This is a genomic window from Sporosarcina sp. E16_8, assembly GCF_017347095.1.
In the GTDB taxonomy this organism is placed as follows: Bacteria; Bacillota; Bacilli; order Bacillales_A; family Planococcaceae; genus Sporosarcina.
Window position 1 is genome coordinate 1 of sequence record NZ_JADPRZ010000006.1, and the last position, 57671, is coordinate 57671.

Consider the following 57671-nt stretch of genomic DNA (forward strand, 5'->3'; position numbering starts at 1 on the left):
ACTTCAGTGTCGTAATAGAAAGTGCTACGTGCTATTTTCAGGACTTTACACATTGCTGATACCGAATATTGGTGACGGTTTTGTTGAATCACATCTATCTTCGTCCCATGATCAGCGCTGCTTGCTTTAAAATATCTACTTCCATTTCTAGTTGCTTATTTCTTTTACGCAGGGTGATCAATTCTTGTTCTTCTGAAGGGCGGTTATCTTTCTCTTTGAAAGAACCAGACTGCCTGAATTGTGTAATCCACCTATCAAGAGCAGATGCGGTTAATTCATATTCTTGGGCAATATCTTGTCGGCTTTTTCCGTTTTCATAAAGGGCTACCACTTGTTTTTTGAAATCTGTAGAAAACGTTCTTCTTTTTACGGACATAGTAGATCTCCTCACTTCTTGTGTATTATTCTACTTGCCCTTAATTTATTTGTCCAACTAAGTGTAACCTATCCAACTTGTCCAAAAAAAAATAGGCTGTCGATAGCTTCTCGTCAGCCTGAAAAGGGTTATCCCCTTCTTACTATTCCATTTTAAAAGCGAAGCACGTATTAACTCATGCTTGAAATTAACAGTATGCCACATGGGTTTACACCTGATGTACTGTTTTTATATGATCCAGGTTTAGATAAATAAAATTTGCCCTTGCTGTTTGAATTTCAACGATTTGATCTTCGATTTTATTTACTTTACCTATATAACTTTTATTTCCCCCAGTATTAAATACAACAATTTTATTTTCGAACTTTTCAACTTGAATTTCAAAGATACTTGCTAACGAATCATTTTCCGGTTGTAACGAAATGTTATGGTTATCCAATCCGTAAGGACCTTCATTTTGAGCATAAGGAATCAGCCATTTCAAATGATTTAACGAAATATACATTGTTTTATATACGGCGGATTGGAATACGAAATAATTATTCATGATATCTGTAATATAACCATGTAGGGGCTGACCACCTGTGACATAGATTTCAACATGCTTACCTTTCGCTTGTGTAAGAACCTCCCCAAAGGATAAACTTTCTTTACCTTCTCCAGTAGTGATACTAGGAAACCCTTTAGGGTCTTCTATTTCGTTTTCATTATCACAATCAACCGTAAAGTTTTGGATATGATTTAATGGAATGTAGATGTAATCTGTCCCGTTAAAAAGCACAATCATATCGCTTCCTAAATCAATAATAGTTCCATTAATTATTTTTTTCCCAGAAACTTCAATTTGCACAACTTGCTTGACAAGACTTTGAATAATCTTATTCAATTCCATACCTCCTTCTCGACTTTTTTTGGAAATGACCAATAAAAATAGACTGAACAAATCATGGTGATTTTTTCTACCTAACATTTATTTAAGAAATACCCCAAATTCACTTTCAGGATTGTCAGTCTTTAAATTCACGATACATCTTTGCTGCATGCTTCATTAAAGCGAGATACTGTTCTTCTTCTGGTAGAGGTAGTTGCCTTTCAGACATATGAAAACAACGTGTTTCCGCTTGTTTCATCAGGGCATAGTATTGTTTTTCTAACATCTCTTTTTCCGCTTTTGGATTAATACGGATTACAGGTAATTGAAAGATAGCTGTTTCAGCGGATTTAAGTTTTTCTTCTAAAGTTACAAAATCCTCATTTCGATACTGATCATGCAACTGTCTGATTAATGAATTAACGGCATCAGAAGGCTGTTCTTTTTTTATAGGATCCCCTTTAAAATCGGGTGTTTCATTCTCCATTGCGCTATTTTCATGATTTACAATCGCATGTTGATCATTATTCATGGTACTCCATGCGGAGATAAGTAGCCTTTTCTCCTTGCCTTTCACTCTTGGCTTTGTGGGTAGTTGCTCTTGCTGACTAACTTGATTATTTGACCCTAATACACTTGGATGATCCTCTTCGAAAGTATATTCACTAACCTCTTTTGGTAAATCATGTTTAACCAACCGCGATAAATCGGGGACTTCGCTTGCTAAAGTTTGTGAAGTAGTTACGGAATTTTCTTTAATAAGATTTTCAATTTCAATTCCCTCTCCAGCTGAATCTTCTATGATAGGAACCTCAAGACTTTTTATTAGTTTAGTTTCGCTTATCGTTTGAGTATGTTCGACAATCACTTGCTCCTCAACCTGACAGTTTTGCACTGCTATATCAGAGGAGTCGGACAATCCCTTTGATTTATCATTTATATGGGAAACGAAGCTTCGAATAGCTGTTTCTTCAAAGAAGTCCTCGCGCCGCTCCTTATCTACATCCTTATTTAATAAGTTATTTTTAAGTAACTTTAATAATGTGGCGTACATTTCCACCCTTGTCTTCTGATGAAATTGCGACTGTTCGTTAGTACTATTTTCATCTTCCATTTCCCCTTTAGCCGGTATATCAGGTACTTTTATATTTGTTACTCGTTCAATTTCTTGTATTTTTTTTGTATGTTCGCTGGTGATTTTATCCTCAATTTCAAACCCCTTAACTGCTGGCTGTTCCTGTTTATTTATTAAAACAATCTGTTCTTCGGATAAATTGCTATTAATAGTAGATATATAGGATTTGTAGATATAGAGTAATTCAGAATTATTTATTACAGTGACGTGATTATCGGATATTTTGCTTAAAACGCCAAAAAGCACCTGATTACTCAAGCTATTGATAGAAACCCAGTTATATCTCAACGCTTCCAAGACATCTGCTAAATTATTTCTGTCGACATATTGGACACCTTCGGATGAAATACGAAAGTCTTTAGCATTCTTTGAGAGAGCCTGAATATGTTGGAGTGCGAAATAATATATATTTTGATTCACATCAACAACAATATGGTCTTCTTTAACAGCTAACAAAACTCCTTCAATAAATTGATTGTCACTAAGAAACAAACTAATCTCCATATTTATAAGGGCACCTAATGCTTTTTCAAGTTTTAGCTCATGCACTTATTTTGGCCCTCCTTCATAGAATAGCGTCGCTTCTAACCAACAGAAGCGACGAATGTATCAATAGTAATTCATACTTTTACTTCGAGTCTTTTGATTTATTATTATTTTTTCCTTGATTACTACCCTCGTCTGTTTTCACTTTTTCAATTTTGACGCCGTAGCTTATGTTACGGATATGAAACAGGGAAACACGAATTATTTCTTCATTCGCGACAATTGTTACAAAATCATCAGTAACAATGTCCATTATTCCCTCTAGTGTTTCAGGTCCCCCGCGGTTAATTTTCACCCATCGAAGCGTTAATTTCCCTAAGACACCCTTAAAGTCTTTAGCTTGGATGTACGTAAAGTCTTCTGGAATTTCAACGTCGAGTTGCACCTGATCTTTCGCATTATAAGTTAGGCTTTTGATGTGCTGTGTATTGTAATATATAATTCCTTCCTCAGCATTTAGCAACGTAATGTAATCCTCTTCTGCTGCTAGCAACTTACCAACGCGTGATTCAGGTCCTCCTCTATCTACCTTAATTACTCTATCGACTAACGAATGGATCATTTCCGTATTCATAAATTTCTAACCCCCTTTTATAGTGTCCTGCTATCTATATGTGTCATGGGTTAGCATAGTGATGGTCAAAAGCCCAGTTTAGAATAATGGGTCAAGTACAAAAGTCTTTAACTTCAAAATCAGGGATGCAGATATATAGAAGAAAGTACAAAACACACCCTGCGTTCCCACTGAATTAGACTAAGCTCTCGAATTTCGAGTTGAGAAATGTAAAGTAAGCGAACTCCCTTAGTATCAAGAGCGTTCGCTTAGTTTCTTTAACGGTGGACTCTATGCTGTATTAGCTAGTCTGCCGACACAGTAAAGAATGTTTTGAATACAATGGATTAGACTCAAATTTAAAGGTGGGATTTTTATGCCAAAGGGGAAAAAAGCTAGAACTCGTCGTTCAACAACAGGTACTGCTAACACTGGTACCGCTAATACCGGTACTGCTAATACCGGTACCGCTATTACTGGTACTGCTAACACTGGTACTGCTAATACTGGTACTGCTAATACTGGTACTGGTACTGGTACTGGTACTGGCACTGGTACTGGTACTGGCACTGGCACTGGTACTGGCACTGGCGCACCGAAAGGTCCACGTAAAGGACGTCGCAGCCGAAAATAACGTAATTGCTTCCGCTTAATCAATTATTCATTGATAAGGCGGAAGCATTTATCATTTTCAAGCCATAATTAGTGAATAGCCTTATTAACGGATTGAATAATAGAAAGGAAAGAGAATTTATGTCCTATCTAATTCCATCTTATCTTTTGAAAATCGAAGACGACAATTTAGAGGATTTACGGGATGATTTATGGAACAACGACCCTGTTCCCGCATTTTTAAATTCGGAAGGCATTTCCTACGATATCGATATCGCCTATCGGGGATCATATACACGTAAATTTCGCAAAAGGTCTTATCGTATTGATTTCATCGATCCAAAGATATTTGCCGGTGCTCGCGAAATTCACCTTAACGCAGAATACAAGGACCCCTCTTTGGTTCGTAATAAACTCTCTTTTGACTTCTTCCATGACATTGGTGTTTTATCACCAAAGAGTCAACATATTAATTTAAACCGCAATGGCTCTCCTAAAGGTATCTATTTACAATTAGAGTCCGTTGATGAATATTTCTTGAAAAATAGAGACCTTCCCGCAGGTCCTATTTATTACGCAGTCAACAATAACGCGAACTTTTCTTTGCTAAATAACGAAAAGATGAAAAAATCTCTTCTCTTGGGCTATCAACGAGCTTTTGGAGAACCGTCAGATGACGACATCATCATTGAATTGATAAATAAAATTAACACCATACCTCTTGCTAATTTCCCAAGTGAAATTTCTCAATTTATTGATATTGATAAGTTCTTGCGCTGGCTCGCTGGAGCTGTTTGTTCAATGAATAATGATGGATTTACACATAATTATGCACTGTACCGTAATAGTGAAACAGGTTTGTTTGAAATCATCCCTTGGGATTATGATGGTACTTGGGGTCGAAAAGTCGACGGAGGAACCATGCACTATGATTACGTCCCTATTGATGGAAAGAAGAACAACCATCTTTGCTACCTTCTTATGCGTGTCCCAGAATTTCGCAAACTTTATAAAAACATCTTGACGGAAATTTTAGAAACCAAATTTACTGTAGGATATATGGAAAATAAAATAGCTACCCTGCATGAAGCCTTACGACCACATATTCTTCTCGATCCTTATAAACAGAGCGCAATTAATATATTTGATAGTGAACCGGATTTTATATGTCAATTCATCCGCGACCGCAATAACTATTTGAAGACGCACCTTGTCGGTTTTGGCTAACGGATTCCACGTTTTTTCTTCCTTGTTTTAATCAATTAATTATAAGCAAGAATTGCAGAAAGGAGATACTACAGTGTTACCAATCTGTTTAAGAGATACTGAAAAATACGGTAGAGGGCTATTTGCTACACGTGCTATTAAAACAGGTGAACTTATTGAGATATCGCCTGTATTAATTTCATATGAGAATGAATGGAAGTATTTGAAGAAGACGATTCTCTTAAATTATTGCTTCACCTGGGGCAACAACTATGAACATACAGCGATTGCTCTTGGATATGGCTCGCTCTTTAACCACTCCTATACTCCAAATGCAATGTTCACCTATAATATAGACAATCTTTCAATCGACTTTTATGCAATTGCTGACATTGATGATGGCCAGGAAATCACAATCAACTACAATGAAGATTCTGAAGATAAATCACCGTTATGGTTTGATGTTATTGATTAATAAATATAGAGTTACACGAGTGAACAATTTGTGTAACTCTTCTATTTTGAAGCCGAGTCCGCGGAAATTATTCAATCTTCATTACATTTATTATGCCCCTAAAACAGGCCCTTATGAAAAACCAAAGACCTCTCTTGATACATAAAACATCAAACAAATAATATGACATACAACCTTTTGGTGCTCTATGGTTTAAAATTTAAACTCGTTTTAATAAGATTTATTGAAGTGAATAGCGCATACTTCACTATTCGACACGATTTGAATTTTCAATGACAGTTGCAGCCGCCTTTGCTAAGACAGCAATTGTTCGATTTAGTTGATCTTCAGTGTTCCCGATTCCTCCAAGCTCAACGACAAGAAGAGACGGATCAAGGTCCTGATTGTACTTCCCATCAACGTTTGCTCCATGCTTCATGACTAGATTTCGTGTAATTCCAGGCACAAGCAGTTCCATTTCATTTTTCAGTAGAACTGCATTTGCTCGATTACGCTCAAAATTTGAGTGTTCCATGCCTATAACAAATGCTACTTTCGCATATTGTTCATCATTGAATGAAATTGTTGTTATATTCGGACCAGCGGAATCCCTATGAAGATCGATTATTAAATCATACTTTTTTTCCTGCATCTGTTTCTTGACATGTGGTCGAATCGCATTATAGGCGCCAGTATGGGGCACTTCTACAGCTAACATATCCGTTTCAATTCCATTGAATTGTAGCTGCGTTTTTAATTTTCCACCAAACTTTGTAATGTTTTCAGTTTGGTGGGATACAGTGACTTTACCCTCTTTCGCTTGTGTCACTGGTTTAAAAGCTTCGTGGAAATGGGTGAAATAGAGCAGCACTTTCCCTTCAGTCATTGATGCTGGCTCTAGTGCTGCCTCTGGTATTGGCTCTAGTTCTAGTTCCGGCTCTGTTTCCTCTTCCAAAATATTGGCGGCGTATACCATGTAAGTAGACTCTTTGACGAGATTAGAAGATTTCGCCGACTGTCCCTTTGGAAATGTTGTTATAAACATTGGAAACAGGAAGAGAAATAAGATAAGTGTGCCCCATATTTGCAGTGTTTTTTTCAAATGGCATCCCTCCGTGTTCCAACTATATGCGTTGGAACACGAGTTAATGACTGTTTTTTATAGTAGAAATCCAGTTCGTCAATGAATCGGCAAGTGTTTCCGCATAAAGAGAAACCCATGAATCAATCTCTTTCGGTGAGACGAATGTCCGTAATTCATGGTTCGTCAGCACTTCTTCAAACAACTGGATACGGTCTTCGTGCGGCCACGTCGCCCAATCACCAAAAATTGGTAGAAGGTTGGCTCTGTCAGCATCTTTATTTTCAGTATGCAACCAGGGCGTGACGGAAAGTCGAGATGAAGGGCTGTCCTTCTCTTCTATTTTTGAAGCAATATAACCAAACATAGAATTAATGGCATCCGCTATAAGGACAGGACCGTCAACGACAGTCGGAATTCCGATTGCGATTACAGGTATTCCAAGTACATCTTTCGAAATTTCTTTGCGGCTATTGCCAACGCCAGATCCCGGGTGGATACCCGTATCCGTCAACTGTATCGTTCGACAAAGCCTAGAGCTATCTCTTGCTGCAAGTGCATCGATGACGATAAGTAAATCGGGTTTTATTTCAGTAACCAGAGCTTTTACGAAGTCCGACGTTTCCAAACCCGTCTGGATCGTCACACCGGGCGCATAGACGAATACTTCGCTGCCCTCTTCGGAATAATAACCAGGCACAATATCTCGCAACCTGTCCATCGTCAGTGGGCCCACAGCATCTGGAGTGATGTCACGATTGCCGAGACCTATTAAAAGAATCTTTCCTGTTTTGAGCGTGGTAATATTCACGAGGATCTCATCCAGTTTTTCGATTAACACACGCGACATATCAGCAAGCCCTTCTCGATCATCTGCTGTAAGCGCTGGAACTGTCAGCGTAATATAGGTTCCCTGCTTCTTCCCAATCTTTTCCTCACCTTGCGCATCGACTTTTACAGAAGTCACAATGACCCGACCTAATCTTTTTTCACCAAACAAAACCCCATCTGATTCTTTTAACTTGTTTTTGTCATTCGCATTTCGGTGACGAACCATTTCTTCACTCTCATCTAGAAGGTCCGTTCGATAAAAATCATACTTCTCCATACAATCACCTCACCTTTAAGTTTGTGCGATGTGACTAGGATATATTCTTTGTTCTTTGATTAATTATCCTGTCTCCAGCAGTTATATACTCCGAGGTCAGCCAAACGCTACGAACTTAGGCTGCTACTCCTTAAAACTTCTAGGTACCAGGGAATTTATAGACTCTCGACTTGTGGATATTTTCTAAAATGAGGATTTCAAGTCTACTACTTGGTGATGCTGAACAGGTGCTTGCGCTTTTGTTCTTGCAATCTTGCGCTTGATTTGATAAAATAATGCTTGTTGTGAAAGTGATATCCTAAACTTCGTGGAAACACTCTTGCCTTACCTGAAATTGGAGGTGAATGAAATGCCAAACATTAAATCTGCAATCAAACGCGTAAAACAAAGCAATGCTGCGAACGAGCAAAACTCGAATACTAAGCACGCGATGCGTACTGCTGTACGTAAAGCTGAAACTGCTCTTGACGCTAAAGACGAGAACGCTACTGGCTTACTAAGAGATGCGATTAAAAAAATGGATACAGCTGCACGTAAAGGCCTTATCCATAAAAATACTGCATCACGTCAAAAAGCACGTCTTACTAAAAAAGCACTTTAATTTTTAATCTAAGAAAGGCCGCCCGATTATCGGACGGCCTTTTTTTATTTCCTCAATGGCTCCATAAAGAACAACTCCAGAACTCGTTCCCTTTTCCCACTTGATGATTTCAATTTATAGTCAATAGCCGCGAGTTTACTTAAAATCAATAGCAAACGTTCAGAACTTGGCAGACTTCTATTCTCCATCATTAATTTCACCCGGTACGGATGGACACTTAACGTTTTTGCAATTTGATGTTGCTGGTAACCTTTTTTCTGAAGTAAACCCACATGCACCATAAGCCTAACCTGACTTGCAATAAGTGAGGTCAACATGATTGGCTCTTCACCGTTACGTAATAAGTCACGATAGATGGACACAGTATTCGACACTTTTCCAGAAACGTAGGCATCCGTTAATCGGAAAACATCCATTTCTGGTGTCCGTGGTACGAGCGATTCAATCACTGATGCAGTTATGTCCCCAAAACCATTCAAATATGTTGCCATTTTACCAATTTCAGATGACAATGTAAGCAGGTCATCCCCCACCATTTTCACGAGAAACTCTGCGTCAGCGGATCCAATTCGTGAGCCATGTGCCCCTGCTTCCTGCTGAATCCACGTGAACAGGTCCTTTCCTTGCAGTCGTTTTGATTCAATAACAGTCGCATGTTCTTTTATTATTTTGGTAATCCGTTTTCGTGCATCCAGTTTTTCATAAGGTGCTATAAATACAACCGTTGCGGTCGGTGACGGATTTGCAAGCCATGCTTCCAACAACTCCAAATTATGCGTCACTTTTTCTCGGGTTTTATCTGACGCTTTTAAAAATGATGCGTTTCCTGCTATGATCAATTTACGGTCTTCGAGGAAGGGTAGTGTATCTGCCTCTTCAATGACCACCTCTACAGGAGTCTCGTCCAAGTCAAACCGAATGACGGATGCAGCATCAATATCAGGTAATGCTTTTTTCAGCCGAGTAATTGTGGAGTCGAATAGATGTTGTTCGAGACCAGTCAATAAATAGACTGGGTCGATTTCCCCTGCGGCTATTTTCTTCCATATTGCATTCGCCACATTATCCACCTCTTTCAATTTAGTTCATTCCAATTATACAGTATAGCAAAACGACTGTATGAACAATTTGTGTCAGTTACAGCCGAACATGTTTAAAAAGTTGATTGCTATGGATTTTTGCTACGGAATCATCTATACTATAATGGAATCAGGAGGTGTAGCAATGAATGAGTTTGAACACGATGTACAGTCCAAACGTAATGATTTAATCGATTCAGGAATCGGCTTTATAGTCGCTTTCGTAGCATTCTCAGCTATTTTTGTTATTGCTACAATAATCGACGTAGTCGCTGGCTAATATGTTTGCAAAAAAACGGACAACACATCCTATCCAGGGTGTTGTGTCCGTTTTTTTACTTTTTCATGCTTGAGACTTCAAATTGATCTTTTTTAACAGTTACAGTAATCGATCCAAATTCGGCCGTTGACATCGTAGGTAACCCCTTTTTTTCGAACGTTTCAACTACCTCTGGATGAGGATGTCCATATCTGCTGTTCCTGCCTGCTGAAAAGATGGTTAGCTCCGGTCGAAGCGCATCGACGAACGGCTCCGTACTCGATGTTCTGCTGCCATGATGCCCCGCCTTCAAAATGACGGAACCAAAATCAGAATGCCCATAGTCGCGAAGAAATTGAGCTTCTCCCTCTTTTTCCATATCTCCTGTCAATAAAAACGAAGGCCCCGATGTTTTCATGAACATGACAAGTGAACTTGCATTCCCATCATATTTCCCTTCTTTAGGTGCCACATAATGAAAAGCCGAATTTCCTTTTGTCCATGAGACTCCTTCTTTCATCAACAACATCGGAATACGTTTTTCCCCTACAATCTGAATGATCTCTTTCATCGCTACTTCCAATTCACTTCCTGGTGAAATATGAATTTCAGCAACTTTCAGCTCCTCTAAAACCTCATCTACACCTTCCATATGATCTGCATCTGCGTGAGAAATAATTAGTTTATCAATTGTTGTGATACCACGGCCTTTCAAATAAGGAACAACGACTTTCCTACCAACTTCAAACTGCTTTGTAGGCGTTTTCCAATTCGGCTCGCCAAATGTAATTGTTCCACCTGCGTCAATCACATATACCGCTTGTCGAAAAGGTAATTCGATAACGATACTGTCCCCTTGACCGACATCTAGAAACGTTACCTTTAACGAGCTGTCCATGTACGGTATGAAATGAATGACGAGTGCAGGCACGAGTACAATTGGTAACGACTTAAAAACATTGGCACCTTCTTCACTGCGAATGAAAAACAGCAAGACTCCCGCTACAGCAATAGCAGCCCAAAGAGCATCAGGTTTTCCGGGTGTCCATAGTTGATAGGGTAGAGATGATATCCAACTTGTCACTTCTCCTACGATTTCCCTAAAAGGCTCATATACTATGAATAGTAGGCTAGCTACCTTCGGCAATACCGATGTCATGACCAGTAAAACAATGTTTGCAGGCAAAATGATGAGTGAATAAAGTGGAACATAAACAAGATTAACAACAAATGATGAAATGGACAGTTCATGAAAATGAATGAGTAAGACTGGATACAAAGAAAGTTGGCTGATTGATGTGACAAGAAACGATACACCAATGGCAGTCTTTGCTTTGGCTAAAATACCTGCAGAATAGATGAGTGAACAGGCTGCCAAATAAGACAGCTGAAAACCTGGCTGAAATAGAACAAATGGTTGATAAAGGATAAAAAAAGCCGCACTTATCGCCAGCGCGTCATCCAGTCGCACCTTTATCCTTCCTGACGACGCAAGAAGGACGAGTATAGTCACCGACACCGCTCGCCAGACAGAAGGCGCCCCTCCAGCCATAACCGCATACAGAGGCAACAGTGCTATAAGAAGCGTATCGATTGTTTCTTTCCTAATAGTTGCTCTAAGCAACAATTCCCGCAACATGAATGTCAGCAGTCCGACATGCAACCCTGAAATCGCAAATAGATGTGTAATGCCGAGCGTTCGATAATTTGATGCCAGTTCTTCATCCATCCCGCTACGATCGCCAATGAGCAAAGCTTCAGCTTCTACTTTTAACGTTTCTGGGAATGTGGCCCCGATATGATTTTTCACTTTACGTCTCTGTTCAGATAATCGTGTCAAGATGCCAGATTTTTTATCAGCCTGAATAATCGTCTCCGATTCAAATAACGCAGACGCCCCATACATTCTCATATACTTCATCATGTCGAAAGAATAGTCATGGGAAGGAATATCAGGTTCGCGAAATGAACCGGACATCGTGAATGTCACGGACGGGATATTCATCTCACGTAAACGATTTTTTTCTTGTTCACTGCTAATTGTATAGATGGCATAAACCGTTTCGCCGGCAGAGGTTTTCGCAAACCCCTTCATCTTACTACCATCAATTTTCACATTATCAGTCCAAGTGAGGCTAAGGGTTGCGTTGCCGGTTTCTTCAATTATAGGAAGCGTCGCTGAAATATAGAAAAAAGAAAAGAGAGCGGTCGCAACCGCGAGGATAGGTGTGAGGAAATCTTCTTTTCTGCTCAAGAAGATAGGAAGAAGAAACAGATTACAGAGTAATAGATAACCCGAACCGTATGCAGCAAATGCTGATACGGCGACCGGGATTGCTAGATACATGAAACGTACACGTGAAATCATTTGTCGAATAAGCTATCCACCCTTTGTTTGTAAGGGGCGAGTTCTTCATTTCCGGCGCCGAGTGCCTGCATTTTTAGAAGCATTTCATTGAAAAGCCCTAACTTACTTTCGCTGGAAAAGTCGACTTTCTTTTCGTCGAATGGTATATGCTGAACGGAAACATCCGACTGCGCAAATAGCTCTAATGCATATTCGTCGTTTTTATAATCTGTTGCGTAAATGACATGCTTAATGCCTGCTTGAATAATTGCTTTTGAACATTGCAGACATGGGAAGTGCGTCACATAAAGTGTTGATCCTGCAACTGGTATGCCATACTTCGAACATTGCAGTAATGCGTTCATTTCCGCGTGGATAGTCCTTACACAGTGGTTTCCGACGACATAGCAACCGTGGTCAATGCAGTGGTCTCCCCCTGAAATGGAGCCGTTGTAGCCACCTGCAATGATTCGGTTATCTCTGACAATAGATGCTCCGACAGAAAGTCTCGTACATGTACTTCGTACTGCTAATAGATGGCACTGGGCCATGAAAAACTGGTCCCATGTTATTCGCTCCATTTGAATGCCTCCAATATTTATTTCGTTTAGATATGTCAAAATAAAGAACCCTCAATGAATTCGCTGCGGCACTCGGGGGCTACCCCTGTTAAAGCGCGTTCGCTTAGTTTATATAGGTATTCAATTTTTCAACATATTTGGCACATTCTTATTCAAGATTTCACTCCATCAGTTAACTGTAATCTTGAATTCTAGTTTTTCGAATGTTTTCTCGCCAATTCCAGAAACCTCCATCAATGATTCAGGCGATTTGAAAGAACCTTTATCGGTCCGGTATTGAACAATTGCTGCCGCTTTTGAAGGTCCTATACCGGGGATCGTCATCAATTCTTTTTCATCCGCAATATTAATATTGACTTTTCCGTCATCTTGCGACGCACTTGTCCCACTAATCGGGGAGTAGGAAATAGCTAGCACTTCTTCGCCCTCGATCGGTACATAGACGACAAATTCATCTACCAGTTTCATAGCATGGTTCAACATTCTGGAATCGGCTTTTGGTAAATAGCCGCCTGCTGCATTGATTGCATCAATCAGGCGGTCTCCATCCTGCATCGCATAGACACCAGGGTGCCTAACAGCCCCTTTCACATCGACAACGATGGGTGCTGGAGCAATTTGAACGCTAGTTACAATTTCTTCTTCAATCTTTTCTTCAATCAATTCAGGGAATGGGTTTTGGTCGCTCATGACAAACGTATTATCGTCAGCCTGTCCTTTGGGGAAGAACAGAAAAGCGGATATGACAGCGATCGCTGCAATTGGGGTTATAATCTTACGCCATTTACCGGATACAAACGAAAGAAACAGTACAGTCACCCTTTCTTCGGCGGCATCCATATGGAGTAAATTCAACTATAAATGAATGCCTGCCAAAAATCAAATCCGCCTTGGCGTATTTGCGCCCAGATTTTATCGTGCTTGCTCGATAATTCATCTAAAAATCTGTGGCATCCGCCGGAGGCTTAATTTTATTCAGTGGGGATTTAAACCCCTACTGAATAAAATTAAAAGGTTTATTTTCTGACTTGGAAAAATATTCGTTCACTTTCTTCGTGTGGCGCTTCATCTTCCCAATCTGCAAAAATCCGTTCAATCGAAAAACCTGTGTCCATAAGCATATCTGCATAATCACTCACTGGAAACGTTCGTTGCGTATGAACTTCATCAAAACGCCTATACAAACCACTTTCGCTCTTAACGAAAAAGGCCAGTTCAGAATAAACAGAGTGGAGTTCTTCGCCTTCTTCCGTTATCCATATGTATGTTATTCGACCATTATCAAACGTAAAAGGACCTTCCATGAAAATAACATCCGTTTTAAATGTTGAATGGACATCAAATATCAATTTTCCACCAACCGCAAGGGCCGAATGAATTTGTCGAAATGTCGACAGCACATCTTCACGATTCGATAAATAATTTAACGAATCAATGGCGATGACAGCGACATCATAGTCCGCAAATCCCTCAAGCTGTTGCATAGGTTGCTGGATAAATTGCATAGGCAAAGAAAGCGACTGTGCACGCTCTTCTGCCACCACTAACATGTCGGCAGAAAGATCGATTCCAGTCACTTGTGCTCCTTGCTTAGCAAGTTTCATGGATAAAAGGCCCGTTCCACATCCGATATCTAGCACACGTTTACCGTCAATCCCCCCTGCCGCTACATCAATAATATCAATGTAAGCGTCATAGGGAATGTCTGTCATTAGTTCATCGTAGACAGAAGCGAATTCGGAATAAGCCTGATTCATCTCTCTTCAGCCATGTCCAACATTGGTGCGTCTCCCCAAAGCTTTTCAAGGTTATAGTAACCACGTTCGTCTTTATGGAATACGTGAACAACAACATCGCCTAGATCGACGAGTACCCATCTTGCCATATCCATTCCTTCAATTCTTCTAGTTCCAAATCCAGCTTCAGAAGCTTTGTCTGCTACTTCTTTTGCAATTGCTTGGACTTGGCGTCCTGAATTCGCATGACAGATAATGAATTGGTCCGCGATAAGCGATACCCCTTCCATATTCAGTACAACGATATCCTCGCCTTTTTTATCATCGATTGCTTTATAAGCTGTTTCTAGTAATGTAGTAGTCATAATTTCACTGTTCCCTTCTCGTGTCTAGTATCCAACGGCCTACAGGATGTAGGATATGCAATGGGGAGGGATTGAATTGCATCCCTCCTTGTTGCGACATGATGTCGCGTATTTAGAATGCGTCCCGTTTTATTAACTCATTGTAACAGTCTATCGAGTCCGGAAAAACCGGTACTCTTTTACTCACAAGAAACTGCACTGACTGATAAATGCATGCTTCCATTGCTGTATCAAGGTTTTCTTCAGCTTTTGCTCTTAACTCATCCACTCCTGGAAAGCTGCGTCCAGGTTCAATCATATCAGAAACATATATTAACTTTTCAAGCGGGGACATAGTTGCCCGACCGGTTGTGTGATAGCGGATTGCGTTCAGGATATCCGCGTCGCTAATCCCGAATTCATCACGCGCGATAAGTGCGCCAACTGGAGCATGCCACAACTCGTGATGAAATGATAAGAGCCGCGAATCTTCGTTTGCTGTGTTCAAAACGTGATGCAGGTCAGTCTTGTCCATGAATTTTGCAATATCATGAAATAGTGCCGCTAGCTCCGCTTTAACCACCGGAAGTTGATACTTCTCAGCCAATCTTTTTGCCGTTTCCATTACCCGTAAAACGTGTTCATAACGTTGTTTCGGCATACGTTTAGCGATTGCTATTTTCAGCTGTGCAACTTCCATACAAACCCTCCTTGCGAATAAAATCTTCAACTGCAGGCGGGATAAGCAATTGGACGGTACCATTGTTGGAAAAACGTTGTCGAATCAACGTTGAAGACAACTCAATTTGTGGAATATCTACCATGATCATGGGGAAATCCGTTGTTCCGACTGTCCCTGGACGTCCAACACCTACAAAGTTGACAAGCGTGACAAGTTCTTCAATACGGTGCCATTTAGGCAACAAATCAATCATATCACCGCCAATGATAAAGTAAAAATCAATCTTCGGTTCAATCTCTGTTAATTGTTTCATCGTATCAAATGTATATGAAACTCCGCCGCGTTCCACTTCAAAAGCGGATACGGTCAAGCCATTAACAGCCTTTACGGCTAGTTCCACCATCTGCAATCGCTGTTCAGCAGTCGCATCACCAGGCGCAGTTTTATGGGGTGGAACTGACGTCGACATTAACCTAACTTCATCAAGACCGAGAGAATGCTTTACTTCATTTGCAACAATCAGATGACCAATATGTGGCGGGTTGAATGTACCTCCAAGAATGCCAACCTTTTTCATATGTTGCTTACCTCCTTATGGAAGTTCGATCCGTTTTTTCTCAACTGATTCTTTATATAAAACAATGATCTTGCCGATAACTTGAACGACTTCAATGCCTTCTTGTTCTTCAAGTTTCGCTGCAATTTCATTTTTGTCTTGGTCACAGTTTTGTAAAATTGTTACTTTGATTAATTCTTTTGCTTCAAGCGCTTCTTCAATCTGAGTAATGACAGATTCTGTTAAACCACTTTTACCAATATGGACGAGTGGTTGTAGACGATTCGATTCGCCGCGCAGAAAGCTTTTTTGTTTATTAGTTAACATAGTTATTTATCCTCCAAGAGTTGTCGTTATTTTGTCAATCATAGATCCTGTTTCAGGGCTAACTTCTGTCCATATTTCAAACGCAAGCGCTCCTTGATGGACAAACATGCCGACCCCATTCAATGTGTGTGCTCCCCTTTTAAGGGCTTCTGCAAGGAATGCCGTTTCAAGCGGATTGTAGATAATATCGGCTACAACAGTTCCTTCAGATATGTTTTCCGGATTTAAAGGCATTCCTTGTTGTGAAAAGTTCATGCCAACGGATGTAGTCTGGACGATTAAACCGAATTCGGAAAGAGATAATTCTGCCTCCGCTACCGATAGAACCGCCGTATTAGAAAGTTCTTCCGCTAATTGGATAGCTTTTTCAAGTGTTCGGTTTGTGAAAAATATTGGCCCGTATCCAGCGTTATGAAGTGCAAAAGCTATACCGCGTGCAGCACCGCCCGCTCCGATAATAAGAACTTTTTTATCCTTACACTGCTCACCATAGGCTTCCTCCAACGACCGGACAAATCCCTTACCGTCCGTATTGGAGCCAACTAACGTGCCATCCTCGAGTACATGGACAGTATTCACTGCGTTCATTTGTCGCGCAGAGGGATCCAACTGATTAAGAAGCGGGATGATGGCACTTTTATGAGGAACTGTTACATTCCAGCCTGAACAACCCAAGTTTTTTAAGCCCTCTACCGCTTCCCGTAGTCTGTCTGCTGTTACACGTATTGGAATATAGGCCACGTCCATACTTTCTTCATCAAACCAAACTTCGTGCATACTCGGAGACATCGACTGTTTTATCGGATCTCCGATAACTGCATACCACTTTTTCAAAATGAGTCCCTCCTTAGATTAATGAAGGGCGTAGTACAACGTCTACCCCACGAGGTGCATGAATTGCGACTACCACATTAGGGTGCTGAATCGTGATCCAACCTAGCCCCGAAATAACAATATCCGTTTTCGCTTTTTTAATCGAAAATTCATGACGGACAAATGGCGGTAGCGTTTCAAGTGATTCACCAGATGGCGGAGATAGCATCCCACCAAGGTGTTCTTTGTACAAATGATCCGCATTGGAAAGCTTTGTTCGGTGAATCGATAAATCATTCGAAACATGAATTGTAAACGACGAACGGGCACCAGAAATAAAATCGAAACGCGCAAGACCAGCGATGTATAGTGTCTGTTCAGCGTTCAGCTGGAATACTGACGGTTTCAATTCTTTTTTAGGTGTGATTGCTTTCAAATCATTTGCATTTAAATGATGTGCTATCTGATGGTGATTAATAATCCCCGGTGTATCATAGATAGCTTTTCCATCCTCAAATGGAATTTCAACAAGATCTAAAGTTGTTCCTGGGAAATGAGAAGTCGTAATTACTTCACCAATACCAGTCGCCCCTTTAATTATACGATTGATGAACGTTGATTTCCCGACGTTCGTACAGCCGACTACATACACGTCTTTCCCACGGCGATGTTTATCAATCGCTGTGAGTGCTTCTTCCATCCCTTTGCCTTTATGAGCAGAAACAAGCAAAACATCGACAGGTTTCAAGCCAAGTTTAGACGCTTCAGCTTTCATCCAGTTGATAAGACGGTTCGGGTTAATTGATTTCGGTAATATATCTGCTTTATTACCGATTAATAATATATCTTTAGCACCAACAAAGCGGTGCAGACCGTTTATCCAGCTACCGTTGAAATCGAAAATATCGACGATTTTAACGACCAATCCATCTTTTTGACCAATACCATTTAAAATAGCAAGGAAATCATCGCCCGATAATGAAACGGGTTGTAATTCATTATAATTGCGCAGTCGGAAACAACGCTTGCAAATAACGTCCTCTTTTTCTAAAGAAGCTGGTGGCGTATAGCCTTCCAATTTTGGGTCTTCAGTTTGGATTGTTATTCCACAACCGATACATTTAATTTCTTCCAAGCTTATTCCTCCCACTTAATCAAGCCACGACGTTTCAAACCCGCCATGATCTTTCTTTCAATCTTCCTGTTGAACTTTGTGATAGCGGCGTCTGATGACGCGACTGGCACTACGAGTATCGTATGTAGCCCTTTTCTGTTGCCGCCGAGTATATCGGTCAGCAACTGGTCACCGATGACAACGACTTCCTCTTTTTTGACGTTCATAGAGGTAAGTGCCTTTTGGAATGATGTCCGCATTGGCTTGCGTGCATCATTTATGAATGGAATGCCGAGAGGTTCGCAAAAGGCTTTGACACGCATTTCATTGTTGTTCGAAACGATGGTAACCTGTATGCCTGCATCTTGCATTGATTGTATCCATTCGATGATTTCAGGTGTCGCATCAGGCCTGTCCCACGCGACTAGCGTATTGTCCAGGTCCGTGATAATCCCTTTAATTCCTTTATCTTTTAGTGCTTCAGGTTGAATATGAAAAATGTCTTTCACATACTCATCTGGCAAAAAATACTTATACACGATATCCACTCCGATATAGTACTTAATCTGAAACGATTATAACATAATAACGTGACTTACGTGCATTGATACGGATGAAGTTCAATATCTCTCCACTACATGACTCACATCAAGTAGACCTAAACAAGGACATCCTTTATCGCCTGTCCGACTAAAAAAACGGTGATACGGCAAGACCCGACCGCATATGCTGTCATACAACGACACAGGAGGTGGCCCGATGAGCGGGTTTGTCATGGCAATTGTTCAGCTATGGCTCGAAATTCCTGCAGTGATTGGCTATATTAGAGGGCAGGCTTTCCAGCGCCCTTTATCCAAAGAGGAAGAAGCAGCTTGCCTGCAACGACTTGCAGAAGGCGACGAAGATGCTCGAGATGAATTGATTGAACGTAATATGCGGCTCGTCGCCCACATCGTAAAAAAATTCCACCCAAAACATGAACTACTTGATGATTATATCTCAATTGGAACAATCGGACTTATGAAAGCGGTGAACAGTTTCACTCCGGATCGCAAAACGAAACTGGCCACGTACGCCGCCCGCTGTATTGAAAATGAAATACTCATGTATTTACGAACTCAGAAAAAGGTACAAAAAGACGTCTCCCTCTTTGATCCAATCGGTATGGATAAAGATGGTCAATCCTTGCAAATTGCTGATTTGCTTCAGACAGATGATGATTCCCCAGTCGATGCAGTCGAACAAAAAGAAAGAAAAGAAAGGCTGTACAGACATCTCGGAAAGCTTGATGGCCGGGAACTCGAAATCATTCAAAGACGATATGGTCTGTTAGATGACCTGCCTATGACGCAAAAAGAAATTGCCGAGCAGCTCGACATTTCGAGAAGCTATGTCTCTCGTATCGAAAAACGCGCAATCGTTAAACTGTATCAGTTATTCAAACATGAATACAATGATTTAAATTAAGAGACAAAAGCGCAAGCGCCTGTTCAGCTCCGACAAGTAGGAGGGATGCAGTACAATCCCTCCTGGATGGCCTGGAGTAAAAGGCGCTCTTTGCCTTTACCTACAGGACAGAAGCGATTCGAAGGGCTATGCGCTAGAGTCTAGACGTGAAATAGCTTCCTTTGCAGGTTGTCCACAGTACGAGATTATATAATTTCCCATGCAATAAATAAAAGGCGTTTCCATGCGGGAGTGATCCCAGCATAGGAAACGCCTCTTCTTTTACAGCTTAGTCCGCGCTAACCTCACGGGAGATGACAACTGCAATAATTGTTGTTGCGATAAACACGCCTGCCATTAAAAATAACATAGTTAAATCCCTCCTCGAAAAAAAATATCTGCAAGATCTATTCGTATATCTATCTTACCACGAAATGCTTAAAGTTTCGAGATGACTTTTAAAACAATATCTGTGGAATGACGTGCCGCAATAGGAAGGAACTCTTCGAAACTAATTGACGACTCTTTTCCTGCAATGTCTGATAGTGCTCGAATGACTACAAAGGGCGTACCAAATAGATGACATACTTGAGCGACAGCCGATGCTTCCATATCCGCAGCAATCATCAGAGGGAATGTCTCTTTCACTTTTTTCACATGTTCAGTATTGCTCATAAACGTATCACCCGAAGCAATAAGTCCTGTAGCATGTGCGTGTGCTCCAATTTCTTCGACAGCTGCACGAGCTACATCCACCAGTCCTAAATCTGCTGGATACGCTGCAGGTTGTCCTGGAACTTGACCATGCTCGTAGCCAAATGCAGTTACATCGACATCATGATGCCGCACTTCATTGGAAATAACGACCGTGCCAACATCAAGTGACTCATGGAATCCACCTGCTGAACCTGTATTGAGAACAATATCCGGTTTGTAATTGTTTAGCAATAGCGTTGTTGCAATCGCGGCGTTTACTTTACCAATCCCACTTTTCACAAGCACAACATCATGCTCGCCGATTTTCCCTGTGATGAATTCACACCCTGCAATTGTTGTCGCAAGACCTGAATCAATCTCTTCACGTAAAAGTGTTACTTCTTCTTCCATTGCACCAATTATTGCTATCTTCATAGTATTCCCTCCACTAAACTGCTTTTAATACTTAAAGTCCAATGTCGTCAATTTATCCATTTTCACAGGTTTCCAGCCTTCGCCATCCACCCATTCGAGGTAGACACGGTATTTCTGTGTACTATCTCTTGATGAAACGATTCCAATAGATTTTTGTGGCCCACCGCCGTTTTTAATCTTCAAAAAGATCATTGAGTCTTGTGCTAGACCAGTTGCATAGGCCAGCGCTTGTTTTTTCTCATTCCAATCGACTGACGAACCATCATACTGGGATACGTGATCGCCTGTTTGTGTCGTACCTACAGGTTTCCACGCGCTATCGGTAATTGTCTCGGCAATGACTGCGTCGTCTGAAGGAACGGATGTAACGGAACCAGGCTCGTCACTATCGTCGTCATTAGTTGTTTCGTTTGCTTGATCGGTTTCTGTCGTATTTTCTTTTTCAGACGTCTCTTCCTCCGTAGTTGGAGTACTATCTTCTTTCGCGCTATCCTTATCGTCTTCTTTAACTTCTTCTGCCCCATCTTCTATGACGGTGGTATCATTTGCAGTTTCTTCAATATCGCTCGGTTCTATATCACTCTTGTTGCCGGAGAATATTGCTACAGTGGCGACAACAATAAGTACGACAACAACCCCTATCATACTGTTTAATACTTTATTTCGATTACGACCTTTTTTCCGTTCAACTCTCGAGAGATCAGGTTCTCGTTTTGTCATACGCATATCAACTCCTGTTAAGATTTTGACGATTGCCAGTATGTAATAGACGAGTACCAACAAAATTTGTTTCATAAATTTCTATACAGATTGTAATAAAGTATTCCGTCGAATTCGCTGCAGCGCTCGAGTATGCCTCCCGCCCTAAGTCAGATAGCTTCGCCTTCAGTCATAGGGCTTCGGCTACCCCTGTTAAGGCGCCTTCGCTCAGTTTATATAGGTATTTCATTTATTTAACTTTAATCGTAAATCATAAAGCACGAAAGCCACCCTCACAATAGAGGGCGGCTATCAGTAAATCATTTAATATCAAGAATTGTAACTGACATCTCTCCGCCAGGTGTATTAATTTTCACTTGATCACCTTTAGAACGACCGATTAACGCTTTTGCAATTGGTGAATCATTTGAAATTAGACCTTCGATTGGATTCGCTTCTGCAGAACCTACAATCGTATACGTCTCTTCATCACCGTCTGGCAGTTCTTTAAATGTGACGGTTTTCCCAAGGCGTACTTCGTCAGTATTTAGTTCGTCTGCTGTGATGATTACCGCATTACGGATCATCGACTCAATAGATACAATTTTGCCTTCAAGGAAACCTTGGTCTTCTTTCGCGGAATCGTATTCCGAGTTTTCCGAAAGGTCCCCGTGACTACGCGCGATTTTTATGCGCTCGACAACTTCTTTTCGTTTAACCGATTTTAGAAAGTCAAGCTCTTCTTCTAACTTTTGTTTACCTGATGCGGTCATTGGAAATTTCTTTTCTGTAATCATTACACATATCACTCCCTAATATTCCTGTTCATAAAAATACTATGCCACTCCTACAGCAGGTATGCGACATAGTGCTAAATCTGTATAGAATTCTGTCATCATCATATTACAATTCTGTTCCAGATTCAAGAATTGTTTTTATTTTCGTAACCATTAGGTCAATTGCAACTTCATTATGGCCGCCTTCTGGAATAATAATATCGGCATACCTCTTCGTTGGTTCGATAAACTGGTTGTGCATTGGGCGGACGACGGACAAATATTGCTCGATGACCGATTCAATCGTTCTACCCCGCTCATTAATGTCACGCATAATACGACGAATGATACGCAAATCTCCATCTGTATCGACAAATAATTTGATATCCATCAATTCACGTAACCTTGCGTCCTCAAGTACCAAAATCCCTTCTAGGATAATGACATCTTTCGGTTCAATAATAATCGTCTCTTCAGACCTCGTGTGTAATGAATAATTATACACGGGTTTTTCCACAAACTTTCGGTCAATAAGCGTTTCAACATGATGAATTAGTAAATCTGTATCGAACGCCAACGGGTGATCATAATTCGTTTTTAACCGTTCCTCAAATTCCAAATGAGACTGGTCTTTATAATAATAATCCTGTTCGATAACGACCACAGAATGCTCTTTAAACACATCGTAGATTGAATTGGTAACACTTGTTTTACCCGATCCTGAGCCACCTGCAATGCCGATGACGAGAGGTTTTCTAGATTTCATTTCAAACTCCCTTTACGCATCAGAATATCCTGTCACTCTAGGATATCCACATTAATGTCTTATTATTTTTTTACCGCAATCAAAAGCCCGTCTCCAACCGGAAGCAAAGACGTTTCGTACTCCGAATTATTCATAACCCATGCAGTGAATTCTTTCAAGTTGCGTATCATCGTACGGTTTCGCCTTGGGATATCCTTATCTTCGAGCAGCACTATACCATGCATGAACATATTGTCGCAATAAATAACGCCCCCAGTAGTAAGGGTAGACGCATACTTTTCAAAGAATCGTTTATACTGCCCTTTGGCAGCATCAATGAAAAGCGCATCGTATGTGTTATCGAGAACTTCATCACTGTCAGTTAACAGTGCGTCCGCTTCAATTATAGCAATCCGTTGTTCAAAACCACTACGCGTGATGTAGTCAACCGCTTTCAAATACCGTTCAGTGTCTCTTTCAATAGTCACAATTGAGGCCTTGGGCAGTGCCCCAGCAATCCGGATTGCCGAATAGCCGATTGCACTGCCGATTTCAAGGATTCGTTCGGGATTTTGAATTCGTAATAAGCTAATAAATAAATCGATACCGTCATTATCCATGATTGGAACATGATGTTCAACAGCAAACTGTTCCATTTCGACAATGAGCGGATCTTTTTCTTTCACGAAACTTGCAACATATGTCTTATAGTTGTCCATTGCAATCATCTCCAGTTCAAGACCGTCAGTCCCCTGACAAATAAAGTGTCCGGTTTTTCAAATGTTGATCATAAGTATCCGTAAAATGATTGACACCTTTCTTATCAGCTAAGAAAAATAGATACTTTGTTTCAGAAGGGTCGATAACCGCTTCAATAGAAGACCTTCCAGCTCCCGCAATCGGTCCAGGTGGCAATCCTTTGACGACATACGTATTATAAGGATCTTCTATTTCAAGATCCTTATAGAGCACTCTATCTTTGTGCTCGCCTAGCGCGTAAAGGACTGTTGGATCCGTTTGAAGTGGCATATCTATCGCCAACCTATTGTAAAATACACTTGCAATCGTTTCCCTATCTGATTGCGCCGTCGCCTCTTCTTCAAGCAGTGAAGCGAACGTCAACAACCAATGAACCGATTTATCATTACTTTGCAAATAATCGAGATAAGGTGTTACATTTAGCGCAGTCCCCTGTATCATCGAATTAACTATTGTTTCCATAGATGGTTTTTCTTCAAAAAACGGGTAAGTTGCTGGGAATAAATAACCTTCTAACGGATATTTTATGTTCTCTGCTTTAATATCTTCTGTCAGGATTTTCGAATATTTCCCCATAAACAAATTGATTGTTGCTTCGTCATTTACATAAGCAAGGAATTCTTTCTCAGGAATACCGACACTTTTCTCGACGATTTTAGCAATTTGTTTCAAAGTAAGTCCTTCTGGAATAGTCATTGTAAAAACGGGTTCTCTATATACTTTTCCTGTTTTTAAACTTTGAATGATTTCATCAAGTGTCATCGATTTCGTTAAGCCATATGTCCCCGCTTGAAACTGGGAATTATTATTGAATTTCACGTAATATTTGAACAGACGGGCATCTTTAACGATACCTTTTGCTTCAAGTTTCACTGCAATAGTGTCTACACCAGACCCGATTGGAATTTCCACTTCAATGACTTCTTCGGAATTCGGATCGACGGGTTGAAGGGCCCCTGTTATGTATTTATATACGTAGCGGCCACCAATTAAGCCAATAAGCACTAGAACAAGTACGATTACTAGCACAATCCTTCTTACGATTTTCACTTCTTTCTTCTTTTCACGCATTCGCTCGAACATGATATCTTTTTTCGAACCATTATCCATGCGTAACCCACCTCTTTCGTTCGAAGCATAATAAGAAAAGCGCAAGGCGCCTAAAAGGAACGCAGCTTAAGTGCGCCACTTCCTGTGGCAACAGCTGCATGACCTACATCCTGTAGGCCCGCGACGGTCATAAGTCGATCCAGCGACGTGGCGCTCTTTGCCCGGGAAGGATGCAGTTCAATCCTAGCTGGATTGCTTATGACCCGAGCGGCTGGCGCCTGGAGTCTAGACACTGCTAAAGGTTCTAAACCTACACTTTCTTATCTCACAATGAAAAAACGGAACGGCCTGTACCGCACCGTCCCGTCCCGTCCGTGCACATATAATTTACTCTTCTTCCTCTTCTTCTTCTTCGTCCTCTTCTGCAAGGAACGTGTTCAACATTTCTTCAATCATTTCCCACTCTGCATCGTCTTCTATCGGCATTAATTCGCCGTCTTCATTGTCTTCAGAAGGTACGAAAGCAGATGCATGGATTTCGACTTCTTCGTCATCATCCGTATCTTCTTCGCCAAGTACATGATAAAGAACATATGATTTACCAAATTCCTCTGAATCAAATGTGAAGATTACTTCACATACGTGTTCCTCGCCGTTTTCATCTACAATCGTCATTGTTTCTTGTCCGTGTTCCATTACGATCACCTCATCTATTTTTTGAATCAAGATACCCTTGAAGTATCATGATTGCTGCCATCTTATCGATAACAGTCTTTCTTTTCTTACGACTAACGTCCGCATCGATCAACACGCGTTCGGCTGCCATCGTCGTCAATCGCTCGTCCCATAACGCAACAGGAAAGCCGAATGTTTGTTTCAGAAGTTCAGCATAATCTTGAGATGCTACCCCTCTTGGTCCGACTGTATTATTCATGTTCTTAGGGAATCCTACCACAAATCCGCTCACTTCGTATTCTTTCACGAGTTCCTGGATTCTTTCCATGCCAAACCGGCCAGCACCTTCATCGACCTTTACTGTTTCAATGCCCTGGGCAGTCCACCCAAGCGCATCACTGATCGCGATGCCAACCGTTTTGGATCCAACATCCAACCCCATTGTTCTCACTCTGTTTTCCCTCCGTTTTCACGAACGTAAAACTTCACAAGTTCTTCTAGGATTTCGTCCCGTTCCAACTTTCGGATCAAATTACGTGCATCATCATGACGTGGTATATAAGCTGGATCGCCCGAAAGAAGATAACCTACAATCTGATTAATTGGACTGTAGCCCTTTTCGTCAAGTGCCTTGTGCACATGAAGCATAACCTGTTTCACTTCTTGCTCCATTGACTCTTCAGGAAAGTTAAATTTCATCGTCTTATCGTATGACTCCATAATTGACACCCCGCTTTCTGATCATCCGTTTTATGAATCGGATATAATTACAATTCTAATTATACCCGATTTGATTCACCAGTTAAACAGATTTGACATAATCATACACGGATTGCAGGGCATCATCAAGTTTAGACACATCTTTCGCACCTGCCATTGCCATATCCGGGCGGCCTCCGCCTTTTCCATCGCACTGTGTAGCTACATGATTGACGATTTTACCTGCGTGATAGTTCCCTGATTTCAAATCATCTGTCACACCTGATACTAGCATAACTTTGCCGTCTGCCGCCGCACCTAGGACAATGACTCCCTTTGATAACTTCTGTTTCATTTCGTCCATCATCTGACGTAGTCCATTGTTATCTTTAACATCAACACGTGCAGAGATAACGGTAACGTCATCGATTTGCTGTGCAGATGCCATTATGTCCGCCAATTGACTATTTCCTAGTTTAGCAGATAGTGATTCATTTTCACGTTGAAGTTCTTTCATGTCCGCTAATACTGATCCAATCTTCGTCACAACGTCTTTTGGTTTCGATTTTAACAGGCTTGCAGCGTTTACAAGTACTTCCTCTTCATCTTTGAATGAACGGTAGGCCATCTGCCCAGTAAGAGCCTCTATGCGCCGTGTGCCTGCGCCGATTCCACTCTCAGATACCAGTTTGAACAAACCGATAACAGACGTTGATGTGACGTGACAGCCTCCGCAAAGTTCCAATGAGTAATCTCCAACTGAAACAACCCGAACCACTTTGCCATACTTTTCACCGAAGAGCGCCATTGCACCAAGTTTTTTCGCTTCGTCAATCGGTCTTTCTGCAATATCGACAGCGATGTCTTCCCAGATTTTTTGATTGACAATCTGCTCAATTTTCTCTAGTTCCTCTTTCGTCACTTGACCAAAATGCGAGAAGTCGAAACGCAGACGGTCAGGACCGACGTATGAACCTGCCTGGTTAACATGTTCCCCGAGTACTTCTTTCAATGCTTTGTGAAGAAGATGTGTCGCCGTGTGATTTCGAACCGTTAGTTTTCTAGCTGCTTGGTTTACTTCAGCTTGAACGGCTGCACCTTTATGCATTTCACCCGATCGAATGATTGCCGTATGCAAGTTTTGACCATTTGGAGCTTTTTGTACATCTTTGATATCCGCAACAAATGTTGAGCCGCTAATTATTCCTTTGTCCGCTACTTGTCCGCCGCTTTCCGCGTAGAACGGAGTGCGATCCAAGATGAATTGAATTTCATCACCTTCCGATGCAGTATCAACTAATGCACCTTCTAGTAAAAGTGTGACAACTGTTGCATCACATTGCAGTTGATTGTAGCCAATGAATTCGCTTGAATCATGAAGTTCACCAAGCACACCCGACTGAACATGCATAGAATCGACGTCTTGACGAGCTGCACGCGCACGCTTACGCTGGCTGTCCATTTCTGAATCGAACCCAGCCCGATCAACCGTAACCCCTGCTTCTTCAGCGAATTCTTCTGTCAACTCAAACGGGAAGCCATACGTGTCATAAAGGCGGAACGCGATAGCTCCAGGAACAATTGAAGTTCCAGATGATTTTGCAGTGTCGATCACACCTGAAAGAATTGTCATTCCATCCGTTAAAGTTTCATGGAAGCGTTCTTCTTCATTTTTGATAACTTTCATGATGAACTCTTTCTTGTCAGTCACTTCAGGATAGAAATCTTGCATGATTTCTCCTACAACTGGCACAAGTTCAAACATAAACGGCTTGTTGACGCCAAGCTGTTTTGCAAAACGAACGGCTCTGCGTAGCAATCTTCTTAGCACATAACCGCGGCCCTCATTGGATGGAAGTGCTCCGTCACCGATTGCAAATGCAACTGTACGGATATGGTCTGCAATTACTTTGAATGCGATATCTTTTTGTTCTTCTGCGCCATATTTGTCTTCAGTAAAGTTTTCGATAGTCTGCATGATAGGCATGAAGAGATCCGTATCGAAGTTTGTCGGAACGTCTTGGATAACGGATGCCATTCGCTCAAGACCCATCCCTGTGTCTATGTTCTTTTTCGGCAGTGGTGTGTATGTATTATCCGGATTATGGTTAAATTCCGAGAATACAAGATTCCAAATTTCTAGGTAACGGTCATTTTCTCCGCCTGGATATAATTCAGGATCAGAGAAGTCGGCACCGTATGCCGGTCCGCGATCGTAGAAAATCTCTGAGTTTGGACCACTAGGACCTTCCCCGATGTCCCAGAAGTTTCCTTCAAGACGGATAATACGGTCTTCTGGAATACCAACCTTATCGCGCCAGATTGCATATGCCTCTTCGTCTTCTGGGTGGATTGTGATGGATAGTAGTTCAGGATCAAAACCTATCCATTTTTCATTTGTTAGAAATTCCCATGCACGGATGATTGCTTCTTCTTTGAAATAATCCCCAATTGAGAAGTTACCAAGCATTTCGAAAAATGTATGGTGACGTGCTGTTTTCCCAACGTTTTCAATATCATTTGTACGGATTGATTTTTGTGCATTGACTATACGCGGATTTGTCGGAACTACGCGTCCATCGAAGTATTTTTTCAGCGTTGCAACGCCGCTGTTAATCCAAAGAAGTGATGCATCATCGATTGGGACAAGTGGTGCAGATGGTTCAACACTGTGACCATTTTCCTTGAAGTAGTCCAAAAACATGGTACGAATTTGTGACGTCGTTAGTTTTTTCATGAATGAATCCTCCTTTTTAATTGAAAACATGTGATTGTGAAGTGTGGAGAGCCTCTGGTTGCAACTTTCGGATTCTAATTGCAACTTCGTGGTTCTAATTGCAACTTTTGATTTTTAATTGCAACTATGGAAACGTAATTGCAACACCGGATTTCCGGGCGCGACGCCAAGATGTAAGTGCATATTGCTAAAGGAACGCAGCCTAAGTGCGCCGCGTCCTGCGGCAATAAGGAGGGATGCAGTTCAATCCCTCCCTGCGGGCACAAAAAAATCCCCGCCCCTAATGCAAGGGACGAAGATGTTAGTCTCGCGGTACCACCCTAATTACCGGACGAATTGAATCCGGCATCTCTGGTTGCCTTAACGCGGCGGACGGCAGGGATGAGCTGCACTCAGGAGTAGCTTTTCAACATTTTCGCTCGAGAACCCTTTCAGCCAAGGGGCTCTTTTCTGGACGAGTAAACTTGCCTACTTTCTCCGTCAACGTATTTCATATAATTGGTTTGTCTCGTATCAGTTTCTAATTGGATTATAGAAAAGTTCCGCCTTATTGTCAATTGGAAGCTTCGTGAAATTCATAAGGCGTTACCCCTTTCATACCAATCAGAGGATCGATTGCCAGGAAAGTATCCATTGTAAGTGCAAAAATGATTGGTTCCGAATCAGTTGAACTAATATTCGCCTCATTAGAAACCTCAACATGTTCAGACTCTAAAACACCAGCAGCTACCGGTTCTACGACTTCGCCATTCAGCCGCTCTTTTAATGTCGTCTGTCTCTCCATTTCATCGGTCCGCGCTATTCCTGCCCTGAACTCTTCGGGCTCGCCGCAGAGGATAAGGAAGTTTTTCGCACGCGTGATGCCTGTATACAGCAAATTACGTCGCAGCATTTTACGATGACTACGGACGATCGGCATAATAACAATCGGGAACTCACTGCCTTGGGATTTATGTATCGAACAGCAATAAGCAAGTGTCAGCTGGTTAAGATCATTGCGTTCATAGGTGACTTCAATGCCATCGTACGAAACAACGAGCAGTTCTTTTTTATCGATTGTTTCTTTCGCTTTGATAATCGCAATGACTTCACCCATATCACCGTTGAAAACATTACTCTCGGGTTGATTGACAAGTTGAAGCACTTTATCACCAATTCGGTAAATCGCTTCGCCAAAAACCACTTCTTTACGTTTGGGTCCAGGCGGATTGACCATTTCCTGAATCATTTTGTTCAAACCATCTATCCCCGCAGGCCCCCTATACATCGGCGCAAGAACTTGGATGTCTTTAATGGGGTGACCTTTGGCAATGGCGTTTTTCACGACTTGCTCGACAACTTCGAGGATTCGATCGCTGCCCGCTTTGATAAATGAGCGATCCGATGTTTTCTTTGTAATGTCGTCTGTCCATTCTGACCTTTTAATCATATGAGCCATCTCAATAATTGACGAGCCTTCACTTTGTCGGAATACTTCAGTCAGCTCAATGATAGGAACTTTGCCGGAATCTAGCATATCTCGAAGCACTTGACCGGGTCCGACAGGCGGTAGCTGGTCTTGGTCCCCGACAAATAACAATTGGACATCATTGGCAAGCGCCTTTAATAGCTGGTGGGCAAGCCATGTATCGACCATCGACATTTCATCGATAATAATGAGACGCCCTTCAACTTCCCGCTCAGTCTCTTCATCCTTTTCTTGTCCGTTGAATCCGAGCAACCGGTGAATTGTCATTGCAGGTAATCCAGTCGATTCCGACATACGCTTTGCTGCACGACCAGTCGGCGCTGCTAATACTATCGGGAATGGTTCTTTCTTTTTGGCATACTCTTTCGGGTCGAGCGACAATCCGTGAAGTTCTGCATAGACTTCGACAAAACCACGAATAACTGTCGTTTTTCCGGTTCCAGGACCGCCCGTTAAAATCATTAATGGCGAATGAAGTGCTGTTTCAATAGCTGCCACTTGTGTTTCTGCATAATTAACACCCAGCCGCTCTTCAACTTCCCCAACAGCTGTTCTAATTTCCGATACAGGAAATTTATCCGCTGTGTCATTTTCCATAATGCGCTCAAGCTTCGCAGCGATGCCAATTTCTGAAAAGTAAAGGGACGGTATGTATAATCTTCGTTCTTCAGCAGATAGTTTCCCTTCCTCGACAAGCACAATAATTGCCTGGGAAATATCAGCAAATGGAATATCAATGCGCTGGCTCATTTCAAGCAGGCGTTTGATATCAGGCAAAACGGCTTCCGCTTCGACGTATACATGACCCGCTGATTGCACCGCCTGGTTCATCGAATGAAGAATGGCTGCTTTGATTCTTGAGGGGTGGTTTCCTGTAATGCCTAGATTCTTACCGAGTTCGTCCGCACGCTGGAAACCTACCCCTTCGATTTCTTCAATAAGCCGATATGGATTTTCAGTCAGCAATGAAACAGACTCTTCACGATACTTCTGATAAATGCGCATTGCGATTTGCGGTCCAAATCCCCATTCATTCAATTGGATGATTGTTCGCTCAAGCCCCATATTTTGTTCGAGGACAGAAACAATCGTCTCTTTCCTCTCATCGGATAACTTCGGTACCATGCCAAGGACAGATGGATCGTCCAGGATCTTTTTAATCGCATCCTTGCCTAGCTTTTTAACAATTGTTTGAGCTGTCTTCATCCCGATGCCTGGAAACAAATCGCCTGACAAATAATGGACTAGCCCTGTTTCTGTTGCAGGCATCTCTTTCGCAAAGGTATGCACATCGAACTGCGCACCGTATGTCGGGTGATTAACGAGCTTACCTGTAAATTTGTAGTCATCTTCCGGATTTAGCCGCGGAAAACTGCCTTTAACGATGATTTCTTTATCTTCATTCCCACTATTGGTTTCACGAACTTTTAATTTCGCGATTGTAAAAAGGCTGTCGGGGTTATGGAAGATTGTCACCACTGGCCGTCCAATCAAAAAGATTTCATCCGTATTTCCCGCCATGTTGTTCCCTTCCATCACCGCCACCCCTTCTTATTTTCCTTCTTCGCCTAGCTTGATCATGTCATATATATAGCGTGCCTGAATATGCTCTGGATCGATTGTGAATGCTTTTTCGAGATGATCAAGCGCATCTTGTTTCTGTTCTGTCGACACTGCATATAAAAAACCGAGGTTATAATGGGCATCGGCACTTGCGTCGTCCTGTTCGATGATGAACTTGAATTCATTCCCGGCTTCTTTAAATAACTCTAAATTAGCGAGAACAATCCCGTAAGATAACCGGATTTCAAGATCATCCGGCGCTAGTTCCGTCGCTCGCTGTAAATAAGGCAGCGCTAATTTTTCATTACTTGAACGTTCAAGACTTTTCCCGAGCATGAAATAAGCGTCCGCCTCTTCGACACCTTTGTGAACTGCCTTTTCGTATAATTTAGCTGCTTCTTCAAAACGATCTTTATTGTAATAAAGATTGGCAAGACCGTAAAACGCAGTGCCAGCTTCAGCATCAAGCGTAATCGCCTTTTGGAAAAACGGTTCTGCCCTTTCAGCATCTCCAAGTGAAGCGAAAACATTCCCTAGATTGATATAACCGACTGCATTTTCGGGGTCCTTTTCGACCCCTTGCATAAATGATTCGACTGCTTTTTCATACTCACCATTCTGTAATGCGGCGATTCCAATTTCATTGTATTCCATAGTTAACTACCCCTTATCCAACATAATCAAGTTGTTTGCCGTTTTTGAAAACTGTATCGATTGTTCCCCCGCCAAGACATTCGTCTCCATCATAGAAAACGACGGCTTGTCCAGGTGTGATTGCACGCACCGGTTGTGCAAAGCTGACGATTGCATGTCCGTCTTCAGTCAGTTCAACTGTAACGTTTGTATCTGGTTGACGGTAGCGGAATTTCGCTGTACAACTGAATGTTTTCGGCAGTTCACGTACAGTCGAAAAACTGACGTCAATTGCTGTCAAACTGTCAGAATAAAGTGCATCGTTATCGAAGTTTTGACCAACGAGAAGAATGTTTTTTTTCAAATCCTTGCCGATAACAAACCAAGGTTCTCCTGCTCCGCCAATTCCAAGGCCGTGACGCTGACCAATCGTATAGTACATAAGCCCGTCATGACGACCTACATTTTCACCTTCCATCGTCGTCATATCTCCTGGTTGAGCAGGAAGATATTGACCAAGAAATTCCTTGAAATTCCGTTCTCCGATGAAACAAATACCCGTGGAATCCTTTTTCGCTGCTGTCGAGAGCCCTGCTTCAACCGCTTTTTCACGAACTGCACTTTTTTCCATATTGCCGATCGGGAACATCACTTTTTCTAGCTGAGCTTGTGATAATTGATTCAAGAAATAAGTTTGGTCTTTATTCGCATCTTTCCCGCGTAACATTGATACGCCGCCATCTACTTCTACGACCTGTGCATAATGACCCGTCGCTAAATAATCTGCACCGAGACTCATTGCATGCTCTAGAAAAGCTTTGAACTTGATTTCTTTATTACACATGACATCGGGATTCGGTGTACGCCCCGCTTTATATTCTTCAAGGAAATACGTAAATACTTTATCCCAATATTGTTTTTCGAAATTGACCGCGTAATACGGTATTCCGATATCATTACAAACACTGATAACATCTTCATAATCTTCAGTTGCCGTACAGACACCGAATTCGTCCGTGTCATCCCAGTTTTTCATAAAAATACCGATAACTTCATAGCCTTGCTCTTTTAGCAGTAGTGCTGCAACGGACGAATCTACGCCGCCCGACATGCCGACAACGACGCGAGTTTCTGCTGGTGATTTACTTGTTTTCATTCTATTTTCCATCCTTTATATTTTCATTTCACAGACCGTTTGACGATTTCAGCTGTTAGTTCGGCTGCTTCCTTAATCGTTTCCTCAGTAAGACCGAGGCCAAAACTAAATCGGACCGAATTGCGTAACTTAGAAGACCCTTCACCAAACATGGCAGTCAAGACATGTGACGGGTCAAGTGAACCTGCAGTACATGCAGACCCGCTGGACACAGCAATACCCGCCATATCGAGATTCACGAGGAGCGACTCAATATCTGTCCCCGGGAAACTGATATTCAGTATATGCGGCAGTTTTTCCGCACTTTTCACGTTCATTTCATAAATGACATCTTGTTGATTAAACACGTCAGTCATAATGGTCGCGTAGTTAGAATAATTCACAGTGTTTTGTTTCATCGCATGTTGCGCAATCGATACCGCTTCAGAAAAAGCAACAATCGCTGGAATATTTTCCGTTCCCGCGCGTCGTTTGCGTTCCTGTTCGCCACCGAAAAGAACTGGTGTTGTATCAAGTCCTTTACGCTGATAAAGAAAACCTATTCCTTTTGGACCGTTCAATTTATGAGCTGAAACGGATAACAGATCAACGCCGAGTTCATCCACATGAAGTGGAACGATTCCATAAGCTTGAACTGCGTCCGTATGGAAAACGGCTTGGTGTTCTTTCAGAATAGCCCCAATTTCACGGATCGGCTGAATTGCACCCACTTCGTTATTGCCATACATAATCGAGACGAGAACCGTTTTATCTGTCAGTGCTTTTTCCACTAGTTCCGCAGTTATTTGTCCATTGTCATCGACTTCCAAGTAGGTTACTTCGAAACCTAGCAGTTCTAGTTGTTTACATGGATTTAAAACAGCGTGATGCTCACTATTCGTCGTGATAATATGGTTACCTTTGGCTTTCATCGCCATAACAGTACCAAAAATCGCGGTATTGTCGGCTTCAGTGCCGCCCGATGTAAAAATGATTTCCGATGGTTCTGCATGAATCGACTGCGCCAGCGTTTTTCGTGCATCATCAAGACATTTTCGCGCTTCTCTTCCAAAACTATGGATGCTGGAAGGGTTACCGAAAGTAGATTTAAGTGTTTCTATATAAGTAGCGCTTACTGCCGGATGAACCGGTGTCGTCGCCGCGTGGTCAAGATAGATTTTAGTCATAATAAGACTCCTTTAAATGTAAAACATATAACTATTGCGTTCATCTTTTTCACCCGATTTCATCAAATCTTCAATCGTTGTTGTATCGAGGACACTGCGAACCGCTTCACCTATTCGTTTCCAAAGTTCTTGTTGCGGAATATCGGATCCCTCTAGCCCTTCTACAACTTGGATGGGTCCTTCAAGAATCCGGATAACATCACCCGCAGTAATTTCTGTCGGCGGCTTAGCAAGCATATATCCGCCATAAGCGCCGCGAACACTTTTCACAATTCCACTGTTACGGAGCGGTGGAATTAGTTGCTCAAGATATGCTTCAGACAATTTCTGTTCTTCCGCAATTTTCCTTAGCGGTACTGGACCTTCTCCGAATTTAGAGCCAAGCTCAACAACAATTGTTAATCCATATCTGCCTTTTGTAGAAATCTTCATATCTATCCCGTCCTTTTACGATTGCTTCAAAATATTATAGCATAACTGACCTGCAAGCTTCCTTAATATGATTTGCGTTTGTCTAACGTGTATACTAGAGGAACGGATGTACTAGGTCAGGAGTGAATAATTTGCATAATGAACCATTGGCGTTTCGAATGCGCCCAAGAACTATAGATGAGATTGCTGGACAAAAGGATATTATTGGTGAAAAGACGGCGCTGTACCGAATGATAAAAAATGGTCATGTACCTTCAATGTTGTTGTACGGCGAACCGGGAATCGGTAAAACGTCACTTGCCCACGCAATTGCCGGTACTTGCAATCTGCCTTTCATCGCCATGAATGCGACAGTTTCGGGGAAGAAAGATGTCGAAGACGTAGTTGCAGAATCGCGAATTACAGGGAAAGTTCTACTATTCTTAGATGAAATTCATCGTTTCAATAAATTACAGCAAGATACATTACTGCCACACGTCGAAAGCGGCGCAATCGTCTTGATAGGAGCGACAACGGAAAATCCTTACCACGACGTCAATCCCGCCATACGTTCCAGATGCGGTGAAATCCGACAATTATCCAGATTAGAACCTGAAGATCTAATGGAAGTACTCCAAAATGCTATGTCGGATGAAGAACGCGGGCTTGGGAAAATGGTGATAGACATAACAGCTGTTCAGCTTACCTTGATTGCAGAAGGCGTCAACGGTGATGCTCGCAAAGCGTTAACTGTTCTTGAATCTGCTGTTTCTGCCAGTGATGAAGTCGATGGCAAAATGGTCATTGAAGACTGGCTACTTGAAAACTTGCTTGGACGCATCGGTTTATTCGGGGATAAAAAAGGCTCTCATTTTTATAATTTATTGTCCGCACTTCAAAAGTCGGTCCGCGGCAGTGACGTCAATGCCGCTATCTATTATCTCGCAAATCTTCTCGAGACTGGCGATTTAATAGCTGTAAATAGGCGCTTGCTTGTGATGGCTTATGAAGATATCGGATTAGCTTCACCTGAGGTTGGACCGCATGTACTGGCGGCGACAGAAGCTGCGGTGAAGCTTGGTATGCCGGAAGCACGTATCCCTCTCGCAAGCGCTGTTATCGAAATGTGCCTGGCCTCTAAATCGAATTCAGCTTATAAAGCATTCGACGCGGCTGTAAAAGCTATTAACGAGGGCAAAGTAGGAGATATTCCATTACATTTACGGGACGCACATTATGCCGGTGCAGCAAAGCTAGGTCACGTCGGCTACAAATACCCGCATGACACACCGCTCGGTTCGTTCGGAGGGTGGACTAACCAGCAATATTTACCCGATAAATTAAAAAACACGGAGTTTTACAAGCCAGTTATGGCAGGCGAAGAAAAAAAGATGGCCGCAATTTATGATAGGTTGAAAGAATTTCGAAAAAAGAAGTGACAGTGTAAAACCCATCCTAAATGAATTCACCTATATAGTTGGCACTTAACAAATACATTGTTCTTCCAACACCGCTTTGTTGCTAGATTTGTTCGTTAAGCGGGTGAGTATACCACCTAGTTAACTCTAAATAAGTAGTGCTTAATAGATAGCAGGGTTTTCAAGTATAAATTACCCTCTAAGTGTCTGCATCTCCAATGCGATGTGAATATCTCCCAGATTACGACACCTTTCAGAATGAAAGGTTCGTGATGTCACAACCAGTTTCTTATGCAGGGTATACGTTTTCGGTCAACATAGTATGTTCGATGTAGTTGTAGGGTTCTTATCTATTGAAAAAGTAGGGAAACCATTCTTCTGGTTTCCCTACTTTTATTTTCCAGGTTCTTTTTTAGGAGCCTGAATGATTGGTTGCTCGGCTGCTGTAGAAATTTCTTCCTTAGCCCTTTTTACTTTCAGTTTAAAATATTCGTCAACAGCTTGCTGGATAACCTTATTTTGTGCGCCACTCGTGTGATCTCCCGGCTTTGTAGTAATGTTTGGGATAAGGATTGCATAAGCAATTTCCGGATTTTCGTAAGGTGCAAAACCAACGTGTGATAAATTGATTGTTGATTTCCCTGAGCTAAATGCTTGTGCGGTTCCCGTCTTCCCTGCTCCATCATAGTCTTTTCCAGCAAAAAGATTCGAGGCCGTTCCTTTAGGTTCATAATACACGTAATGCATACCACGCTTCACTTGATCAATTTCCGCATCAGTACTCTGAATTTTGTTTAAGATATTGACCTCTGTTTCTTGGATTAGAGGTCCCAGAATTTTACCGTCCTCAGATGGTTCGCGAATTTCTTTTAATACTTTCGGTGCTATACGATAACCACCATTTGCAATTGTTGAGACGTATTGAGCCAGTTGAAGTGTTGTATAAGTATCGAACTGTCCGATGGATAAATCCAATAAAATACCTATTGAATTACTATCGCCAATCAGACCGCCTGACTCTCCCGGTAAGTCAATTCCGGTTTTTGTTCCAAGTCCGAAAGACGCAAAAGATTGTCGGAACGTATCGAATGCAATTTTTCTAACACGTGCGGAGTCTTCTGAGCCTTTGTTAGAATTCGCCATAGCTAATGCAATACGAAACATATATACATTCGAAGACCTACCGATTGCTTCAATATCAGTTACAGCAACCCTAGAGTTTTGATTAAACAGGGATCTTTTTGTAATACCACCGACTCTAATTGGTTCATCTATCTTCGTTTCGCCGATACGTACTACACTTTCCTGATACCCCGTAAGAAGTGTTGCCATCTTAACTGTTGATCCCGCCTCGTGAAGTGCAGTGAACGCACCAAATGCGTAGTCCCATATTTCGAACTTGCCTGTTTCCGAATTAGTAACAACTTGCTTGCCAACAAGTGAAAGTACTTCACCGTTATTCGGATTCATCATAACTAGGAAAGCCCTGTCCAATTCTCCGGTATTTGGCCCTCTTTTCAATTCCAACAGTTTATCCGATACAATATTTTCAAGTATCTGATTCAGTTCACTATCAATCGTCAGAATAAGATCCTTGCCAGGTTCGCCTTGTCGGATCGTTTTCGTTTCTACGATACGCCCGCTCCGATCTTTAATATTCTTAACAATTGTTTTTTGCCCTTTTAATAATTCTTCATAATATTGCTCAATATAACTTTTTCCAACACGGTCATTTCTTGAATAGTCCCGCGCCAAGAAATAATTCTCACGAGATTTAGGAATACCTTCAATGGGGCTAGTGGTTGTCCCTAGAATCGCATTGTCTGATCTCCTCACACGTTCCCAATCTGTCGTTGTATCAACGCCTGGCAACTCTCCTAGGCGTTCAGATACAGTTGCGAATTCCTCATCCGTCACATTTCCACTTTTCACTATTTGTGGGGAGTACGCATAGCCCGACATCATTTCCCTATAAATCGCAAGTACTTCTAGCTCCGCTTCCGTGAAAGAATTAATTTCCTCTTTCGTAATTCGTTCTCGAGTAAGACTATTAATCTTAAGCTGCAATTCCGTCCGCGAAAGCTCACTATCCTTTTCAAGTCGCTCTTGTTCCTTTTGAGAAACTTTTTCCGATGCTGCTTTTGAATTCTTTAAAATCCAAAAGTCCCTCTTATCCCCAGTAGTGATCCTTTTTGTCTCTTGTTCAATCAAGATCGCAAGATGCTCAGCGACTTTTAGCATATCTGCTGAAGTCGTCGACGTCATTTTCGTATATGTAATGGCGTTTTTCGGATCGTTATCAACCAGAACACGCCCCATGCGGTCAAATATTTTTCCCCTTGGCACGCTTGAGTTGACTGGAATTTCTTCTGTTTTTTCCAACGCAAGGGAATACTCTTCACCTTTAAAGATTTGTAAATAACCAAGGCGAAAAATGAGCAATGAAAAAAGAACAAAGATTGAAAAGAATAGGAAGTTCATTCGGAATACGACTTGTTTTCGTTGGCTTATTTTAGCCTGATCCGCCTTGCGTATCTGTTTTTTCATAACACCCCTCCCTTTCTCAGTTACTTATTTTGAATTGTATCGTTAATATTAGAACTATTACGTGTATTGACTTTCGCGGAAGTATTTAACTCTATTACTAAATAAGAATCGGCTACCCTTATAGAGTTCCGAATCGGTCACAAATTTACCACATGTGCTTTCCAATACCCCCCTCACCAATAGCTCGAATGGTTTCTTGTTTAGAACAGTTAAAAAGGAGACTATTGAAAATAACACGTTTATTCCGCACGTAAAATACCCCTCTATACTTTACCTAAAAACTTCATTCTTATAGTGGATACTACGACTGAGAGAGGAAGGTTGATCAACTATGGTGCCATAGAGCCCATTCGTTAGTCCGACTCCAACAACTGCGGTGCATCACAAACTGTCGCATCCAATATCGGTATCACTCACGGCAGATTAGTCCTACTCTGGTTACTGCACCAGCCTTGCCTCTATTCTTTGATGGATGGAGCTGTTTTCTGATTTATCTATCCATTTAACATGATCCTTCTCAAGGCTCAGTCTTTATTCGTTATGCGCTAGTAGTTTTTTATCTTCATGGAAGTTGAAGTACAAAAGAGGTTACTTTAATTTAAAACGGTCCATTTTGTTGGTCCTGTCGTGCTATTTCCCGTAGAGTATCGGCTCCCGCTGCGTTCTGATTCAATGACTTTTCCTGTTCATTAAAATCATATTTTCGCCCAGTTAATAAATCAACAAGATAGCTGGCTACAAGCAAAGTTACAACGAAACCCCAGAAAACCCACATCACCCAATGCATTACATTCCCTCCCTTTTCAATATATACGTTGCGTTCTGCTAAAAATTACGTTTGTTTTACCAATTAAAGTAATCTGACCATCTAGTTGAAGAAGTAGATATTAATTAGAAAAACTCATACTTCTGTTTCTAACGAATTCGAGTATATAGAAATTAATGATTGTAATTATTGGAATAAAAAATACCAGTACTACTATACCTAAACTACCTAAAAATCCTTCTGTCTGTTTATGAAATGTATTAACGTCCAACTTGTAAAGTAGGATTGTTGCTATTGACAAAACAAGTGAATTTACACCAAATGCAACTAACCTCGCTTGCCATTTTTTGTTTTTCATTTTTAATAACCAAATAGAACTTAGCGTAGAAGCGAGTAAAGAAAATACCAAAATAATGATAAACACTATTTTCACCCCTCCTAACTTAAGTAATCTGCCCTGTTCGTCAAAAAGCGTTCCTTATAGTTCTGTCACATTATCAAAAAGTATCAGTTCATCATTAACTAAAACTCAACGTCGATGAATTGTAAGCCGATAATATTGAAATAGCTAACAAGGCTAATACAATAACTTTTTTCAATGTTTTTAACTCCTTCTGCCTTTTAGTAATAGAGCGTCCCCGTTAGTGCAACATATTAAATACTAAAGCAATTAGATACAGTGGAACTCCTACAATTAACATCCCAGCAATAAGATAACAAATACACTTGAAAATAAACTTCAAGACATCATAGATAGCACCAGCTAAATCGTCAATATACCTTGCCATTTCTATCCCTCCTTAACCTGCCTCGCCTGCAGAAAGGCGTATTCACTTGGTGTATAAACGCACCCGTTACTTTAAGTACACCCTTTCACAATCTCCACTACATAATAAGTAAGGGGTGATTTAATCCTTTTTGCATTATTAATTAATTTTTCTATCTTGTGAACTGGTATTTGAAATCGACTTTTCTGTTCTGTCACGATATACAATTAGAGTTATTCCATTTAAAACGATAGTAACGACGAGAAGAACTGCTGCCACGAATTCCACAGCGCCTGTTGTATCCATTAGAGCAAATCAATCCTATCAATTCCCCTTTCTTGTTCGATATTTCCGCCCTTTAGCACACTAATATAATAAGGCACCGCAACACTTCTAATTACATTTTCAGATGATTGATGATGCATCCCTGATCGGGAGATTAAAACTTTGCACAATCCATACTCACTTTAATGCTCCGTGATTTAGAAAAGTGTCGGACTTAACGATTTGCCCTTTTTCTCCATCCACTGTTTAAACATTCTTTAAGTCTCGTTTGGAATCTGCTGTTACATTTGACATTGCGTTTTAAAGCTATTCTTCCCTCACCATTTAATTCCAATCCTTCTAGTACTAGTACGTTTATCATGACTGAATAGTTTCATTAATTAAAAATGAACATTCATTTCACTTCAGTTTAACGTAACATTAATTTGATATTAATTACTCCGTGACTGATAATTCGATGCCCTTTGCGCTATACTGTAATAGAAAAAAGATGACTCAATGTTTAAAAACAAAAAGTACTGGATTCTTATGCCGCCTTTTTTGATTTTTGGAATAGCTTTAATCACCTATCTGCCAAGAAAATATTCACCTTATTCATTTTTAGTAGTATTATTTTTTGGGGTTATTTACTATCTTCGGGATTATCTCGAAAAGAAGAATCTTACTAAAAAATGATTCCGTTCAATTGATCTGAATATACGTCTACATTTCATAAATTTTGCGCGTTGTATAATTTGCAACAAAAAAGCCGAATTCCCTAATACATAGGAATTCGACTTTTTTATTCATTCACTTTCTATTATATTAAGATAATAGGGTGCCGCAATGACTCTTCATTTTATTGAAAGTAATGTTAATTAAACAATGCCAATTGCTCTAATTTAGTTAAATCGCTGAAGTCTTCATTTCATATGATTATTTCAGGAACGCCTCTCTGACCATTATTTTCACGGCTTTCAAAAAAAAATCAGAAAAGCACTTATCTTATGTACTGTGATTCTGCATTACACGCCTTCCCTGTTACTTGATTTAAGGAATCTTTCTACCATCGATACGTTATTGTGATTGAGAAGTTTCATTGATTAAATGAATAGAACTCTGCACAATTAATTCTTAGCATCTTGTTCCTAAAATCCAGTAAATATAATCACGGTCGAACATATTTAATCAACAAAGAAATTAGGAATACACTGAGGAAAAAAGAATCTATAATTCTAACGACCAATATCCCGTAACTGATAATCGAAACAGGGTCAATCAGATTCCACAGGAAAACAAATAGTCCTGTTAAAAGCGATATAGAAGACCAAAAAACAAGTTTACGCTTAGAAGAAATAGGAGTATGGTTATATTTCCTTTGAGATAAGGCCCTATAATACATGTAAACTAAAATCATAGTAATCCCAATTAATGTACTCCCATGTTGTAAAAATTTATACAAAGGTATAGTAAAGCCATACATACTATAGCTGTGAGTAAATAAAGCAGGGAATTTTAATACCATATACCCATTTATATGAGTGAAAGAATCCCATATAACATGAGTTAACATACCGAATAGCGCAGAATAACAAAATACAATAACCTTTACTGTCAAAGTTGAATCTACTTTTTTTATATACGTATCTTGTAGATATTCTGGTAAATGATTGAATAGAATTTGATGCACAAATATATGGTAAACAAAATAAATGAATGTCACCAAGGGTAAATTAAACAAAACGAACCCAGTAAAGGTATGTCCAATCTCGCCCATTGGTCGACCTCTCAAAAAGTATTCAAAATCGGGAGCCATACTACCGAATACGAGTGCAGAAAAGTTAATATAGTTACTTTTTCTTGAGAACGGAAGTATGGCTGCTGGGTGAGCAAAAGTAAGTGGCATGATGTACGCTCCTAGTTGATTTGTTCAATTTTATTCCAGTGAAAAGTTCTAACGTAGTTATGTTGATGGTTATTGAATACAATTAGCATGAGAGCGGCTATTTTACATAAATTTCGCTACGCCCTATATCTTCAATAAAATATGACAGCCCGATCAAAGGTATGCAAAACCCTCCCTAAAAGTTAAACTTTTGGGAGGGTCATTGCTTAGTAATTTTTAGTTAGCTACGGCTTCCAGTAGTTCTGCCGGGACCTTTACGTCAGCCACATTATCATAGTGGCTATAAACCGCATTGATAGTTTGTTTAACTCGATGAGAATTACCATCAACTTGTACCATTGAGTACGTTGTTGTATCGAGGGTCATTTTGAAATCAGTTACATAGAATGTTTTGCTATCGATTCCAATCACAATGTCAAATTTATTAATAAGAGGAAACTCACTGTCCACTACATCTACATCCGTATCGCTGCCGTTATTCGACAGGTACAGTGTTTTTTTAAACTCTTTATATTGTTCTCTCGATAATGACAACCTTAAGTTAAAGCCATAGTCGATCGGTTCTAGCACAAAATCATTTTTAAAATCGTTGAAAAATGCCAAGTCCAGTGTTGGCTGCACAGTTTCAATCATCGAACCGAACAATTCGGCAATCGAACCGGACTGCAACTCTTCCCACGCTTTTGTTTGGGTGTCTTTGATGATAACACGATCATCTACTTTATATACTTCTGCATCCCATGGTTCCCCATTTAGCGGTTGCGGTCGTACTTTCACGCTCTGTTTAACTATTTCTGGTTGTAACATTGCATCTGAAGTCATTTCATATTTCACGCTATATCTTTCTTCAGGTGCTGTAGTTTTCCAAAAATCATCATAAGAGATATGTGTGCGCACATTTTTCAATTTAGTAGATGATTCTTTCGCTTTTTCGAAAACATCTTGTGCCGTTATCCCCTGTTTCGCCTCCACATTTCCGCATGCTGTTAATAAGAGTGCAACTAATCCAAAAACAAATACCTTAAACACTTTATTCACACACAAACACCCTTTCTAGCAATCAAAGTTCATTTTCATAAGCAGCACTCTATTATACCCCTACCTATATTTTGGTGACAAGAACAAATGCGCCTGTTCAGAGGCGGCAGGAATAAGACGGGTAAAGGAAGGTGGTCTAAGTTAGTGACTTTGTGTCGCAACAAGGAGGTATGAAGTTCAATCTCTCCCTACTACGTGACCTACATCCTGTTGGCCCGCGGTCTATTCCATAATAACTTTATCTTTCACTCTCCGCATAGGTATATCCGCAACGATATCATTCATTACCCAGCTTGCACAAACGAGGCCGGCAACGGATGGAACGAATGCGTTCGATGCAGGTGGCATTTTTGCTTTGCGGATGAAGGCATCAGGTTTTCCAACTGTGGAAACAACTTCCGGCCTGACAACAATCGGGCTTTCATCAGAAAAGACCACTGGCACTCCTTTATAAATACCTTCTTTTTTTAGTCTGCGCCGGATTACTTTCGCAACCGGATCTGTATGTGTCTTTGAAATATCCGCAATTTGAAAACGGGTCGGATCCATCTTATTAGCAGCACCCATACTCGATATAATTTTCACGCTACGTGCGACACATTCTTTAATTAAATGAATTTTAAAGATGATTGTATCAGATGCATCTATGACATAATCAGGTTTGTAGCTGAAAAACTCTTCAGCAGTCTCTTCCGTATAAAACATATGGAGTGAAATGACTTCACACTCTTTATTAATATCAGCAATGCGCTCTTTCATCACTTCTGCTTTAGAACGGCCGACTGTCGACAAATTAGCAATGAGCTGTCTATTAATATTCGTGATGTCAATGTTATCCTTATCGACAAGGATAATACGGCCAATTCCGCTTCGCGCACATGCTTCCGCAGCAAATGAACCGACTCCTCCAACACCAAGTATCGCGACTGTCATGTCACGCATGCGATTTACACCTTCTGTACCTATGGCTAATTCATTTCGTGAAAATTGATGTAACAAGAAAAACTCCGCCCTTCATTTTATAAAACTATAATTTTCCCCAATAAAAAACCCCTCCGCACGTTAGTCAGAGGGGTGTATGATCATGTAAGTAACGAATCCCAAATGTGCCGTCTTTGTAGTATCGCTTTGAACCCGCTCTCAGCAGGTGGGTGTCCTATCCGATTCATCTGAGGTCCCGACTAAAGGCATGTCATCCGGCTCGAAATACGGACTCCCGACGAAAAAATGTTCGGTCAAAACTGATTGGCAAATAACGAACACTTCAGGATTCGTATTACTTGTATAATAGCATATATCTTTGGTCAGTTCAACGATTTTGCGGAAATCATTTTCACACTTTTCCTACTTAACTGATTACCGTTTACTTTTTGGCATCACACGGATTCCAAGTTCAGCTAGTTGAGTATCGTCAACGCTATCAGGCGCTGACGTTAACAAGCAACTCGCACTCGCTGTTTTCGGAAATGCGATTGTGTCGCGCAAGTTCGTCGAACCTGATAACAACATTACTATACGGTCGAGACCGAATGCAATTCCGCCATGCGGAGGTGTCCCATAGTCAAATGCTTCAAGAAGGAATCCGAATTGTTCATTCGCCTGCTCCTTACTGAATCCAAGAGCCTCAAACATTTTTTCCTGAACATCACGTTTGTAAATTCGAAGTGATCCACCGCCAAGTTCATAACCATTTAAAACAAGGTCATAGGCTTGTGCTTTAACTGTCTCAGGGCTTGTTACTAGTTCTTCCACATCTGCTGGCATTGTAAATGGATGGTGTGCTGCCTGGTAGCGACGGGCTTCTTCGTTATATTCAAACAGAGGCCATTCAGTTACCCAAAGGAAGTTGAATTTCGATTCGTCAATTAAGTTGTGATCTTTTCCGAGCTTAGTACGTAGTGCTCCTAATGTATCTGCGACAACTTTATTTTTGTCCGCTACAAACAACAATAGATCTCCTACTTCAGCGTCTGCTGCAGTTTTCAGCCCTTCGCCCTCTTCCCCTTCGAAGAACTTCGCAATAGGTCCTTTCAGACCTTCAGCGTCGACTTTCAACCACGCGAGGCCTTTTGCACCGTAGACAGCTGCAAACTCGCCAAGTGCGTCGATGTCCTTGCGAGAATAGCTATCCGCTACTCCTTTTACATTGATGAGCTTAACTTGCCCACCTGACTCAATTGCTGTCGTAAATACTTTGAATGAAGAATCTTTAACGACGTCAGAAACATCTGTCAGTTCCAAAGCGAATCGCGTATCCGGTTTATCTGAACCATAGCGGCCCATTGCTTCGTCATAAGGCAGACGTTTAAATGGAATTTGAACATCAATTCCTTTTACATCTTTCATTACCTTTTGCATCATTCGTTCATTTAACTCAATAATATCTTCAATTGACATGAAACTCATTTCCATATCGATTTGAGTGAACTCGGGCTGGCGATCAGCACGAAGGTCTTCATCGCGGAAACAACGTGCAATTTGATAATAACGGTCGAATCCAGCTACCATCAGCATCTGTTTGAATAGTTGTGGTGATTGTGGCAGCGCGTAAAATTCGCCTTCGTGAACACGGCTCGGTACAAGATAATCACGCGCGCCTTCAGGTGTAGATTTCGTTAGTATCGGCGTTTCTACTTCGAAAAACCCTTCATCGTCAAGGAAGTTACGAACAGTTTTAGTTATATCTGAACGCATCTTGAACGTATTCGCAAGTTTTGGACGACGTAAATCAAGATATCTATATTTCAATCTAATTTCTTCATTCACGTCTGTCTCATCTTCAATCATGAACGGCGGGTTTTTCGCTTCATTCACAATGTTCAATTCAGTAACTTGAATTTCAATCGAACCTGTTTTCAAAAGAGGGTTTTTCTGACCTTCTGCACGCTCAACAACTAAACCTGTAAGCTCAATTACGAACTCATTGCGCAGTTTGTCTGCCGTTACGATTGCTTCGCTTGAAAAACTCGGGTTAAATACTGCCTGAACGATCCCTGAACGGTCCCGTACGTCTACGAAAATTAATCCCCCAAGATCCCTTCTTTTTTGAACCCATCCTTGTAATGTAACCAGTTGTCCGATTACCTCTTCTGTCAATTCACCACTATAATGTGTGCGTTTCATTGCCTTCATCCGCCTCTCTTTAGCCAATCAATGTATCTTTAAGTTTTTGAACCAATTCATTAACAGGTACTTTTACTTGCACACCGTCAGCCATATTTTTCAATAAAGCAACGCCTTCCGCTACTTCATCCTCACCAATTAGTACGACTGTCCGTGCATTCAGTCTATCAGCCGATTTCATTTGCGCTTTCATTTTTCGGTCCATGTAATCCATATCTGACCGAATGCCAGCTTCTCGAAGTGCACCAAGCAATTTAAAACCTGGACGACGTGCTGTTTCCCCAAGCGTGACGATATAAACGTCAAGTACTGGCTCAGCTTCAAACGACTTCCCTTCAGCAGCCATTGCCAGAAGTAAACGCTCAATACTCATCGCGAAACCGATACCCGGTGCAGCAGGTCCCCCGATTTCCTCAGCGAGACCGTTGTATCTTCCACCGCCACACAAAGTCGTAATCGCCCCAAACCCTTCCGATGTGCTCATAATTTCAAATGCCGTGTGGTTATAATAGTCAAGTCCGCGGACAAGATTCGCATCGACTTCATAAGCAATTCCTGCATCATCGAGATAACCTTTTACATCTGCAAAGTATAGGGCAGACGTTTCGTTTAAATAGTCAGCTAAAGATGGTGCTGAAGCGATGAGCGGATTGCCGTTATCGACTTTACAATCTAATATCCGTAATGGATTTTTTTCCAATCGAGATTGACAATCAGAACAGAATTCCCCGATATGCGGATTGAAGTGTGCAATGAGCGCTGCACGGTGTGCTATTCTGCACTCCGTATCACCAAGCGAGTTAATAACAAGTTTTAACTTTGTCAATCCCACACGCTTATAAACGTCCAGTGCCAAGGCAATCACTTCTGCGTCAATCGCAGGATCAGCACTGCCGATTGCTTCTGCTCCAAATTGAACGAATTGACGATAACGTCCTGCTTGCTGACGCTCATAACGGAACATTGGACCCGTGTAGAAAAGCTTTACAGGCTGATCTGGGTAACCGAACATTTTATTCTCCACGAATGAGCGGACAACAGCTGCAGTTCCTTCTGGTCGCAGCGTCATTGAACGATCGCCTTTATCCATAAAGGTATACATCTCTTTTTGAACGACATCGGTTGTCTCACCTACAAGACGTGAAAATAATTCCGTTTGTTCAAAAATCGGTGTACGAATTTCTTTATAACGGTAAATATCGCATACTTCATTAATGATTTTTTCTGCTTGCTGCCATTTCCATGTTTCAGCTGGCAAAATGTCCTGCGTTCCTCTTGGCACTTTAAAATTCATGTAAATTCCCCTTCCTAAATAAGGATTGCAGTCTAAGTACGCCACGTCCTGTGGCAATTAAGAGGGATAAAGTTCAATCCCTCTCCACTGCATAACCTACTTCCTGTTGGCCCAAGCGTAGTGCGCCGTCCAGACGCGACAGGCATTAGACGGGCCGGCGATGCGGCGAACTTTACTGGGGAAGGATACAGTTCAATCCTTCCTAGCTGGACTGACTATCAAGGAACCCAGCCTAAGTGCGCCGCGTCCTGCGGCTTTTGGCGCCCGAAGCCTAGACACGCTTAGTCGGAACACAAAAAAAGACCCCCATCCCTTGCCTATGCAAGGGACGAGAGCCTTTATAGCTTCCGCGGTTCCACCCAAATTGACGCAAAAGTTTGCGCCCACTCTAAAACCGGATAACGGCCGGTTCCGTCTGTACTTACTGAATAAAAATCGTTCAGCACAGAGCCTCGATGGTGTTATTCATTGTAAACCGCTGTAGGATGGATTTCAGCCACGTCCGTCCCTCTCTTGTCAGTCAATTACACAATTACTTTCCATGTCATCGGCATAAATATAACAAAACTATCGTGTGATTTATATTGTTAATTAATCATCATCTTAATGATTCTGCATCCTAGTGTCAACCTTTTTCGATTAATTGTGGTTTTTTATCATAAAAACTTCTACAATGAACTATAGGGGGTATGATATTTTGTCAAAAATGAGCAAATGGATGATCGTATTTATACTTTTATTCAGCGTATTCCACGACATTCCTACGGCTAGCGCCAATACGGAATCAGTCGTCGTTGATGCGCCATCAGTGCACATCCGGTCTGGTGCCGGGCTTACCTATGCTGTAACAGGATCGTTAAAAAAAGGTGATCAAGTAGAAGTTATTGCTGTTTCTGGAGACTGGTACCAAATCCAGCACGGCAACAGTTCTGGATGGATTGCCTCTTGGCTAACTGCTTCCGCAGATAAATCTACTGGGACAAGTACTGCAGTCGTTTCACGCGTCAATCAGCTGAATGTAAGATCCAGCCCTTCCACCAATTCAGCTGTACTCGGTCGGATGGCCGCTGGAGATGAAGCAATTGCTACTGGCAATGACGGTGAATGGACTTCTATTACATTTAACGGCATTAACGGTTGGGTACATACGGACTATATTACTGCGGTAGCAAATCAAACTGCACCAAAAGCAACCAATCAAGCCACATCACCCGAGTCATTTACCGTTTCGGTTGATTCGCTCAATGTCAGAAAGAATGCAGACCTTTCTTCTAAGCGGATTGGCCTCATTAATCAGGGTGAATCATACGACGTTAAGGAAGTAAACGGCAATTGGGTCCATATATCATTGGGTGATAACGAATCGGGTTGGGTCTACTCATTCCACGGTGCGCTGTCATCGAATGACAAACAGGATTCAGAAGGTTCAAATATAGGTACGGTTACCATCCTGTCAAACGGAACGAATATCCGCGAAGCTGCTACGACTTCATCACAGATTGCTGCTCTTGCAGATGCAGGAGAAAAGTTTCCGATTGTTAAACAAGATGGCGACTGGTATGAAATTTATTTACCGACAGGAGCTTCTGCATTTGTTGCCACATGGGTCGTGTCTACGGGCGACGAATCATTATTGACAGAACCCGTTATGAAAGAATCGATTCCACGCGTTGCCGGCACTTTAAAGGGGCTTACAATCGTAATTGACCCTGGACATGGCGGTAATGACCGCGGCACGACAGGGACCCGAGGAACTGACGAAAAGGACATTACAATTCTTACTTCTGAATTGTTAGCAGCTAAATTAAAAGCGGCTGGCGCAATTGTGATTACAACTCGTGAAACAGACACTTATGTATCGTTAAGAAAGCGAGTTGCTATTAGCAATCAGCATGCCGCGGATGCCTTCATCAGTCTCCATTATGATGCCAATCCCGATTCTAGCGTAGCAGGCTTTACGACGTATTATGCACACGCACAGCAACAAGCGCTCGCCTCTACGGTCAACGAAGGACTTGCCTCGTCAGTAAATTTGCGTAACCGAGGATCACAGCCTGGCGATTTCCTAGTTCTTCGTGAGAACAGGCAAAATGCTATTTTGATTGAACTGGGTTTCCTATCGAATTCTGCTGAGGAACGGACAGTCACAAGCGACATGTTCCGTGAACGTGCAACACATGGTATCTACCAAGGGCTTCTCGACTACTTCAACACTAATTAACTAGAAAAGTTGAAATATAGAACCACATTGGATCCGCTATAGCGCTAGGGGATGCCTCCCGCCCTAAGCCAAGCAACTTCGCTGCCAGTCTTAGGGCTTCGGTTCCCCCTTGTAAGGCGCCTTCGTTTAATGTGTATAGAAACCCAATCAACAGTAGCATGGAGAAAAATGCATTGTGGCAGCAGGTGGTACCACACACTGAATAGAAAAGGGCATACCAAAAACTCCTCAAAAGCAAAAAGGACCTTCCATGTGTTGAGGAAGGTCCTTTTCCTATGTTATTTCGAGTCTAGAATAATCGTCACAGGCCCATCGTTAACGAGCTCGACATCCATCATTGCGCCAAAAATGCCTGTTTGAACTCTCAATCCTTCTTCCTCCAATTTGTGATTGAAGTATTCCCATAGAGGTTTTGCCTGTTCTGGTCTCGCCGCCTCGGTAAAACTAGGGCGACGTCCCTTTTTCACGTCCCCGAACAAAGTAAATTGGGAAACTGAAAGGATATTCCCTCCTACCTCAAGGATTGAATAGTTCATCTTCCCCTCGGTATCTTCCCATAAACGGAGCCCTGCAATTTTTTTCGCAAGATAAGCAGCGTCTTCTTCACTATCCAAATGAGTTACACCAACAAGGAGCACATAACCCTTATCAATTGAACCCGTCGTCTCACCATCGACACGGACAGCAGCTGGACCTGACCGTTGCAACACAACTTTCATCTGTTACACCTTCCAATCAATTAATGACACGTTCCACAGAATAGATATCGCGAATTTGTTTAATCCGATCAACAATTCTTTGCAAATGTGCAAGATCAGTAATTTTAATCGTCATATGAATGCGGGCGATTTTGTCACGGTCCGCTTTGCCACTTACCGCAACCATCGGCGTTTTCGTATCGGCGACAACCATCATCACTTCATTCAACAACCCTTGACGATCGAATGCGGACACTTCAATATCAACCAGGAACTCTTTCCTTGCACTAGAAGGTCCAATCGCCCATTCCACGTCGATAATCCGGTCATTCTCGTCATCCCCGAACACAATATTAGGACAGTCGGTACGATGGACGGAAACACCGCGTCCTTTTGTGATGAATCCTACAATCTCATCTCCCGGAACGGGATTACAACATTTCGATAGCCTAATCAGTAGATTGTCAATCCCTTTAACAATAACACCCGATTCAGTCATTTTTTCCGGTTGAGGGGATTTCATATCTAACACGATTTTGTCAATTGTATCTTGTTGCTCACGTACTTTCCGTAACTTTTCTGCAAGACGATTAACTACCTGCTGCGCCGTAATCCCATTGAACCCAACTGCGCCATACATATCATCTTCAGAAGTGAAGCTGAATTTTTCGATTGTGCGTTTAATATTCTCCTGTGAAAGCACTTCTTTCAAATCAAATTCTTGTGATTTTATTTCTTTCTCAATCATTTCTCGGCCTTTTAGAATGTTTTCTTCCCGAAGTTGTTTTTTGAAAAACTGACGAATTTTATTTTTTGCCTGAGACGTATTGGCAAGTTTTAACCAATCACGGCTCGGGCCAAGCGATTGCTTCGATGTCAGAATCTCAATAATGTCCCCCGTAAATAATTCAGTATCAAGCGGGACCATCTTGCCATTCACTTTTGCGCCAATCGTCCGATTTCCGATTTCTGAGTGGACACGGTAAGCAAAATCGATTGGGACCGAACTTGCCGGTAGTTCAATAACATCTCCATCCGGCGTAAAGACATAGACCATATCCGAGAACAAGTCGAATTTTAGTGATTCCATGAATTCTTCAGCGTTAGAAGATTCATTCTGAAATTCGAGTATTTCCCTGAACCAAGTCAATTTCGAGTCTATATTACTTGGGGTTTCAGCTATCGTTTTTCCTTCTTTATATGCCCAATGTGCTGCAACTCCGAATTCTGCAATTTTATGCATCTCTTCAGTTCGGATCTGTACTTCAAGCGGATCGCCAGCTGGGCCTACAACTGTTGTGTGCAGCGACTGGTAAAGATTCTGTTTAGGCATCGCAATATAATCTTTGAACCTTCCAGGCATCGGTTTCCATAGTGTATGAATGATACCAAGGACAGCATAGCAATCTTTAATGCTTGAAACGATAATTCGAACAGCCAGAAGGTCATAGATTTCATTGAACTCTTTCTTCTGGATAACCATCTTGCGATAAATCGAATAAAGATGTTTTGGACGACCTGAAAGATCAGCCTCAATTTCCATCTCTCCAATTTCCGTTTTGATTTGTTCCATAACATTTTTTAAATAGTTTTCTCGTTCGACGCGTTTGCGCTTCATCATATTGACAATTCGATAATAATGCTGAGGATTCAAATAACGTAAAGCTGTATCTTCAAGCTCCCATTTAATAGCCGATATTCCTAACCGATGGGCAAGCGGTGCAAAAATTTCCAACGTTTCAGCTGCAACCCGGCGTTGCTTTTCTTCTGGCACATGTTTTAACGTACGCATATTATGAAGCCGGTCAGCTAATTTAATAAGAATGACTCGGATATCCTGCGCCATCGCTACGAACATTTTACGATGGTTTTCTGCCTGTTTCTCTTCTTTAGATTTATATTGTAATTTCTCTAGTTTCGTCACACCGTCGACAAGCATTGCAACTTCTTCGCCAAAATCACGGATGATGTCGTCCCTGCTGATGTCCGTATCTTCCACAACATCGTGAAGGAACCCGGCTGCAACTGTCGAAGGGTCCATTTCCAATTCGGCAAGAATACCCGCAACTTGGACAGGGTGAATGATGTAGACTTCACCTGAACTTCTGTGCTGTCCTTCGTGTGCAGTCTTCGCTGCCTCATATGCTTTTTTGACGAACGCAACGTGTTCTTCATTCATATAAGAGGCAACAAGTGTGAATATTTCTTCCGCCGTCATGTCACGATTTTTCGCCATAATATTACCCCTTTCGACTTTATCCGCAAAAATGATTGTATTCCCTATTGTATGTATAAATACATGCCCATGTAAAGGGTTAGTATATGGAAAAGTGGTTCGTCTCTTTATTCCACGTATTGAAAAAAAACCTCCGCTTATTAAGGCGAAGGGTTTTTTTCAATATGTGATCAACGAACGCATGTCATAACCTTGCAATTTTTCGCGACCGTTTAAATACGACAGCTCTATGATAAACGCGCAGCCTGCAACGACTCCGCCTAGCTTTTCAACAAGCTCGACTGTCGCCCCCACTGTACCGCCTGTTGCTAGAAGATCATCGACAATTAGTACACGCTGACCCGGCTTTATGGCATCTTTGTGAATTGTTAACGTATCTTTTCCATATTCAAGATCATATTCGACCTCAATCGTTTCCCTTGGCAACTTTCCGGGTTTGCGGACAGGAGCAAATCCTACTTCTAGTGCGTAGGCAACTGGACAGCCGATGATAAATCCACGCGCTTCCGGGCCTACAATTATATCCGTATTAACTTCTTTCGCAAACTTAACAATTTCATCTGTTGCGAATTTATAAGCTTGACCATTGTCCATGATTGTTGAAATATCCTTAAAGCTAATTCCTTTTTTCGGATAATCCGGTACAATCGTCACATATTCTTTCAAATCCATTAGTGTTCCTCCCTGTCGACAATTCCATTTCGCACAGTATCGAACCATTGTTTCAATTCCATATAAGGCGCATATAGCAGTCTTTTCTCAAGCTCAATTTGACGTTCGCGCTCTTTGTAAGCTGGTGCTTCCGTCAAATCACGCTTACCGGCCGTTTCCTGAACGAAAACAAAACCATCTTCAATCTTAACAAATCCAAGCTCAGAAAACACCTTTGACATGAAATAAACCGTATCTTTTTTCCACGCTTTATGTTTTGTGAGCTGAGCTCCATTCGTAACAAAGTCAAATTTCTCGCGTTTTTTCAAGAAACTGTAATACCAGCCAAACTGATCGCGACCAGGAATCCCATCAAAATACCTTGATTCGGATGCGTGGAAATGCGCATAGACGCGGTCTGGCTGGACAGAAACCACAAGTTCTTCAAGCTGCGTAACATTGTCCGGAATATCCAAAAAGACGAGATTTTTTGCCTTTGTTATTGTTTCTTGTCCGAATAGCGTAATGGCAATCCCCTGCAAAGATGATTGGAAATGTATAATCGTTTGTTCATGGAATGCAATAAATAGTGTATCGTCTAGCGGAATGGTCGGCAGCCACCTAGTTGCTTCGCGTACACCGCGCAAATCGAACAGCTGCCACTCATCAGAACGAATATCGCTGATTAATAACTGAGGCTTCTTATTGCCGTTCCATTCATTCACCTGCAAATCACCCGTAACCGACAACTTTACACCTGGTGTCAGTTGGTCAGCAATAGGTCCGAGTCCGAATCCGATGGCATCAAGTGAAACGCCCTCATCCGCTAATTCTAGCTTCATATGATTCTTTGCCGCACCAATTTTCCGTACAGTTGTGGCTGTAATATCTTCGAGCATATAAACAGGCTTTTCAAAGGCCATTCCAAATGGACGGAGCAGTTCCAGCGATTCCAAAACGCTGACATCAATTTCACTAATTAACAGCGGAACATCGATACGAACTTCTGGTGTAAGCATTTCTTCCGTCAACACTTGAACTGCCTGTTTATTAAGGTTTTCACGTAGCGTGACTACATCTGTAACTGCAAGGGACATTCCTGCCGCCATCTGATGACCTCCAAAGTGAGGTAGAAGCTGGGCATTTTTGGATAGCTCGGCAAACATATCAAAACCAGCAATACTTCTTGCAGACCCTTTAGCAATCCCTGTTTCCCTGTCAATTGACAATACAATTGATGGTCGGTAATATTTCTCAGTTAATCTTGAAGCTACAATTCCCACAACACCAGAATTCCAGCCTTCCCCTCCGATAACGAAGACGAGCGGAACTGTATCACCGTACATTTTCAAAACCATGTCTTCCGCTTCTTTAGCTATTTCAGCTACAATCGCTTGCCGTTCTTTATTCAGCGTGTCAAGTTCTTTTGCCAGTGTCATCGCTTGCGTTGCGTCTTCAGTCATCAATAGTTGGACTGCGGGGGTAGCGTCACCTAAACGCCCAGCCGCATTCAGACGGGGTCCAATCATAAATCCGATTGACTCCTCTGAGAGTGTTGCTTGTTCGGTGCTAGCGATGCGTGCGAGCGCCTGGATAGCAGGACGCTTTGAGACACGCATCTGCCTGATGCCCTCTTTGACGAAGTATCTGTTTTCATCACGAAGCGGAACTAAGTCTGCAACTGTCCCGATAGCCACTAGTTCAAATAAATCTTCCGGAACACCCTCAAGTAAGGCGCATGCAAGTTTGAATGCTACACCAACTCCAGCAAGCTCTCCGAACGGATACTGCCCTTCAGGATGTCGAGGATGAATGATGGCATCTGCTGCTGGCAACACCTCACCGATTTCATGGTGATCTGTAATGATGATGTCCATACCAAGTGATTTCGCATAAGCAATTTCATCGATGCCGGAAATACCATTGTCGACTGTAATAATAAGCGAAGCCCCTTTTTCATACAACTCTAAAAATAGGTCTTTATTAGGTCCATAACCATGCTTGAATCGATTGGGTATCGCATAGAACACATCTGCACCCATTCGCTCCAATGCCGTTGTCAGGACCGTTACACTCGTCACGCCATCACCGTCATAATCACCATAAACAGCAATTTTCTTATCAGTTGCGATTGCCGTTGTTATGAGTGAGACTGCTTTGTCCATATCATATAGTAAAAAAGGGTCATGCATACTAGATGCATCCATATGTAAAAAACCTTTTGCCACTTCGGAATCTATTATTCCCCTTGAAGCAAGTATTTTTGCCTGGACAGATGAAATACCAAGATCTTTTGTTAACATCGTTACAAGTTGTTCATCCGGTCGTTCCACTTTCCATCTCTTCATTGATTCGATCAAATTCCTTCACATCCTTATATTCATTATAGCGGATGGGCTACGACTCTAAAAGAAAAGACTGTTTTAATTCCCCTAACTAGAAGTCCAAACTGAATTCGCTCACAAAAAAGAGCATCTTCCACGGTATTAGTAGCTGGAAGATGCTCTCTGTTTATACATTTTTGTTTTCGATAATTACTTCCTCATTGGATGGTAAAGCTGTGTACTTTTGCAGTTCCGCAATTTCATTCTGCTGCGCTGCAATGGTTAGCTCTTTGAGAGTCATTTCTTTTTGAAGCTCTTTGATTCGACGACTTGATTGAAAGGACAGGAACATTGCAACAAACCCACTGACCATGGCACCAAGAAGAGCTGCACCTAAAATAATAAGAATAAGTGGCCACTGTGCTTGTCCAAACACATAATTGACTTGTACCGCATCAACATTGACGACAGCAAAGATAGCGATAATGATGGCAAATAAAAGACCTAACAGTAAATTCCATTGAAATTTCATATAACTTTCCCCTTTCCTTAAGAAAAAAATAGAACAGAGTATACATAAAGTATACCCTGTTCCATGAATAACCGAAACTTATCATAATAGGTTCTTAAACGATAGGTTCGTCTGAGCCCCATTGCTTCTTCGTGTCCTCTACTCTAATGGCACCTTTTTTCTTGATTTCACGTTTTTTCAGATCAAACCAGATTTGAGCTGAGATGAAAATCGAAGAATAAGTTCCTGCAAACAATCCAATCAGAAGGGCGATTGAGAAGGTTTGAATCGATTCTGCTCCGAATAGCATTAACGCTACAACAACAAAGATTACTGTAAGCACCGTATTTACAGAACGCCCAAGTGTCTGACGCAATGATTTATTGACGATGTCTGCTAGTTCTGCTTCATT

55 protein-coding genes, 1 other RNA gene, 1 pseudogene and 1 other annotated feature (1 of these 58 running past the window's edge) are annotated in these 57671 nt (G+C 41.5%); of the genes and pseudogenes, 8 read left to right on the top strand and 49 right to left on the bottom strand.

Annotated features, from left to right (window positions below; translation table 11 throughout):
• From I2484_RS06770 to I2484_RS06785, 4 genes and pseudogenes are all read right to left on the bottom strand, one after another.
• Nucleotides 1–376, bottom strand: a pseudogene (locus I2484_RS06770) (transposase); the annotation flags it as partial.
• A 208-nt stretch (nt 377–584) separates the two neighbouring features.
• Nucleotides 585–1262: a DUF2642 domain-containing protein gene (locus I2484_RS06775; protein WP_207150291.1), complete on the bottom strand. Its 678-nt coding sequence runs from the start codon at nt 1260–1262 to the stop codon at nt 585–587.
• A 121-nt stretch (nt 1263–1383) separates the two neighbouring features.
• The gene (locus I2484_RS06780) at nt 1384–2931 is read right to left on the bottom strand and encodes a DUF2642 domain-containing protein (RefSeq protein WP_207150292.1); all 1548 of its coding nucleotides are present in this window, start codon (nt 2929–2931) and stop codon (nt 1384–1386) included.
• Between the two features lie 79 nt (nt 2932–3010).
• Nucleotides 3011–3502, bottom strand: a complete 492-nt coding sequence (locus I2484_RS06785; protein WP_207150293.1) for a hypothetical protein — start codon at nt 3500–3502, stop codon at nt 3011–3013.
• 355 nt (nt 3503–3857) lie between these two features.
• Between I2484_RS06785 and I2484_RS06790 the strand changes: the two genes are divergently transcribed.
• The 3 genes from I2484_RS06790 to I2484_RS06800 all read left to right on the top strand — a co-directional run bounded on the left by I2484_RS06790 (nt 3858) and on the right by I2484_RS06800 (nt 5774).
• Complete coding sequence (locus tag I2484_RS06790) at nt 3858–4115, top strand: hypothetical protein (protein WP_207150294.1); 258 nt, start codon at nt 3858–3860, stop codon at nt 4113–4115.
• 119 nt (nt 4116–4234) lie between these two features.
• A complete protein-coding gene (locus I2484_RS06795) occupies nt 4235–5320 on the top strand; it encodes a CotH kinase family protein (protein WP_207150295.1) in 1086 nt (361 codons plus the stop codon).
• Between the two features lie 73 nt (nt 5321–5393).
• Nucleotides 5394–5774: an SET domain-containing protein-lysine N-methyltransferase gene (locus I2484_RS06800; RefSeq protein ID WP_207150296.1), complete on the top strand. Its 381-nt coding sequence runs from the start codon at nt 5394–5396 to the stop codon at nt 5772–5774.
• A gap of 247 nt (nt 5775–6021) precedes the next feature.
• Here I2484_RS06800 and spoIIP read toward each other — a convergent pair whose 3' ends face one another.
• On the bottom strand, nt 6022–6855 hold the full coding sequence (gene spoIIP, locus I2484_RS06805; protein WP_207150297.1) for a stage II sporulation protein P: 834 nt from the start codon (nt 6853–6855) through the stop codon (nt 6022–6024).
• Between the two features lie 43 nt (nt 6856–6898).
• On the bottom strand, nt 6899–7942 hold the full coding sequence (gene gpr / locus I2484_RS06810; protein ID WP_207150298.1) for a GPR endopeptidase: 1044 nt from the start codon (nt 7940–7942) through the stop codon (nt 6899–6901).
• Between the two features lie 349 nt (nt 7943–8291).
• Between gpr and rpsT the strand changes: the two genes are divergently transcribed.
• On the top strand, nt 8292–8543 hold the full coding sequence (gene rpsT, locus I2484_RS06815; protein ID WP_067208317.1) for a 30S ribosomal protein S20: 252 nt from the start codon (nt 8292–8294) through the stop codon (nt 8541–8543).
• A gap of 44 nt (nt 8544–8587) precedes the next feature.
• On the opposite strand, the gene holA is transcribed toward rpsT, so the two are convergent.
• On the bottom strand, nt 8588–9604 hold the full coding sequence (holA, locus tag I2484_RS06820) for a DNA polymerase III subunit delta (protein WP_207150299.1): 1017 nt from the start codon (nt 9602–9604) through the stop codon (nt 8588–8590).
• A gap of 163 nt (nt 9605–9767) precedes the next feature.
• Here holA and I2484_RS06825 point away from each other — a divergent pair, with 163 nt between their 5' ends.
• Nucleotides 9768–9902: a YqzM family protein gene (locus I2484_RS06825; protein ID WP_186668681.1), complete on the top strand. Its 135-nt coding sequence runs from the start codon at nt 9768–9770 to the stop codon at nt 9900–9902.
• A 55-nt stretch (nt 9903–9957) separates the two neighbouring features.
• Here I2484_RS06825 and I2484_RS06830 read toward each other — a convergent pair whose 3' ends face one another.
• The 11 genes from I2484_RS06830 to I2484_RS06880 all read right to left on the bottom strand — a co-directional run bounded on the left by I2484_RS06830 (nt 9958) and on the right by I2484_RS06880 (nt 18923).
• Complete coding sequence (locus I2484_RS06830) at nt 9958–12249, bottom strand: DNA internalization-related competence protein ComEC/Rec2 (RefSeq protein WP_207150300.1); 2292 nt, start codon at nt 12247–12249, stop codon at nt 9958–9960.
• Nucleotides 12246–12809 carry a ComE operon protein 2 gene (locus I2484_RS06835; RefSeq protein ID WP_207150301.1) on the bottom strand — a complete coding sequence of 188 codons (564 nt, stop codon included), beginning with the start codon at nt 12807–12809 and terminating at the stop codon, nt 12246–12248. The genes I2484_RS06830 and I2484_RS06835 overlap by 4 nt, the downstream gene beginning before the upstream one ends.
• Before the next feature lie 168 nt (nt 12810–12977).
• Nucleotides 12978–13664 (bottom strand): helix-hairpin-helix domain-containing protein, encoded by a 687-nt coding sequence (locus tag I2484_RS06840; protein ID WP_255551172.1) that lies wholly within the window; start codon nt 13662–13664, stop codon nt 12978–12980.
• Nucleotides 13665–13825: 161 nt separating this feature from the next.
• Nucleotides 13826–14566: a class I SAM-dependent DNA methyltransferase gene (locus tag I2484_RS06845; RefSeq protein WP_207150302.1), complete on the bottom strand. Its 741-nt coding sequence runs from the start codon at nt 14564–14566 to the stop codon at nt 13826–13828.
• Nucleotides 14563–14910, bottom strand: a complete 348-nt coding sequence (gene rsfS / locus I2484_RS06850; protein WP_207150303.1) for a ribosome silencing factor — start codon at nt 14908–14910, stop codon at nt 14563–14565. Before rsfS ends, I2484_RS06845 begins: the two co-directional genes overlap by 4 nt.
• Nucleotides 14911–15022: 112 nt before the next feature.
• On the bottom strand, nt 15023–15589 hold the full coding sequence (gene yqeK / locus I2484_RS06855; RefSeq protein WP_207150304.1) for a bis(5'-nucleosyl)-tetraphosphatase (symmetrical) YqeK: 567 nt from the start codon (nt 15587–15589) through the stop codon (nt 15023–15025).
• Nucleotides 15555–16148, bottom strand: coding sequence for a nicotinate-nucleotide adenylyltransferase (locus I2484_RS06860; RefSeq protein WP_207150305.1), 594 nt, complete (start codon nt 16146–16148; stop codon nt 15555–15557). The genes yqeK and I2484_RS06860 overlap by 35 nt, the downstream gene beginning before the upstream one ends.
• A 15-nt stretch (nt 16149–16163) precedes the next feature.
• Nucleotides 16164–16454: a ribosome assembly RNA-binding protein YhbY gene (gene yhbY, locus I2484_RS06865; RefSeq protein ID WP_207150306.1), complete on the bottom strand. Its 291-nt coding sequence runs from the start codon at nt 16452–16454 to the stop codon at nt 16164–16166.
• A gap of 6 nt (nt 16455–16460) precedes the next feature.
• On the bottom strand, nt 16461–17288 hold the full coding sequence (gene aroE, locus I2484_RS06870) for a shikimate dehydrogenase (RefSeq protein WP_207150307.1): 828 nt from the start codon (nt 17286–17288) through the stop codon (nt 16461–16463).
• Between the two features lie 13 nt (nt 17289–17301).
• A complete protein-coding gene (gene yqeH / locus I2484_RS06875) occupies nt 17302–18402 on the bottom strand; it encodes a ribosome biogenesis GTPase YqeH (RefSeq protein ID WP_207150308.1) in 1101 nt (366 codons plus the stop codon).
• A 2-nt stretch (nt 18403–18404) separates the two neighbouring features.
• A complete protein-coding gene (locus I2484_RS06880; RefSeq protein ID WP_207150441.1) occupies nt 18405–18923 on the bottom strand; it encodes a YqeG family HAD IIIA-type phosphatase in 519 nt (172 codons plus the stop codon).
• A gap of 217 nt (nt 18924–19140) precedes the next feature.
• Between I2484_RS06880 and sigK the strand changes: the two genes are divergently transcribed.
• Nucleotides 19141–19848 (top strand): RNA polymerase sporulation sigma factor SigK, encoded by a 708-nt coding sequence (gene sigK, locus I2484_RS06885; protein WP_207150309.1) that lies wholly within the window; start codon nt 19141–19143, stop codon nt 19846–19848.
• Between the two features lie 417 nt (nt 19849–20265).
• Here sigK and mtnN read toward each other — a convergent pair whose 3' ends face one another.
• The 15 genes from mtnN to cymR all read right to left on the bottom strand — a co-directional run bounded on the left by mtnN (nt 20266) and on the right by cymR (nt 35516).
• Nucleotides 20266–20958: a 5'-methylthioadenosine/S-adenosylhomocysteine nucleosidase gene (mtnN, locus tag I2484_RS06890; protein WP_207150310.1), complete on the bottom strand. Its 693-nt coding sequence runs from the start codon at nt 20956–20958 to the stop codon at nt 20266–20268.
• Between the two features lie 24 nt (nt 20959–20982).
• Nucleotides 20983–21678, bottom strand: coding sequence for a YrrS family protein (locus tag I2484_RS06895; protein ID WP_255551173.1), 696 nt, complete (start codon nt 21676–21678; stop codon nt 20983–20985).
• Nucleotides 21679–21977: 299 nt separating this feature from the next.
• Entirely contained in the window at nt 21978–22454 is a 477-nt protein-coding gene (greA, locus tag I2484_RS06900) for a transcription elongation factor GreA (protein WP_207150311.1), read from the bottom strand.
• Between the two features lie 106 nt (nt 22455–22560).
• Complete coding sequence (udk, locus tag I2484_RS06905; protein ID WP_207150312.1) at nt 22561–23199, bottom strand: uridine kinase; 639 nt, start codon at nt 23197–23199, stop codon at nt 22561–22563.
• Nucleotides 23200–23261: 62 nt separating this feature from the next.
• Nucleotides 23262–23897, bottom strand: a complete 636-nt coding sequence (locus tag I2484_RS06910) for an O-methyltransferase (protein ID WP_207150313.1) — start codon at nt 23895–23897, stop codon at nt 23262–23264.
• A gap of 25 nt (nt 23898–23922) precedes the next feature.
• Nucleotides 23923–25047: an endolytic transglycosylase MltG gene (gene mltG, locus I2484_RS06915; RefSeq protein ID WP_207150314.1), complete on the bottom strand. Its 1125-nt coding sequence runs from the start codon at nt 25045–25047 to the stop codon at nt 23923–23925.
• 327 nt (nt 25048–25374) lie between these two features.
• Nucleotides 25375–25683, bottom strand: a complete 309-nt coding sequence (locus tag I2484_RS06920; protein WP_207150315.1) for a DUF1292 domain-containing protein — start codon at nt 25681–25683, stop codon at nt 25375–25377.
• 10 nt (nt 25684–25693) lie between these two features.
• Nucleotides 25694–26113, bottom strand: a complete 420-nt coding sequence (gene ruvX / locus I2484_RS06925; RefSeq protein ID WP_207150316.1) for a Holliday junction resolvase RuvX — start codon at nt 26111–26113, stop codon at nt 25694–25696.
• Nucleotides 26110–26382, bottom strand: coding sequence for an IreB family regulatory phosphoprotein (locus tag I2484_RS06930; protein ID WP_067208264.1), 273 nt, complete (start codon nt 26380–26382; stop codon nt 26110–26112). Before I2484_RS06930 ends, ruvX begins: the two co-directional genes overlap by 4 nt.
• Before the next feature lie 82 nt (nt 26383–26464).
• Nucleotides 26465–29098, bottom strand: a complete 2634-nt coding sequence (gene alaS / locus I2484_RS06935; protein ID WP_207150317.1) for an alanine--tRNA ligase — start codon at nt 29096–29098, stop codon at nt 26465–26467.
• Between the two features lie 553 nt (nt 29099–29651).
• Nucleotides 29652–32102 (bottom strand): SF1B family DNA helicase RecD2, encoded by a 2451-nt coding sequence (gene recD2, locus I2484_RS06940; protein WP_255551175.1) that lies wholly within the window; start codon nt 32100–32102, stop codon nt 29652–29654.
• A gap of 15 nt (nt 32103–32117) precedes the next feature.
• Nucleotides 32118–32783: a tetratricopeptide repeat protein gene (locus tag I2484_RS06945; RefSeq protein WP_207150318.1), complete on the bottom strand. Its 666-nt coding sequence runs from the start codon at nt 32781–32783 to the stop codon at nt 32118–32120.
• A gap of 13 nt (nt 32784–32796) precedes the next feature.
• Nucleotides 32797–33918, bottom strand: coding sequence for a tRNA 2-thiouridine(34) synthase MnmA (mnmA, locus tag I2484_RS06950; protein ID WP_207150319.1), 1122 nt, complete (start codon nt 33916–33918; stop codon nt 32797–32799).
• A gap of 23 nt (nt 33919–33941) precedes the next feature.
• Entirely contained in the window at nt 33942–35084 is a 1143-nt protein-coding gene (locus I2484_RS06955) for a cysteine desulfurase family protein (protein WP_207150320.1), read from the bottom strand.
• A gap of 12 nt (nt 35085–35096) precedes the next feature.
• Nucleotides 35097–35516, bottom strand: a complete 420-nt coding sequence (gene cymR, locus I2484_RS06960; RefSeq protein ID WP_207150321.1) for a cysteine metabolism transcriptional regulator CymR — start codon at nt 35514–35516, stop codon at nt 35097–35099.
• A gap of 131 nt (nt 35517–35647) precedes the next feature.
• Between cymR and I2484_RS06965 the strand changes: the two genes are divergently transcribed.
• Nucleotides 35648–36934 carry a replication-associated recombination protein A gene (locus tag I2484_RS06965; RefSeq protein ID WP_207150322.1) on the top strand — a complete coding sequence of 429 codons (1287 nt, stop codon included), beginning with the start codon at nt 35648–35650 and terminating at the stop codon, nt 36932–36934.
• Nucleotides 36935–37306: 372 nt separating this feature from the next.
• On the opposite strand, the gene I2484_RS06970 is transcribed toward I2484_RS06965, so the two are convergent.
• The 10 genes from I2484_RS06970 to hisS all read right to left on the bottom strand — a co-directional run bounded on the left by I2484_RS06970 (nt 37307) and on the right by hisS (nt 48618).
• Nucleotides 37307–39460, bottom strand: coding sequence for a peptidoglycan D,D-transpeptidase FtsI family protein (locus I2484_RS06970; protein ID WP_207150323.1), 2154 nt, complete (start codon nt 39458–39460; stop codon nt 37307–37309).
• Between the two features lie 598 nt (nt 39461–40058).
• Complete coding sequence (locus tag I2484_RS06975) at nt 40059–40247, bottom strand: hypothetical protein (protein ID WP_207150324.1); 189 nt, start codon at nt 40245–40247, stop codon at nt 40059–40061.
• A gap of 100 nt (nt 40248–40347) precedes the next feature.
• Nucleotides 40348–40650 (bottom strand): hypothetical protein, encoded by a 303-nt coding sequence (locus tag I2484_RS06980; protein ID WP_207150325.1) that lies wholly within the window; start codon nt 40648–40650, stop codon nt 40348–40350.
• Nucleotides 40651–40867: 217 nt separating this feature from the next.
• Nucleotides 40868–41014, bottom strand: coding sequence for a hypothetical protein (locus I2484_RS06985; protein ID WP_207150326.1), 147 nt, complete (start codon nt 41012–41014; stop codon nt 40868–40870).
• Between the two features lie 1411 nt (nt 41015–42425).
• On the bottom strand, nt 42426–43163 hold the full coding sequence (locus tag I2484_RS06990; protein ID WP_207150327.1) for a DUF4184 family protein: 738 nt from the start codon (nt 43161–43163) through the stop codon (nt 42426–42428).
• Nucleotides 43164–43379: 216 nt separating this feature from the next.
• Nucleotides 43380–44201: a DUF6612 family protein gene (locus tag I2484_RS06995; protein ID WP_207150328.1), complete on the bottom strand. Its 822-nt coding sequence runs from the start codon at nt 44199–44201 to the stop codon at nt 43380–43382.
• A gap of 222 nt (nt 44202–44423) precedes the next feature.
• Nucleotides 44424–45200, bottom strand: a complete 777-nt coding sequence (locus tag I2484_RS07000; protein ID WP_207150329.1) for a tRNA threonylcarbamoyladenosine dehydratase — start codon at nt 45198–45200, stop codon at nt 44424–44426.
• Between the two features lie 94 nt (nt 45201–45294).
• A non-coding RNA gene (ssrS, locus tag I2484_RS07005) (6S RNA) lies at nt 45295–45475 on the bottom strand.
• Nucleotides 45476–45557: 82 nt separating this feature from the next.
• On the bottom strand, nt 45558–47324 hold the full coding sequence (aspS, locus tag I2484_RS07010) for an aspartate--tRNA ligase (protein ID WP_207150330.1): 1767 nt from the start codon (nt 47322–47324) through the stop codon (nt 45558–45560).
• A 19-nt stretch (nt 47325–47343) separates the two neighbouring features.
• Nucleotides 47344–48618, bottom strand: a complete 1275-nt coding sequence (hisS, locus tag I2484_RS07015; protein WP_207150331.1) for a histidine--tRNA ligase — start codon at nt 48616–48618, stop codon at nt 47344–47346.
• A 321-nt stretch (nt 48619–48939) separates the two neighbouring features.
• Nucleotides 48940–49175 (bottom strand) — a binding site (T-box leader).
• A 149-nt stretch (nt 49176–49324) separates the two neighbouring features.
• Here hisS and I2484_RS07020 point away from each other — a divergent pair.
• Nucleotides 49325–50839, top strand: coding sequence for an N-acetylmuramoyl-L-alanine amidase family protein (locus I2484_RS07020; protein WP_207150444.1), 1515 nt, complete (start codon nt 49325–49327; stop codon nt 50837–50839).
• A gap of 278 nt (nt 50840–51117) precedes the next feature.
• On the opposite strand, the gene dtd is transcribed toward I2484_RS07020, so the two are convergent.
• The 6 genes from dtd to secDF all read right to left on the bottom strand — a co-directional run.
• Nucleotides 51118–51558, bottom strand: coding sequence for a D-aminoacyl-tRNA deacylase (gene dtd / locus I2484_RS07025; RefSeq protein WP_207150332.1), 441 nt, complete (start codon nt 51556–51558; stop codon nt 51118–51120).
• 16 nt (nt 51559–51574) lie between these two features.
• Nucleotides 51575–53773 carry a RelA/SpoT family protein gene (locus I2484_RS07030; RefSeq protein ID WP_207150333.1) on the bottom strand — a complete coding sequence of 733 codons (2199 nt, stop codon included), beginning with the start codon at nt 53771–53773 and terminating at the stop codon, nt 51575–51577.
• Nucleotides 53774–53932: 159 nt separating this feature from the next.
• A complete protein-coding gene (locus I2484_RS07035; RefSeq protein WP_207150334.1) occupies nt 53933–54445 on the bottom strand; it encodes an adenine phosphoribosyltransferase in 513 nt (170 codons plus the stop codon).
• The gene (recJ, locus tag I2484_RS07040) at nt 54445–56784 is read right to left on the bottom strand and encodes a single-stranded-DNA-specific exonuclease RecJ (RefSeq protein WP_207150335.1); all 2340 of its coding nucleotides are present in this window, start codon (nt 56782–56784) and stop codon (nt 54445–54447) included. The genes I2484_RS07035 and recJ overlap by 1 nt, the downstream gene beginning before the upstream one ends.
• A 151-nt stretch (nt 56785–56935) precedes the next feature.
• Nucleotides 56936–57280, bottom strand: a complete 345-nt coding sequence (locus tag I2484_RS07045) for a LapA family protein (RefSeq protein ID WP_207150336.1) — start codon at nt 57278–57280, stop codon at nt 56936–56938.
• A gap of 94 nt (nt 57281–57374) precedes the next feature.
• On the bottom strand, nt 57375–57671 hold the end of the coding sequence (gene secDF, locus I2484_RS07050) for a protein translocase subunit SecDF (protein ID WP_207150337.1). The gene runs 1974 nt beyond the window's last position; the window shows 297 of its 2271 coding nt (coding positions 1975–2271); its start codon lies beyond the right edge, outside the window — the gene reads right to left on this strand; it ends in the stop codon at nt 57375–57377.

Bases quoted from the DNA above. Each gene is read 5' to 3' on its own strand.
- cymR (WP_207150321.1), bottom strand. From the start codon at position 35,516: ATGAAGATTTCTACAAAAGGCAGATATGGATTAACAATTGTTGTTGAG.
- yhbY (WP_207150306.1), bottom strand. From the start codon at position 16,454: ATGTTAACTAATAAACAAAAAAGCTTTCTGCGCGGCGAATCGAATCGT.
- I2484_RS06975 (WP_207150324.1), bottom strand. From the start codon at position 40,247: ATGCATTGGGTGATGTGGGTTTTCTGGGGTTTCGTTGTAACTTTGCTT.
- I2484_RS06830 (WP_207150300.1), bottom strand. From the start codon at position 12,249: ATGATTTCACGTGTACGTTTCATGTATCTAGCAATCCCGGTCGCCGTA.
- hisS (WP_207150331.1), bottom strand. From the start codon at position 48,618: ATGAATTTTAAAGTGCCAAGAGGAACGCAGGACATTTTGCCAGCTGAA.
- I2484_RS06930 (WP_067208264.1), bottom strand. From the start codon at position 26,382: ATGGAGTCATACGATAAGACGATGAAATTTAACTTTCCTGAAGAGTCA.
- aspS (WP_207150330.1), bottom strand. From the start codon at position 47,324: ATGAAACGCACACATTATAGTGGTGAATTGACAGAAGAGGTAATCGGA.
- mtnN (WP_207150310.1), bottom strand. From the start codon at position 20,958: ATGAAGATAGCAATAATTGGTGCAATGGAAGAAGAAGTAACACTTTTA.
- greA (WP_207150311.1), bottom strand. From the start codon at position 22,454: ATGATTACAGAAAAGAAATTTCCAATGACCGCATCAGGTAAACAAAAG.
- I2484_RS06835 (WP_207150301.1), bottom strand. From the start codon at position 12,809: ATGGAGCGAATAACATGGGACCAGTTTTTCATGGCCCAGTGCCATCTA.
- gpr (WP_207150298.1), bottom strand. From the start codon at position 7,942: ATGGAGAAGTATGATTTTTATCGAACGGACCTTCTAGATGAGAGTGAA.
- I2484_RS06910 (WP_207150313.1), bottom strand. From the start codon at position 23,897: ATGGACAACTATAAGACATATGTTGCAAGTTTCGTGAAAGAAAAAGAT.
- I2484_RS06790 (WP_207150294.1), top strand. From the start codon at position 3,858: ATGCCAAAGGGGAAAAAAGCTAGAACTCGTCGTTCAACAACAGGTACT.
- I2484_RS06920 (WP_207150315.1), bottom strand. From the start codon at position 25,683: ATGGAACACGGACAAGAAACAATGACGATTGTAGATGAAAACGGCGAG.
- mltG (WP_207150314.1), bottom strand. From the start codon at position 25,047: ATGGATAATGGTTCGAAAAAAGATATCATGTTCGAGCGAATGCGTGAA.
- dtd (WP_207150332.1), bottom strand. From the start codon at position 51,558: ATGAAAGTTGTGTTGCAACGGTCAGGTCCAGCTGCTGTCCGTGTCGAT.
- I2484_RS06945 (WP_207150318.1), bottom strand. From the start codon at position 32,783: ATGGAATACAATGAAATTGGAATCGCCGCATTACAGAATGGTGAGTAT.
- yqeK (WP_207150304.1), bottom strand. From the start codon at position 15,589: ATGGAAGTTGCACAGCTGAAAATAGCAATCGCTAAACGTATGCCGAAA.
- sigK (WP_207150309.1), top strand. From the start codon at position 19,141: ATGAGCGGGTTTGTCATGGCAATTGTTCAGCTATGGCTCGAAATTCCT.
- I2484_RS06860 (WP_207150305.1), bottom strand. From the start codon at position 16,148: ATGAAAAAGGTTGGCATTCTTGGAGGTACATTCAACCCGCCACATATT.
- rpsT (WP_067208317.1), top strand. From the start codon at position 8,292: ATGCCAAACATTAAATCTGCAATCAAACGCGTAAAACAAAGCAATGCT.
- I2484_RS06785 (WP_207150293.1), bottom strand. From the start codon at position 3,502: ATGAATACGGAAATGATCCATTCGTTAGTCGATAGAGTAATTAAGGTA.
- recD2 (WP_255551175.1), bottom strand. From the start codon at position 32,102: ATGGAAGGGAACAACATGGCGGGAAATACGGATGAAATCTTTTTGATT.
- alaS (WP_207150317.1), bottom strand. From the start codon at position 29,098: ATGAAAAAACTAACGACGTCACAAATTCGTACCATGTTTTTGGACTAC.
- I2484_RS07035 (WP_207150334.1), bottom strand. From the start codon at position 54,445: ATGGATTTGAAAGAATATGTGACGATTGTACCGGATTATCCGAAAAAA.
- rsfS (WP_207150303.1), bottom strand. From the start codon at position 14,910: ATGACTACTACATTACTAGAAACAGCTTATAAAGCAATCGATGATAAA.
- I2484_RS06955 (WP_207150320.1), bottom strand. From the start codon at position 35,084: ATGACTAAAATCTATCTTGACCACGCGGCGACGACACCGGTTCATCCG.
- mnmA (WP_207150319.1), bottom strand. From the start codon at position 33,918: ATGAAAACAAGTAAATCACCAGCAGAAACTCGCGTCGTTGTCGGCATG.
- I2484_RS07030 (WP_207150333.1), bottom strand. From the start codon at position 53,773: ATGGCGAAAAATCGTGACATGACGGCGGAAGAAATATTCACACTTGTT.
- I2484_RS06795 (WP_207150295.1), top strand. From the start codon at position 4,235: ATGTCCTATCTAATTCCATCTTATCTTTTGAAAATCGAAGACGACAAT.
- I2484_RS06895 (WP_255551173.1), bottom strand. From the start codon at position 21,678: ATGACAAAACGAGAACCTGATCTCTCGAGAGTTGAACGGAAAAAAGGT.
- I2484_RS06845 (WP_207150302.1), bottom strand. From the start codon at position 14,566: ATGAATCAGGCTTATTCCGAATTCGCTTCTGTCTACGATGAACTAATG.
- I2484_RS06985 (WP_207150326.1), bottom strand. From the start codon at position 41,014: ATGGCAAGGTATATTGACGATTTAGCTGGTGCTATCTATGATGTCTTG.
- I2484_RS07045 (WP_207150336.1), bottom strand. From the start codon at position 57,280: ATGAAATTTCAATGGAATTTACTGTTAGGTCTTTTATTTGCCATCATT.
- I2484_RS07020 (WP_207150444.1), top strand. From the start codon at position 49,325: ATGAGCAAATGGATGATCGTATTTATACTTTTATTCAGCGTATTCCAC.
- I2484_RS06970 (WP_207150323.1), bottom strand. From the start codon at position 39,460: ATGAAAAAACAGATACGCAAGGCGGATCAGGCTAAAATAAGCCAACGA.
- I2484_RS06825 (WP_186668681.1), top strand. From the start codon at position 9,768: ATGAATGAGTTTGAACACGATGTACAGTCCAAACGTAATGATTTAATC.
- I2484_RS06990 (WP_207150327.1), bottom strand. From the start codon at position 43,163: ATGCCACTTACTTTTGCTCACCCAGCAGCCATACTTCCGTTCTCAAGA.
- udk (WP_207150312.1), bottom strand. From the start codon at position 23,199: ATGAAATCTAGAAAACCTCTCGTCATCGGCATTGCAGGTGGCTCAGGA.